Raw genomic sequence first — 44,694 nt, 5'->3', positions numbered from 1 at the left:
CCCGTGGTGCTGCTCGCCTCCGGCCGGGAGTGGCCGCGGCTGCTGCCCGGCCAGTCCCTCACCGCGCGCGGCGTGTTCGTCGCCGCCGAGGACGACCCCTTCCTCGGCGCCCTGGTCCTGGTGCGCGGCCCGCCCCGCGAGGCGGCTCCGCCCGACCGGTGGCAGGGGTTCGCCGGCGACGTGCGGGCCGGGCTGCGCGGCGCCGCCGCCGGCCTGCCCGAGCCCGGACGCGGCCTGCTGCCCGCCCTGATCGTCGGCGACACCTCCGGGGTGGACGCGCGGGTGGCGGAGGACTTCCGTGCGACCGGGATGACGCACCTCCTCACCGTGAGCGGCGCCAACCTCGCCATCCTGACCGGGGTGGTCGTGGCGCTGGGCCGCCTGGTGCGCGCGCCGCCGTGGTGGACGGTGGCGGGCGGGGCCGTGATGATCTGGCTGTTCGTCCTGGTCTGTCGCCCCGAACCCAGCGTGGTGCGGGCCGCCTTCATGGGCTCCCTCGCCCTGCTGGCGCTGGCCACCGGCCGCGCCCACATGGCGCTGGGGGCACTGGGCGTGACCGTGGTGGGGGTGCTGTTCGCCGCCCCCGCCCTGGCGTCCTCCTACGGCTTCGCGCTGTCGGTGCTGGCCACCGCGGGCATCGTACTGCTGGTGCCGCGCTGGACCCGGGAGTGGTCGGTGTCGGTCCCCCGGGTCCTGGCCGAGGCCCTGGCCGTGGCGGTGGCCGCGCACCTGGCGGTCGCCCCGGTGGTGGTGACCCTGTCCGGCGAGGTGTCGTGGGTGGCGGTGCCCGCCAACGTGCTGGCCGCCCCGGTGGTGGCGGTGGTGACGGTGCTGGGCTCCCTGGTCGCCGCCCTGGCGGTGGTCGCGCCGGGGGCGGCGGCCGCGGCGGCGGTGGTGCCCGGATGGGGTGTGGCCTGGATCGCGGCGGTGGCCCAGGTGGGCGCCCGTGTCCCGTACGGGGCGCTGCCCTGGCGGGCCGACCTCGCGGGGGCGCTGCTGCTGGCCGTCCTGGTGGTGGCGCTGGTGGCGTCCCGGGGCCGGGTGCGGCGGGCGCTCGCCGCCGGAACGGTGGCGGTGCTGCTGCTGGCCGCCGCGGCCCGCTGTCTGCCCGGCGGGTGGCCGCCGCGGGACTGGGCGGTGGTGGCCTGTGACGTGGGCCAGGGAAGTGCCTTCGTGCTGTCGGTGGCCCCGGGCACGGCGGTGGTGGCGGACACGGGCGAGCACCCGGAGGCGGTCGACGGCTGCCTGGAGCGCCTGGGGGTGCGCGAGGTCCCCCTGTTGGTGCTGAGCCACGACCACGCCGACCACGTGGACGGCGTCCCCGGGGTGCTGCGGCACCGGCCGGTGGACCGGGCGCTGGTCCCGCCGGGGTTCGTCGGCACCCCGGTGGGCGGGCTGCTCGCCGAGGCCGGTGTGGAGCAGTCGACCGCCGAACGCGGCGCCCGGCTGCGGGTGGGCGCCTGGACGCTGCGCGTCCTGTGGCCGCCGCCCGGCTTCCGCGGCTCCGTCAACGACGGATCGGTGGTGGTGCGCGCCGACGCACCGCACCTGTCGGTGCTGCTGCCCGGCGACGTCGAGGAGGGGGCCCAGCGCGGAATGCTCGGGGCACCGCTGGCCGTGGCGGTGCTGGCGGTCCCCCACCACGGATCGGCGGCGCAGGACCCGGAGTTCCTGGAGGCCACGGGGGCGCGGGTCGCGCTGACCTCGGTGGGCGCCGACAACCCGTACGGCCATCCGGCGCCGTTCACGCAGAGCGTGCTGCGCCGGATGGGCGCGCTGGACCTGCGCACCGACCTGTCGGGGGACATCGCGGTGGTCGGCTCCGGCGAGGGCCCCCTGGCGCTGATCCGGGGACCGGACCGGTCGCTTCGGCGCGCGGGAGGTCGGTGGGGCGTGGCATGCTCGTGGTATGCCTGCACCCGCCCCGATCACGATCATCGTCGGCGACGAGGAGCTCCTCGTCGACCGGGCCGTCGCCGCCGTCGTGGCCGCCGTCCGCGCGGAGGACCCGGAGGTGGACGTCCACGACCTGGTCCCCGCCCAGGTGGGCCCGCACACCCTGGTGGAGGTCACCTCGCCGTCGCTGTTCGGCGACCGCCGGGTGGTCGTGCTGCGCTCCGCCCAGGACCTGGTCAAGGACCTGGCCGAGACGGTGACGGCCTACCTCGGGGACCCGGCCGACGACGTCACCCTGGTCCTGACGCACGCGGGCGGCAACAAGGGCAAGGCCCTGTTGCAGGCGGCGCAGAAGGCGGGGGCGGTCCGGGTCGACTGCAAGGGCCCGACCAAGGGTCCCGAACGCGTGGCGTTCGTCAAGGCCGAGTTCTCGGCGGCGGGCCGGCAGATCACCCCGGACGCCGCCCAGGCACTGCTGGACGCGGTCGGCAGCGAGCTGCGCGAGATCGCGGCGGCCTGCACCCAGCTGATCGCCGACACCGAGGGGCGGGTGGACGCGGCCGCGGTGGCCCGGTACCACTCGGGCCGGGCGGAGGCGTCGGGGTTCACCGTCGCGGACCGCGCGGTGGAGGGCCGCCTGCCCGAAGCGCTGGAGCAGCTGCGCTGGTCGCTGGCGGTGGGCACCGCGCCGGTGCTGATCAACAGCGCGCTGGCGGGCGCGGTGCGCGGTATCGCCGTGGTGGCGGGGCCCTCGCGCGGCGGCTCGGACGCGGACCTGGCCAAGAGCGCCAAGGTGCCGCCGTGGAAGCTGCGCACCCTGCGCCAGCAGGCACGCGGCTGGTCCCCGGCGGGCATCGGCCGGGCGATGGCGGTGGTCGCCGAGACCGACGCGCTGATCAAGGGTGCGGGCCGCGACCCGGAGTACGCCCTGGAGCGCGCCGTCATCGAGATCGCCCGGGCCCGCGGCCGCCGCTAGTGGATGGTGTGGCCGCCCTGCCACACGTGGAGGGCCTTGAGGCCCATCGACCACGCGAACGCGCCCTCGTGGTCGGCGTCCCACTGGACCAGGTCGGCGAGGTTGCCGGGGGCGAGCATGCCGCGGTCGGCGATCCCCAGGGCGCGGGCGCCGCCGACGGTGGCGGCGTGCAGCGCCTCCTGCACGGTCATCTGGAACATGGCCACGGACAGGGAGATGATGAGCGGCATGGACGTGGCGCCGCTCTGCCCGGGGTTGTGGTCGGTGCCCAGGCCGACGGGCACTCCGTGGTCGAGCAGGGCCCGCACCGGCGGGTGGCGGCGTTCGTGCAGCGAGGTGGTGGGGCAGGCCACCACGGGGGTGCGGGTGGCGGCCAGCGCCAGGATGTCCTCGTCGTCGGTCTCGTGCAGCAGGTCCACGGAGGTGCAGCCGAGCTCGGCGGCCATGCGCACCGCACCGTGGCGGGGGCGTGAGCAGGCGTGCAGCGTGGTGCGCAGTCCGACGGACTGGCCCACGGACAGGAGCATCCGCGCGTCGTCGGTGGTGAACTGCCGGTTGTCGCAGTAGACGTCCACTCCGGCGGCGCCGACCTGGGCGGCGTCGGCCAGCCAGGAGGCGACGGTGGCGACGTACTCGGCGGGGCGGCCGAAGAACTCCGGCGGTACCCCGTGGGCGGGGAAGAACGTGATGTGCAGGCGCGGCATGCCGGGCTCCTCCTCCAGGGAGCGCAGCAGGCGCACGTCGGCCAGTTCGCCGTCGCGGGTCAGGTGGTAGCCGGTCTTGGCCTCGACGGTGGTGGTCCCGGTGATGACCCAGTGCCGCAGCCGCTCCCGCACGGCGTTGCACAGTGTCCAGGGGTCGGTGCCGCGGGTGATGGTGACGGTGGTGGACACCCCGCCCCCGGCCGCGAAGATGTCCCCCTGGGAGGCGCCCTTGGCCCACATGTTGACCTCGGCGTAGCGGTCGCCCGCGTAGACGGGGTGGCAGTGGGCGTCGACGAGTCCGGGCGTGATGAGTCCGCCGCCGATGTTGATGATCTCGTCGACGTCGGTGAGGTCCTCGTAGACCCCGGGCAGCCGCTGGGGCAGTTCGGCGGCGGGGCCGACCCAGGCCACCCGCTCGCCGTCGATCAGGAGTGCCGCCTTGGTCAGCATCTCGTCGCCGGTCCACAACCGACCGATATTGCTGAGGAGTACGACCGCCATGGTCAGCCGCCGGTCAGTTCCGCCGCGTGGAGGGGAGGGAGGGGTCGTGCAGGGAACGGGCGGACATGGCGACCTCGTATCTGGAACGATCCGACAGGGCCGACAGGGGCGGCCGGGGGCACCGCCGCGCGGGCCGGGGATCCCGGCGCGCCGGGCGCGCCGTGTCCGCCGGTCGATGGGGCGGCGGCCGGTGCTCCAAAACCGTAGTCCATTCTCGGACTCCGTGTACACCTCTCCACAGGGAGGAATGCGAGCATTCCACCGCAGACCTCGCGAGAGGTCGACGTGACGAACCCCATTCCCACCCCTGGTGACCTGCTGGCATCCGATACCCGACGGGCGCGTCCACCCCGACCGCGAACATGAGAGCCCGTCGCCGGCCCCGCCCCCGCACGCCGAACGGGCCCGGCCGCGTCGGCGGTCGGGCCCGTTCGGGTGCGGATCGGCAGGTGCCGATCAGGCGGTGCTGAGGGCGAACTCCTCCAGCCTGCCCGCCAGGATCTGCGAGACGAAGGCGTGCAGCTCGGTGCCCGTCTCGGTGTGCTCCTCGGCGAGGACACGCCCCTCCTCGTGCACCTTGGCGACCAGGTCGCCGCGCGAGTAGGGCACCCGGACGCGCACCTCGTGCGCGAGCTCGGGCAGTGCCTCGGCCAGTGCGGTGACCAGCGCGGCCACGCCCTCCCCGGTCCGGGCGGAGACCTCGACCATGCCGGGGTGGCGTGTGCGCAGCACCTTGAGCACGTCCGGGTCGGCCGCGTCGACCTTGTTGACCACGATCAGCTCGGGCACGTCGGTGGCGTCGATGTCGGCGAACACCTCGCGCACCGCGGTGATCTGGCTCTCCGGGTCGGGGTGCGACCCGTCGATCACGTGCAGGATGAGGTCGGCGTCGGCGACCTCCTCCAGGGTGGACCGGAACGCCTCCACCAGCTGGTGCGGCAGGTGCCGGACGAACCCGACGGTGTCGCTGAGCGTGAACGCCCGGCCGTCGGGCGTGCGCGCCTGGCGGACCGTGGGGTCCAGGGTGGCGAACAGGGCGTTCTCCACCAGGACTCCGGCGCCGGTCAGCCGGTTGAGCAGGCTGGACTTACCGGCGTTGGTGTACCCGGCGATGGCCACCGAGGGCACCTGGCGGGTGCGGCGGACGTCGCGCTTGACGTCGCGGGCGATGCGCATGTGGGCGAGCTGCCTGCGCAGCTTGGCCATCTTGTCGTTGATGCGCCGCCGATCGGTCTCGATCTTGGTCTCACCGGGACCGCGCAGGCCCACGCCGCCGCCGGCGCCGCCGCCACCGGAGCCGCCGGCCTGTCGGGACAGGCTGTCGCCCCAGCCGCGCAGGCGCGGGAGCAGGTAGTTGAGCTGGGCCAGTTCGACCTGGGCCTTGCCCTCGCTGCTGCGCGCGTGCTGGGCGAAGATGTCCAGGATGAGCGCGGTGCGGTCGACGACCTTGACCTTGACGACGTCCTCCAGCTGACGCAGCTGGCCGGGGGTGAGCTCACCGTCGCAGATGACGGTGTCGGCCCCGGTGGACTCGACGATGTCGCGCAGTTCGGCGGCCTTGCCCTTGCCGACGTAGGTGGCGGGGTCGGGCTTGGAGCGGCGCTGGGTGAGGCCCTCCAGGACCATGGCCCCGGCGGTCTCCGACAGCGCGGCCAGTTCGACCAGCGAGTTGTCGGCGTCGGCCTGGGTGCCGCTGGTCCACACGCCGATCAGGACGACGCGCTCCAGCCGCAGCGACCGGTACTCGACCTCGGTGATGTCGGTGAGTTCGGTGGACAGTCCCTGGACGCGGCGCAGTGCGTGCCGGTCCGCGAGTTCCATCTCGCCCTGGTCGGGGACGTCCCCGTTCATGTGACGGTCGCCGCCGGTGTCGCGACGGGACCCCTCACCGGTGTCGGTCCCGTCCTCGGTGGCGAACGTGTCGTGGAGCCTCTCCTCGTCGGCGGCCTCGAAGGCCTCGCGGGTGCTTCCACGGGTTTCAGCAGTACTCATATCCCTCCAGGTGGGTCAACGCGGTCACCGGGGTGATTCTTCCCGGTCCGCGCCGTGCGGACCGCCCCGTCGATGGTGACACGCGCTTCCCGTCGGGGCACCTGAATTATCGCAGGACACGTGGCGGAAGACACCCCGCCGCCACAGCGCTTTCAAACACCCTCCGGCCAGCTCGAACACAAGAACCGCGGAAGTTATCTGAGAATTTTCAACAAGCTTCACGCTGTGCGAAACTTCGAAGTCATGCAGGGTGGGGGCTGCGTTGACCACGCCTCACCAGCAACGGTAGCGTTTTCCACATCCCAGAAGCTTGTTTCGTATTGCGGAAGGTATGCCATGGGCGCCACCCACGGGGTCGAGATCACCGGCCCCCTCAACGACCGGTTCGACGAGATCCTCACCGACGAGGCGCTCGCCCTCGTCGCCGAGCTGCACCGCGCCTTCGAGGAGCGCCGCCGGGAGCTCCTGGCCGCGCGCAAGGTCCGTGAGGAGCAGGTCGCCTCCGGCACCGACCTCGACTTCCTCCCCGAGACGAAGCACATCCGCGAGGACGACTCCTGGCGGGTCGCCCCGCCCGCCCCCGGCATCACCGACCGCCGCGTCGAGATCACCGGCCCGACCGACCGCAAGATGACCATCAACGCGCTCAACTCCGGCGCCAAGGTGTGGCTGGCCGACTTCGAGGACGCCAACACCCCGCTGTGGGAGAACATGATCCAGGGGCAGCTCAACCTGCGCGACGCCCTGGACCGCACCATCGACTTCACCTCCCCCCAGGGCAAGACCTACACCCTGAAGGCCGACGAGGAGCTGGCCACCATCGTGGTCCGCCCGCGCGGCTGGCACCTGGACGAGAAGCACATCCTCGTCGACGGACAGCGCGTCAGCGGCGGCATCGTCGACTTCGCCCTCTACTTCCTCCACTGTGCGCAGCGCCAGCTGGACAAGGGCAAGGGCCCGTACTTCTACCTGCCCAAGATGCAGAGCCACCTTGAGGCGCGCCTGTGGAACGACATCTTCGTCCTGGCCCAGGAGCGCGTGGGCATCCCCCGCGGCACCATCCGCGCCACCTGCCTGATCGAGACCATCCCGGCCGCGTTCGAGATGGAGGAGATCCTCTACGAGCTGCGCGAGCACTCCGCGGGCCTGAACGCGGGCCGCTGGGACTACCTCTTCAGCCTCATCAAGACGCACCGCACCCGCGGCAGCAAGTTCGTGCTGCCCGAGCGCAACGCCGTCACCATGACCGCCCCGATGATGCGCGCCTACACCGAGCTGCTGGTCAAGACCTGCCACAAGCGCGGTGCCCACGCCATCGGCGGCATGGCCGCGTTCATCCCGTCCCGCAAGGACGAAGAGGTCAACAAGGTCGCCTTCGCCAAGGTCCGCGACGACAAGTCCCGTGAGTCCGGCGACGGCTTCGACGGCTCCTGGGTCGCCCACCCCGACCTGGTGCCGATCGCCATGGAGATCTTCGACGGCGTCCTGGGCGAGCGGCCCAACCAGATCGACAAGCAGCGCCCCGAGGTCGAGGTGACCGCGGCCGACCTGTTGGCCGTGGACCGGACCCCGGGCGGCGTCACGCAGGCGGGCCTGCGCGGCAACATCAACGTCGCGTTGCAGTACCTGGCGGCCTGGATGGGCGGCAACGGCGCGGTGGCGATCCACAACCTCATGGAGGACGCCGCCACCGCCGAGATCTCCCGCTCCCAGATCTGGCAGTGGCTGCACAACGGCGTCACCCTCGACGACGGCCCCGAGGTCACCGCCGAGCTGGTCACCCGGATCATCGACGAGGAGCTGGCGACCATCCGCGAGTCCCTGGGCGCGGCCTTCGACGAGGACCTGTACAAGCAGGCCAAGGAACTGTTCTCCGAGGTCGCGCTGGCCGACGAGTACGTCGACTTCCTGACCCTGCCCGCCTACGAGCGCATGCCGTAGGACGCACCCGGCCCCCGGGTCGCGTACACGGCGACGCCTTCACAGCACGCCACCCGCGACCCGGACGACCACACGGATCGGCCCCGGTCGGCCACCACACGGAAGAACACCCGGCAGCCGACGAGTACGTCGACCTCCCGACCCTGCCCGCCTACGAGCGCATGCCGTAGGACGCACCCGGCCCCCGGGTCGCGTACACGGCGACGCCTTCACAGCACGCCACCCGCGACCCGGACGACCACACGGATCGGCCCCGGTCGGCCACCACACGGAAGAACACCCGGCAGCCGACGAGTACGTCGACTTCCTGACCCTGCCCGCCTACGAGCGCATGCCGTAGGACGCACCCGGCCCCCGGGTCGCGTACACGGCGACGCCTTCACAGCACGCCACCCGCGACCCGGACGGCCACACGGATCGATCCCGGTCGGCCACCGCACGGAAGAACACCCGGCGGCCACGCCCGGCCGAACGGGCACCCCGGTTGTTCCAGGGGCGGTGATCCACACGGATCACCGCCCCTCCTCCGTTCCTCCGAACCGCACATTCCGCACGCCCTCTTGTGTCATGGGCCACACGGCCGTACTTTTCCATCACGGGGCCGTCCACACAGAGGTCCGACCGCACCCGAGCCGACGGCCCGGGAGGCGCCATGCCCGACACCGCCCACCCGATCCCGGCCGCCGTGGCCGCGCTCGTCCCCCGCCTGCGAGCGATCTGCGGCGGGGACGGCGTGCTGACCGACACCTCCCGGCGCCGCGTCTACGACAGCGACGGCATCACCCACCACCGCGAGATCCCCGGAGTGGTGGTGCTGCCCACCACCGCCGAGCAGGTCGCCGCCGTGGTGGGGCTGTGCGCCGGGACCGGGGTCCCGTTCGTCCCCCGCGGGGCGGGCACCGGCCTGTCCGGGGGCGCGCTCCCCCACCCCGAGGGCGTACTGCTGTCCACCTCCCGCATGCGCCGCATCATCGAGATCGACCCCGCCAACGAGTGCGCCGTCGTCGAACCCGGGGTGGCCAACCTCGACGTCAGCCGGGCCGCCGCCCCGCACGGCTACTACTACGCACCCGACCCCTCCAGCCAGCAGGTGTGCTCGGTGGGCGGCAACGTCGCCGAGAACTCCGGGGGCGCGCACTGCCTCAAGTACGGGTTCACCGTCGACCACGTGCGCGGACTGGACGTGGTCACCCCCGACGGCGCCCTGGTCCGCCTGGGCGGCAAGGCCCCGGACGCACCCGGCCACGACCTCATCGGCGCGTTCACCGGCTCCGAGGGCACCCTGGGCGTCACCACCCGGATCACCGTGGGCCTGACCCGGCTGCCGGAGCGGACCGTCACCCTGCTGGCGGCGTTCACCTCCATGGACGCGGGCGGGCGCGCGGTCGGCGACATCATCGCCGCCGGGGTGCTGCCCTCGGCGATCGAGATGATGGACGCCCTGGCCATCGAGGCCGCCGAGGCCGCGGTGGCCTGCGACTACCCGGCGGGCGCCGCGGCGGTGCTCATCGTGGAGCTGGACGGCCCGGCCGTCGAGGTCCGGGCCCAGCTCGCCGAGGTGACCCGGCTGTGCGCGGCCGCGGGGTCGTTCGAGACCCGCACCGCCGCCGACGCCGACGAGCGGGCCCGGATCTGGAAGGGCCGCAAGTCGGCGTTCGCCGCCGTGGGCCGGATCAGCCCCGCCTACATCGTCCAGGACGGGGTGGTGCCCCGCACCGCCCTGTCCGAGGTCCTACGCCGCATCACCGAGCTGTCGGCGCAGAGCGGCATCCGGGTCGCCAACGTGTTCCACGCCGGGGACGGCAACCTGCACCCGCTGGTGCTGTTCGACGACGCCGAACCCGGCGCGGCCGAGCGCGCCGAGGAGGTGTCGGGGGCCATCCTCGATCTGTGCGTGGAGCACGGCGGGTCCATCACCGGCGAGCACGGGGTGGGCGTGGACAAGGCGTGCAAGATGCCGCGCATGTACTCCCCCGACGACCTGGCGACCTTCGACCTGTTCCGGGGCGCCCTGGACCCGGAGGGGATCGCCAACCCGTACAAGCTGCTGCCCACCCCGCGCCTGTGCGGGGAGAGGCCGGGCGTGCGCACGGGTGTGCACCCGCTGGTGGAGTCGGGTCGGGCCGAGCAGTTCTGAGCGAAGGGACCGGTGTGACGCGGCAGGGGATCGAGGGCGTCCGCGCGGGCGGACCGGGCGACGCCGTGTGCGGTGTCGTCCCGGCGCACGCAGCGCGCCCGCGGGACGTGGACGAACTGGCCGGGCTGCTGGCCGAGGCGACCCGGAACGGGTGGTCGGTGGCCGCCCGCGGCGGCGGCACCGCCCTGGACTGGGGCGGCCGGCCGACCTCCGTGGACCTGCTGGTGGACACCGGCGCCCTGAACCGGATCGACCACGACCCGGGCGACCTGGTGGCGGAGGTCGGCGCGGGCACCCCGGTGGCCGAACTGGCGGCGGTGCTCGCGAAGGCGGGCCAGCGCCTGTCGGTCGACCCGGTCCGCGCCGGGGGGACCGTGGGCGGCCTGCTGGCCACCGGCCTGTCGGGGCCGCGACGGCTGCTCACCGGCGCGCTGCGGAGCCTGGTCATCGGCATGACGGTGGTGCGCCCGGACGGGGTGGTGGCGCGCAGCGGCGGCCGGGTGGTCAAGAACGTCGCCGGCTACGACCTCGCCAAGCTGCACGTCGGCGGGTACGGCACCCTCGGCGTCATCGCCTCCGCGGCCTTCCGCCTCCACCCCCTGCCCCCGGCCCTGCGGCTGATCGAACTGCCGCTGCCCTCCCTCGCCCACGCCGAGCGCCGTCTCACCCTGCTGCGGGCGAGCCACGCCGTACCCGCCGCGGTGGAGATCGACTGGCCTGTGGAGGGGGGGTCGCGCCTGCGCGTGGTGTTGGAGGGCACCCCCGAGGGGGTTCGGTCCCGCGCCGACGAACTGGTCGCCGCGCTGGCCCGGGGCCTGCCCGCCGAGGAGGTGACCGTGGGCGACGCCCTGCCGCCGGGCTGGGGGCTGCTGCCCGCCGAGGGGACCCTGGTCCGGCTGTCCGTGCCCCCGGCGCAGGCGCCCGCGGCCGCGGCCCGGGCCGCCGAGCTGGGCGGGGCCGTGGACACCGACGTGCGCACCACCGGGTCGGCGCGGACGGGGGCGCTGGTCGTCGCCGTGCCGCCGGGTGCCCGCGCGTCCGCCGTCACCGTGCTCCTGGAGGGGCTGCGCTCCCACTCCGGTTGGGCGGCGACCGTCGTGCGCGCGGAGGAGCACCTGCACACGGCGGGGATCGACCTGTGGGGCGAGGTGCCCGGGCTCGCGGTGATGCGCGCGGTCAGGGACGCCATGGACCCCGACCGCCGCATGGCGCCCGGGCGCTTCGTGACCGACGCCCCGCACACCCCCCGGGAGGAACGACCGTGACCGACCTGCCCGACCCCACTGCCCCCCGCCCCTTCGAGGAGCTGCTGGGCGACTGCGTCCATTGCGGCTTCTGCCTGCCCACCTGCCCCACCCACGTGCTGTGGGGGCAGGAGATGGACTCCCCGCGCGGGCGCATCCACCTCATGGCGCAGACCCACGACGACGTGCTGACCGAGGCCGCCGTCGGCCACTTCGACAACTGCCTGGGCTGTCTGGCCTGTGTGACCGCCTGCCCCTCGGGGGTGGCCTACGACGCCCTCATCGACCGCACCCGGGTCCGGGTGGAGCAGGAGCACCGGCGGCCGCTGCCTGAACGGGCGCTGCGCGGCGCGGTGTTCGCGCTCTTCCCGCACCGGCGGCGGCTGCGCCTGCTGCGCGGACCGCTGCGCGCCTACCAGGCGTCGGGGGCGTCCGCGCTGGTGCGCCGGTCCGGGCTGCTGGACAGGATCTCCCCCGCACTGGCCACCATGGAACGCGTCGCCCCGCCGCTGTCGGCCCCACCGCCCGCCGTCCCCGAACTGGTCCCGGCGGTGGGCCGGGCACGCGCCCGGGTGGGGATGCTGCTGGGCTGCGTGCAGGACGCGTTCTTCCCCGACGTGAACACCGCGACGGCGCGGATCCTGGCGCTGGAGGGCTGTGACGTCGTCGTCCCCCGCGACCAGGGCTGCTGCGGCGCGCTCTCGGGCCACGCCGGGCGGGGCGCCGAGGCGGCGGGGTTCCTCCAAGCGCTGATCGGCGCGTTCGAGCGCGCCGACGTGGAGCGGATCGTGGTGAACTCGGCGGGCTGCGGCTCGGGGATGCGCCACGCCGAGCGGGTGCTGTCCGAGGCCGGGGCCGACGACGCCCTGGTGCGGCGGGGCCGGGCGTTCGCCGCCGGGGTCGTGGACCTCGCCGAGTTCCTGGTGGACCTGGGCCCGGTGGCCGAACGCCACCCGCTGCCGCTGCACACCGCCTACCACGACGCCTGCCACCTGTCCCACGGCCAGGGCGTGACCCGCCAGCCGCGCACCCTGCTGGCGGGCATCCCGGAGCTCACGGTGTCCGACCTGCCGAACAAGGAGATCTGCTGCGGCTCGGCGGGCGTCTACAACCTGTTCAACCCCGGACCCGCCCGGGAGCTGGGCGACCGCAAGGCCGCCGACGCCGCCTCGACCGGTGCCCGGCTGCTGGTGTCGGGCAACCCCGGCTGCTCGCTCCAGATCGCCTCCGCCCTGGAGCGGGCGGGCACCCCGATGGCGGTGGCGCACACCGCCCGGGTCCTGGACGCCTCCCTGCGCGGCCTGCCCGTGCGGAGCCTGCTGGGTACCGGCTGAGACCGGTCAGAGCAGGGAGGTCTCGCCCTCGGCGACGATGACCGCCGGGCCCCTCAGACGGGCCCCGTCGGCGTCGAGGAACACGGTGCACTCGCCGCCCGGGACGCGCACCCGCCAGGTGGCACCCTCCCCGGGCGGGGTGGCCGCCGCCGCGGTGGCGACGATGCCGGTACCGCAGGAACGGGTCTCCCCCGCACCGCGCTCGTACACGCGCATCTGTAGCACGCCCGGGCCGACCTCGTTGTACACCTCGACGTTGGCCCCCGCGGGGAACGCCTCGGGGTCCAGCACCGGCAGGGTCCGCAGGTCCACCTCGGCGACCGGCGCGGAGATCTCGCAGGCCAGGTGCGGGTTGCCCACGGAGATGCGGGCGCCCTCCACCGTGCGGTCGGCCAGCTCGGCCGATGAGGTGCCCAGCCGCTCCACGCGGCCCATGTCGATGGTGATGTCGCCGTTCGCCTCGACGGCGACCTCCTTGGCCCCGTCCCGGGTACCGACCTCGAACCGGTCGCCGGCGGCCAGACCCGCGTGGAGCAGGTAGCGGGCGAACACCCGCACCCCGTTGCCGCACATCTCGGCGATGCTGCCGTCGGCGTTGCGGTAGTCCATGAACCACTCGGTGCGCTCGGCGGTGCGGGCGGACGGGGCGAGCTCCTCGCCCAGGGCCCGGGTGCGCACCACGCGCAGGATGCCGTCGCCGCCGATCCCGGCGCGCCGGTCGCACAGCAGGCGGACGTCCGCCTCCGTGAGGTCGAGCTCCCCGTCGGGGTCGGGGAGGATCACGAAGTCGTTCTCGGTTCCGTGGCCCTTGGCGAATCGCATGCGCCAAGAGTAGTGCCCGCACGTGCCCGGCGACGCCCGCGAGCGGCTTAGGCTGGGGGGATGATCAAGGTGATCGCGGTCGTGGGTCCGACCGCCGTGGGCAAGTCCGACCTGGCCGTGGAGCTGGCCCTGCGCCTGGAAGAGCGCACGGGGCGCCGCGGCGAGGTGATCAACGCCGACTCCATGCAGCTGTACCGGGGGATGGACATCGGCACCGCCAAGCTCCCGTTCGAGGAGCGGCGGGGTGTGCCCCACCACCTGCTCGACATCTGGCACGTCACCGAGCCCGCCGACGTCGCCAGCTACCAGACGCTGGCGCGCGAACTGGTGGAGGACTGCACCGACCGGGACGTCCTGCCGATCCTGGTGGGCGGTTCCGGACTGTACGTGCGGGCGGTCCTGGACCACCTGGACTTCCCCGGCACCGACCCGCAGGTGCGCGGCCGGCTGGAGGCGGAACTGGCCGAGGTGGGCCCGGGGGTGCTGCACGCCCGGCTGGCCGAGGCCGACCCGGCGGCGGCACGGGCGATCCTGCCCGGCAACGGGCGCCGGATCGTGCGGGCGCTGGAGGTCATCGAGCTGACCGGGCGGCCGTTCACGGCGACCATGCCCGACCACGCGTCGTTCTACCCGTGCACGCAGATCGGGCTGACCGCCCCGCGCCCGGAGCTGGACCCCCGCATCGACCTGCGGGTGGACCGCATGTGGGAGCAGGGCCTGGTCGACGAGGTCCGCGGGCTGGCCGACCGGGGGCTGCGCGAGGGCCGCACCGCGTCCAAGGCGCTGGGGTACGCCCAGGCGCTGGCGCAGCTGGACGGAGAGCTGTCGGAGGAGGAGGCGCGGGCGGCGACCGCCCAGGCCACCCGCCGGTTCGCCCGGCGGCAGGAGTCGTGGTTCCGCCGCGACCCGCGGGTGCGCTGGTTGCCCTACGACGCCCCCGACCTGGTGGAGCGTGCGCTACAGCAGGTGGACACGGCGCTGTCGGCGGCGGACGACGAACCCGGCGAGGCGCTGGTGGACATCGCGACGATGGTCCCGCGGAACCTGTAGCCGCGAACCGGAACACACGAGGGGGCGCGCCCGCGGGCACGCCCCCTCTTCGCCCTCCCCGTCCGGCCTCCTCCGTGAACCGGCCGACGGCGAGGCCCCGCCCCGCGGGTGGACTTCGGCGGCCCGCAGGTCGGGCCCCGGAGCCGGTGCCGACCGGACGGCGACGGCCCCGGTGCGCGCACCGGGGCCGTTCCGAGCGGTGGATCAGACGAGGTCGCAGCCGCCCGCGGGGGCGGGCTGCTCGGCGGGCCTGCCGATACGGGGCATGCCCAGCAGGACCTCGGGCTTCTTCTCCTGGAGGGGCTCGCCGTTGCGGGCGGCCCAGGCGTCCCCGGCGCGGGTGCGGCGCAGGTCCCGCACCCCCGAGTCGGCCACCAGGTGGTGCGGCGCGGCGTAGGTGACCTCGACGGTCACCACGTCGCCGGGCCGGGGCTCCTCGGCGTCGCCCACGGCGAAGTGCACCAGGCGGTTGTCGGGGGCGCGGCCGGACAGGCGGCGGTGCTCCCCGTCCTTGCGGCCCTCCCCCTCGGCGACCAGCAGCTCGACCTCGGTGCCGACCAGCTTCTTGTTCTCCTCCCAGGAGATCTGCTCCTGGAGGTCGACCAGCCGCTGGTAGCGCTCCTTGACGACCTCCGGCGGCACCTGGTCGTCCATGGTGGCGGCGGGCGTGCCGGGGCGTTTGGAGTACTGGAACGTGAACGCGGCCGAGAAGCGGGCCTCGCGGACCACGTGCAGCGTCTCCTCGAAGTCCTCCTCGGTCTCGCCGGGGAAGCCCACGATGATGTCGGTGGTGATGGCGGCGTGCGGCATGGCCTCGCGCACCTTCTCCACGATGCCCAGGAACCGCTCCTGGCGGTAGGACCGGCGCATCGCCTTGAGGACGCGGCTGGACCCCGACTGCAACGGCATGTGCAGCTGCGGCATCACGTTGGGGGTCTGGGCCATGGCCTCGATGACGTCGTCGGTGAAGTCGCGCGGGTGCGGGGAGGTGAAACGGACCCGCTCCAGCCCCTCGACCCCACCGCAGGCGCGCAGCAGCTTGGAGAACGCCTGCCGGTCGCCGAAACCGCTGCCGTAGGCGTTGACGTTCTGGCCGAGCAGGGTGATCTCGCTGACGCCCTCGGCGACCAGGGCCCGCACCTCGGCGAGGATGTCGCCGGGGCGGCGGTCCTGCTCCTTGCCGCGCAGCGCCGGGACGATGCAGAAGGTGCAGGTGTTGTTGCACCCGACCGAGATCGACACCCACGCCGCGTACGCCGACTCGCGGCGGCTGGGCAGCGTGGAGGGGAAGTGCTCCAGCGACTCGGCGATCTCGACCTGCGCCTCCCTCTGGACGCGGGCGCGCTCCAGCAGGGCCGGCAGGGAACCGATGTTGTGGGTGCCGAACACGACGTCGACCCAGGGGGCGCGCCGGACGATCTCACCGCGGTCCTTCTGCGCCAGGCAGCCCCCGACGGCGATCTGCATGCCGGGGTTGGCGTCCTTGACCGGGCGCAGGTGCCCGAGGTTGCCGTACAGGCGGTTGTCCGCGTTCTCCCGGACCGCACAGGTGTTGAAGACGACGATGTCCGCGGTGGTGTCCTCGGCTGCGCGCGCGTACCCAGCGTCCTCCAGCAGACCGGAGAGGCGCTCGGAGTCGTGGACGTTCATCTGGCAGCCGTAGGTCCGCACTTGGTAGGTACGACTCTGGCTCACGTCCTCAGGCTATCCGGTGCCGCGGACCGCACGAGGCCGCGTTCGGGGCGGTCACGGGCCGTCGCCCGCCCGGGCCGGCCGAGATCCGCGGGACATCCGGGTGTCGAGCGCGTGACCAGGGGGAAGGAGGCCGACATCGAACGCGGTGCCACGCGGCGCAAAAGGACTCTGGAGGATGAAAAGGCGGCCCTACGTGACGAAGGTGGAGCTAACCCTCCGAAACGATAACGGTTTCACGAATCGCGTCGTAACAAGTCTGCTACTCCGCGACGGGCGTGCGTTTTCGTGATGACACGGCAACATCGAGACACTAGGTTCCGACCATGACCACAACTCCTCTCGTCGTGCTGGAGAACGTCAACAAGCACTTCGGCGACCTGCACGTGCTCCGCGACATCAATCTGACGGTTAACTCCGGCGAGGTGGTAGTCGTCATCGGGCCGTCCGGTTCCGGCAAATCGACGCTGTGCCGCACGATCAACCGCCTGGAGACGATCGACTCCGGCGTGATCACCCTCGACGAACAGCCGCTCCCTGCCGAGGGCCGCGCGCTCGCGCGCCTGCGCAGCGACGTGGGCATGGTGTTCCAGTCGTTCAACCTGTTCGCGCACAAGACCGTGCTGCAGAACGTGACGCTGGGCCCCATGAAGGTGCTGCGCAAGTCCAAGAGCGACGCCGAGGCCCGCGGCATGGAGCTGCTGGAGCGGGTCCGTATCGGCGACCAGGCCCACAAGTACCCCGCGCAGCTGTCCGGCGGACAGCAGCAGCGCGTGGCCATCGCCCGTGCCCTGGCGATGAATCCGAAGGTCATCCTCTTCGACGAGCCGACCTCCGCCCTGGACCCGGAGATGGTCCAGGAGGTCCTCGACGTCATGACCGACCTCGCGAGCGAGGGCATGACCATGGTCGTGGTCACCCACGAGATGGGGTTCGCCCGCCGTGCCGCCAACCGGGTCGTGTTCATGGCCGACGGCGAGATCGTCGAGGAGAACACACCCGACGAGTTCTTCACCAACCCGCAGTCGGAGCGGGCCCAGGACTTCCTCTCGAAGATCCTGACCCACTAGCAGTTCCCCCGCGGCCCCGACGGGGCCACGAGGTTCGCACGCATCTCAAGGAAGAGGTATCCCCAATGCGAGTCCGTCGCATCAGCACCGCCCTGGGCAGCACCGCGGCCCTGGCGCTCGCCCTCACCGCCTGTGGTACCGCCGAGGTCGGCGGCGACGGCGGCGACGGTGGCGGCGAGGGCAACGGCGGTGGCGAGACCATCACCATCGGCGTCAAGTACGACCAGCCGGGCCTGGGCCTGGACGAGGGCGGCACCCCCGTCGGCCTCGACGTGGACGTCGCCACCTACATCGCCGGTGAGCTCGGCTACACCCCGGACCAGATCGAGTGGACCGAGGCCGCCTCCGCCAACCGCGAGTCGTTCCTCCAGCAGGGCACCGTCGACATGATCGTGGCGACCTACTCGATCACCGACGAGCGCCGCGAGGTCGTGGACTTCGCCGGTCCGTACTACATCGCCCAGCAGGACATCCTCACCCAGGCCGACAACACCGACATCAACGGCCCCGAGGACCTCGAAGGCCTGACCCTGTGCTCGGCCTCCGGCTCCCGCTCCGCCAACAACATCGTGGACTCCGAGGAGGACGGCGGCCTGGGCATCGACGCGCAGCTGCGCGAGGCCGGCAACTACTCCGAGTGCCTGGAGCTGCTCGGCAACGGCACCGTCGACGCGGTGACCACCGACAACACCATCCTCGCGGGCTTCGCCGCCCAGAGCCCGGGCGAGTACCGGGTCGTCAACAACGCGTTCGGCGAGGAGAAGTACGGCGTGGGTCTGCCCGCGGGCTCCACCGAGCGCTGCGAAGAGGTCAACGCGGCCATCACCAAGATGTGGGAGGAGGGCGCGGCCCTCGAATACCTGGAGGCGGCCTTCGGTGAGACCGACTTCGCCTTCGAGGAGAGCCAGCCCGCGCTCGACCCCTGCGCGTAAGTCCGCCATCTGACCCCGTCCGGGAGGTGGGGCCGGGACGTCCCGGCCCCACCTCCCGGCCCTTGACCGGCTGGGACCCATGGAAGCCTTTCTCAGCAATATCGACAGGGTTGTCGACGGTTTCTCATGGACCGTCCGGCTCACCCTCGCCAGTGCCCTGTTCTCGTTCATCCTGGGCATCCTGCTCACCGCGATGCGGGTCTCCCCCGTCCCCCTGCTGCGCGGCATGTCCACCGCCTACGTCGAAGGCATCCGGAACACACCGCTGACCCTGGTGCTGCTCTTCTGCGGCCTGGGCCTCAACAGCGCCCTGGGCCTGAGCTTCAGCGACACCGTCGCCCTGGACGTGTTCTGGTGGGCGGTCATCGGCCTGTCCGCCTACACGTCCTGCTTCGTCTCCGAGTCACTGCGGTCGGGTATCAACACCATCCCGCTCGGACAGGTCGAGGCGGCCCGCTCCCTGGGCCTGACCTTCACCCAGAACCTGCGGCTGATCGTCATCCCGCAGGCACTGCGCACCGTCGTGGGCCCGCTGGGCAGTGTGCTCATCGCGCTCACCAAGAACACCACCGTCGCCTCCGTCGCGGGGCTGGGCGTCCAGGAGGCGTCCCGGCAGATGAAGCTCATGTTCGACCAGGGCATCGCACCGGTCCTGCCGACCTTCGTCGGGTTCGCGATCGGCTTCCTGATCCTGACCCTGCCGACGGGTTACTTCTTCGGCTGGCTGTCCAAGCGCGTGGCGGTGGTCCGATGAGCGCCCAGTCCGTCCTCTTCGACGCCCCCGGCCCCCGCGCCCGGCAGCGCAACATCCTCTACACGGTCCTCACCGTGGTCCTGGCCGCGATCGGCCTGGCCATCCTGTACCTGGGGTTCAACCGGACCCTGACCGACCGGGAGGGACCGCTGTTCTCGGCGGCCACCTGGGCGGTCAACCCGGAGGGCCAGTGGGCGGCCGACAAGTGGGAGCCGTTCCTGCGGCCCGACACGTGGACCGGCTACGTCCTCCCCGGTCTACAGAACACCCTGACCGCGGCGCTGACCGCGTCGGTGCTGGCCGTCCTGTTCGGCCTGGTCTTCGGCATCGGCCGGCTCTCCGAGCGCGCGTGGATCCGCATCCCCTCCGGGGCCGTCGTGGAGTTCTTCCGCGGCATCCCGCTGCTGATGCTGATCTTCTTCACCATGGCGCTGCCGATCGTCGCCTGGCAGATATTCGGCATCCCGACCGGCACCTTCCAGGTGACCGCGCTGATCGCGGTCGTCACCGGCCTGACCCTGTACAACGGGTCGGTGCTGGCGGAGGTGTTCCGCGCGGGCATCCTGGCCGTGCCCAAGGGCCAGTCCGAGGCCGCCCAGGCCGTCGGCATGACCCGGACGCAGACGATGTGGCAGATCCTGATCCCGCAGGCGGTCACGTCGATGATGCCCGCGATCGTCGCCCAGCTGGTGGTCCTGCTCAAGGACTCCGCGCTCGGCTACATCGTCGCCTTCCCGGAGCTGCTGCGCAGCTTCACGCTGCTGGCCACCCGCGAGAGCAACGTGATCCCGGCGGCGATCATCTGCGCGGTCATCTACATCATCATCAACATCACCCTGAGCCGGATCGCGATCTGGCTGGAGCGGCGCAACGCCCGGCGCGGCCGCCCCTCGGCCAGGGCCACCGCGGCCGGCGGCGTCCCGGCCGCGGTCGACGCCACCGGGACGGCCGCCGGTGCGGCCGCCGTGGAGGAGCCCGACGAGGGCCCGGACGGCACCGGGGGCTCCGAGAAGCCCTGAGCCCCCGGCACGGTCCGGTACCCGACCGACGGCCCCGCCCACCCGGTGGACGGGGCCGTCGGCGTTCCGCTCCGAACCGGTGGGCGAACCCTCACCGTTCTTCCCGGATATCGCCCCGACCTCCAGCGGGGCAACATGTTCCGGGGCGAAGTCCCGGGGTATGCCGAGCTCCCGCTGTGCGATAACGGCGGAGCCTGCACAGTAGGGGCGGGAGCCGGTGTGAGTCGGCAAGGGCCCTCCCCTGTAAGCGGAACCGGGCCGTCAGGCCAGGCCGAACCCCCCTCCTTCAGAAGGGGGAAAAGTCAAAAGACGGATACGGGATCCGGCGGGACTGCACACGCGGCCCCGCGAGGACTAAGGTCGACATGTCATCCGATACACCCCCACGACCCCTCCTGAGCGGGATATGTCTGAACTGTCGAGCCACGGCTCCTGGCCATCGCCCATCAGCGCCGCCGACGTCGCCCGTGGAGTGCGCGCCCTCGCCTTCCCCGCCGTCGTGGGCGACGAGGTGTGGTGGGAGGAGAACCGGCCCGAGGAGGGCCGCCGGACCATCATGCGGCGCGACGCGGACGGCACCCCGACCGAGCTGCTGGCCGCCCCGTGGAGCGTGGGCAGCCGCGTGCACGAGTACGGGGGCCGGGCCTTCCGCCCCGTGCCCCGGCGCGACGACAAGGCGCTGGTGCGCATGGGAGTCGTCTTCGTCAACTCCCCCGACCAGCGCCTGTACCTGCTGGAGCGCGGCTCCGCCGAGCCGGTCCCGCTGACCCCCGAGCCGGACGCGCCCGCCGCCCTGCGCTACGCGGAACCGACCCTGGGACCCGACGGCCGCAGCATCCTGTGCGTGCGCGAACAGCACTCCCAGGGCACGGTGCGGCGGTCCATCGTGTCGGTGCCGCTGTCGGGCCGGGGCGCCTCCGACCCGTCCGCCGTGCGCGAGATCGTCTCCGGCGCCGACTTCTACGCCTCCCCCACCCCCTCCCCCGACGGGACCCGGCTGGCGTACGTGCGCTGGAACCACCCCAAGATGCCCTGGGACGGGACCGAGCTGCGGATGGGCCTGTTCGACGGCGACGGGCTGACCGGCGAGTACACCCTCAAGGGCTCCTCGGAGGAGTCGGTGGTCTCCCCCGTCTGGATCGACGACACCTCCCTGTACGCGGCCTCGGACTGGCCCGGCTGCTGGAACCTGTACCGGGTGGGGCTCACCGGCCCGGCCGTCGCCCAGTACCCGGCCGAGGAGGAGTTCCACACCCCGCCGGGACGGCTGGGCGACCGGTCGTTCTGCCTGCTGGACTCGGGGAAGGTGGTGGCGCTGCACGGCGACGCCGACATGGTGCCGGGCGTGTACGACCCCGACACCCTGGACCTGGCCCCCGTGGACACCGACCTGACGACCTGGTCGATGCTCGACACCGACGGGCGCACCGTCGTGGGCGTTGCGGCCTCGCCGACCGTCCCGCAGTCACTGGTCAGGCTGGACCCCGAGACCGGCCGGGTGGAGGTGCTGCGCGGATCGATGGAGTCGGTCCCCGACACCGCCTACCTGCCCGTCCCCCGCAAGGCCACGTTCCCGGGCCGCTACGGCGCCCCGGTGCACGCCAACGTCTACCCGCCGACCCACCCCGAGCACACGGCGACGGGCCCCGCACCGTACGCGGTGTGGGTGCACGGCGGACCGGTGTCGCACGCCACCACCGCGTTCGACCCGGTCAAGGCGTACTTCACCAGCCGGGGCATCGGCGTGGTGGACGTCAACTACGGCGGCTCCACCGGATACGGGCGCTCCTACCGCAAACGCCTGCACAAGGAGTGGGGCGTGGTGGACGTCGAGGACGTCACCGCGGTGGCCCGGGCCCTGGTCGAGCAGGGCGAGGCCGACCCGGAACGGCTGGCGGTGCGCGGGCCGAGCGCGGGCGGGTACACGGCGCTGATGGCGGTCACCGGGGACGTGTTCGCCTGCGGGGTGTCCTACTTCGGGGTGACCGACCTGCTGGGCCTGGTGCGCACCACCCACGACTTCGAGTCGCGGTTCCTGGACACCCTGGTCGGCCTGCTGCCGGGCTTCGTCGAACGCTACCGGGAGCGGTCGCCGATCAACCGGACCGCGGAGATCGACGTGCCGGTCCTGCTCCTCCAGGGCCTGGAGGACCCGGTGGTGACCCCCGACCAGGCGTTCGCCATGGCGACGGCCCTGGGCGAGCGGAAGGTGCCGTACGCACTGGTGGAGTTCGAGGGCGAGCCGCACGGCTTCACCGGGGAGCGGGCGCGCCGGGAGTCGCTGGAGGCCGAGCTGGGGCTGTACGCGCGGGTGTTCGGGTTCGCGGCGGACGTGCCGCCGCTGGAGCTGGCCACCGAGCCGCCCGCCCCGCGCCCCGAACCGGAGCCCGCGGACGAGCCGTTCCAGACCCCGCCGGACGGCGTGCCCGCCGCCGCGGTCCCGGAAGGCGACGAACCCCCGCCGGGAACCGGAGACGGCCACACCCCGGCACAGCAGACGCAGCCCGCTTCCGGGCACTGAACCGCAGCCGAGGGCCGGGTGGGCCGACGGCCGGTCGGCCATAAACGAGCCGTTCCAGACCCCGCCGGACGGCGTGCCCGCCGCCGCGGTCCCGGAAGGCGACGAACCCCCGCCGGGAGCCGGAGACGGCCACACCCCGGCACAGCAGACGCAGCCCGCTTCCGGGCACTGAACCGCAGCCGAGGTCCGGGTGGGCCGACGGCCGGTCGGCCATAAACGAGCCATTCCAGACCCCGCCGGACGGCGTGCCCGCCGCCGCGGTCCCGGAAGGCGACGAACCCCCGCCGGGAGCCGGAGACGGCCACACCCCGGCACAGCAGACGCAGCCGAGGGCCGGGCGGGTCGGCGACCGGTCGGCCGTGGTCGCACTCGCACAGCCGCCGGTCGCTGAGCGCACCGCTCGGGTCTGCGGGGTCTGATCAGTCGGTCGGCTCGCCGATCCGCAGCCGGTTGCCGTCGGGGTCGAGCAACGCCAGCTCACGGCCCCACGGCGCCTCCTCGACGGAGACGCCGAACGCGGCGGCGACCGCGTCGACATCGTTCAGCCGCAGGTAGACCAGGGTGTCCGGGCGCGCGTCGCCGGTGTGCTCGGACAGGAACAGCCGGACCCCTCCGCGGTGCACCTCGACGAAGGCCGGCAGCCCCGGCTCGAACCGGTGCTCCCAGCCGAACTCGAATCCGAGCCGCGCGTACCATCGAACCGCTGCGGCGGCGTCGGCCACCCGCAGAATCGGAATGACCTCCTCGGCCATGTCACCCCCTCCGTCACGGTGCACCCCCATCCCGGACGCCACCACCGGGGGGCGTCCACCGGCCACCCCAGCGGCTCCCCGCGGAGCAGCGGGTCCAGGGCCCGGCCCCCGTCCCGGGCGGCGAGCAGGTCGGTGGGGAGAGCCGTCCGTGTCCCCACCCCGTGGCGACACCCGCCTTGTTGCCGGTCGTGGCCGAGTGCCTCTCCTGCACCAGGGTCGGGCTCACTCCGGGGGCTCCCCCAGGTCGGCGTCGACGCCCTCGGACTCCAGTTCCTCGCGGACGATCCGGTAGGACAGCCCGCCGCCGTAGCCCTTGCGGGCCAGCACGCCCAGGGCCCGGCGGACGCGGGTCTCGCGCTCGCGGCCGCGACTGCCGGAGAGGCTGCGCCGGGCCAGTGCCCTGGCGGCGGCCGCCTCCTCCTCGTCGCCGAGTTCGGCGACCGCGTCCCGGACGGTCTCCTCGGCCACCCCGCGGGTGCGCAGCTCGCGGGTGAGCGCGGCGCGGGACAGTCCCCGGCCGTGGTGGCGCGAGCTCACCCAGGCGCGGGAGAAGACGGCGTCGTCCACCAGCCCCGCCCGCGTGCACTCGTCCATGACCGTGGCCACGATCTCCTCCTCGTGGCCGCGGCGCAGCAGCCCCGCCTCCAGTTGGGCGGCGGTGCGCGGCTTGTGCGCGAGCATCCGCAGGGCCAGGGTGCGGGCCCGGTTCAGTGCCTTCTCCCCGCCGGACGACGGCGCGGCGCCATCGGTGCCGTCGCCGTCCGGCGGGGTGTCCGGCTCACGCATCCGTCGCGGGCGCCTTGACGGTGGTGGTCTTGGCCGGGGCCTTCTTCGCCGGGGCGGCCTTGGCCTCGGCGGCCGGGGCGGCGGCAGGAGCCTTGTCGGCGGCCGCCGCCTTCGGGGCCTCCGGACCCGAGGCGCTGTCGTCGCCGGTGGAGACGCCCAGCTTCTCCTTGATCTTCTTCTCGACCTCGTTGGCGATGTCGGAGTTCTCGCGCAGGAAGTTGCGCGCGTTCTCCTTGCCCTGGCCGAGCTGGGTGCCGTCGTAGGTGTACCAGGCGCCCGACTTGCGCACGATGCCGTGCTCCACGCCCAGGTCGATCAGGCTGCCCTCACGGGAGACGCCCACCCCGTAGAGGATGTCGAACTCGGCCTGCTTGAAGGGCGGCGCGACCTTGTTCTTGACGACCTTGACGCGGGTGCGGTTGCCGACCGCGTCGGTGCCGTCCTTGAGCGTCTCGATGCGGCGCACGTCCAGGCGCACCGACGAGTAGAACTTCAGCGCCCGCCCACCACTGGTGGTCTCCGGGCTGTTGTGCACCATGACGCCGTCGACGAAGTAGTTGTGGTTGCCCTCGACCTCGATGTCGAACTTGTGCATGCCCCGGGTCTCCGGCTTGACCTGGATGTCGAGCACGCGGGAGGCGACCAGACGGTCCACCGGCTCCGAGAACTCCGGCGCGACCTCACAGCGCTCCTGGTAGCGCGGGAGCAGCTTGTATGCCATGGACTCGTGGACGTAGGGCGCCACGATCTCCTGGAAGCGGGCGCTGGCAGCCGTGGTGAACCGGATGTGCTGTTTGGCCGCGGCTCCCTTGACGGCCAGGGAGACGTCCAGGCCGTGGGTGTCGCGCAGATAGGCGACCAGCCGCTGCCGGGAGCCGGGGCTCATCGCCTCCACGCAGATCTCGATGCGCCCGCTACCACCCTCGGTACGGGCCTGCACACCCTTGGAGCGCACGGTGAAGCAGCCGTCGTCCATGTACCAGACCGCCAGGGCCAACGGTGTGAGGGCCTTGAGGTACTCCCAGCTCAGGTGCTTCTTGCCGTCGCCGAAGTAGACCGCCTCGCGCAGTTCGGCCAGCTCGGGCAGGGGGGTGAAGTCGGCGAACACCGCGCCCTTGTCGTTGGTCGTCCGGCTGTGGCCGACGTTGCCGAGCAGCGAGACCTTCCAGTCCAGGTAGGCGGCCTGGTCGGCACCGTGCCCCATCCGGAAACGGGTACCGTCGCGATCCCGCCGGTTGGGCGAGAGGCTCCCGTCGCCCATGAGGGAGCCCAGGACGACCTGGCGCTGCTGCTCGTTGAGGTGGTGCTTCTGCGCGGTGAGCACCCGGTCGCCGGGCATGAGATCTCCGGCCTCGCGCCAGCCTCCCGGCGTCCGGATCAGGTGGTTGGTCGTCGCCGCGAACTGGGAACGGCCGTTGCCCCCGGAGCGCTCCACCGTGAACTGGAGGAAGTGGTCCGAGACACCGTTGTCGAACCAGTTGACGATCCGCCGGGGGACGATCTCGTCCCGCTCGGGGTCGTAGGAGAGGACCTCGACGTCCATCTTCTGGTTGACGATCTTGCCGATCTTCTCCTGCGTGCCGTCGGCGAGCGTCACCCGGGTGTTGTAGTGCATGCACCCGAACATCACACCGACCTTCTCGCGAAGCTGGTTGATGAAGATCGCGGTGGTGCCGGTCTGGTTGAGCGCGCCGGCGATCTTGCGCAGTGCCTGCGACATGAGCCGGGCCTGGAGGCCGACGTGGCTGTCGCCCATCTCGCCCTCGATCTCGGCGCGGGGCACCAGGGCCGCCACGGAGTCGATGACGATGATGGAGACCGCGCCGGAGCGGATCAGCATGTCGACGATCTCCAGCGCCTGCTCACCGGTGTCCGGCTGGGACAGCAGCAGGTTGTCGGTGTCGACGCCGATCTTCTTGGCGTACTCGGGGTCCAGCGCGTGCTCGGCGTCGACGAACGCGGCGATACCGCCCAGTTTCTGCGCGTTGGCCACCGCGTGCAGCGCGACGGTCGTCTTTCCGGACGACTCCGGTCCGTACACCTCCACGATCCGGCCGCGCGGGATGCCGCCGATGCCCAGTGCCACGTCGAGGGCGATCGCCCCGGTGGGGATGGCCTCGATGGGCGGACGGTCGTCGTCGCCCAGGCGCATGACGGAGCCCTTGCCGAACTGCCGCTCGATCTGCGCGAGGGCGGTTTCGAGAGCCTTCTCTCGGTCTCCAGATGCCACGGGATACCCCTGTTGGGTCGATGCCTTCTTCTTCATGATGTGCACGACGCTACGCGGTCGGTCCGACAATCGCGGTGTCCGGCGTCGGCCTGTGGACAACCCCAGCCTACCCGAACCCATGTTCGATTCTCGTGCGAACGCGGAAAGCGCCGCCCCCCTTTTCCTCTGTGTCCGGTCAGCGCGCCCCGCCTGGTCAGCGCGCCGTCGCCGGGAGGTCGAAGGCGTCGCAGACGGCCCGCCAGACCTCCTTGGCCGCGACCCCGTCGGCGAGCGCCCCCTCGACGGTGCGCGAGCCCAGCCCCTCGATCACGTAGTCCTTGGCCAGGCTCTGTGCGTACGCCTCGCCGAACTGCTCGTACATGTTGCGCCAGAAAACAGTCAGTCTCATCGGCCCCAGTATCGTCGATCCTCCGTTCCGGTGCCGGGCGTTGTCCACAGCCGCGGCCTCCCCGGAATCGTCGCCCCCGCCGGGCAGACTGGACCGATGACACCCTCCTTCTTCGGGCCCGCCACCCGGGCCTGGTTCGAACACGCCTTCCCCGGCGGACCGACCCCGGCTCAGGAGGGCGCCTGGGCGTCGGTCGCGGGCGGGCGCGACACCCTGGTCGTGGCCCCGACCGGGTCGGGCAAGACCCTGGCGGCGTTCCTGTGGTCGCTGGACCGGCTGCTCGCCGCACCGGTCCCCGAGGACCCGGTGCGGCGCTGCCGGGTGCTGTACGTCTCACCGCTCAAGGCGCTGGCCGTGGACGTGGAGCGCAACCTGCGCGCCCCGCTGGCGGGCATCTCGGCGGCCGCCGCGGAGTTGGGCGCCCCGGTGTCCCCGGTGTCGGTGGGTGTGCGCACCGGCGACACGCCGGCGGACGAGCGGCGGCGGATGGCGACCCGGCCGCCGGACATCCTCATCACCACCCCCGAGTCGCTGTTCCTGGTGCTCACCTCCAAAGCCCGCGAGGGGTTGACCGGGGTGGAGACGGTGATCGTGGACGAGGTGCACGCCCTGGCGGGCACCAAGCGCGGCGCGCACCTGGCCCTGAGCCTGGAGCGGCTGGAGGAGCTGGTGGACCGGCGCACCCTGCGGATCGGGCTGTCGGCGACGGTGCGGCCGGCGGAGACGGTCGCGGAGTTCCTGGGCGGCGCCGAGATCGTGGCCCCGCCGGACGCCCCCCACCTGGACCTGAGCGTGGCGGTGCCGGTGTTCGACATGGACGAGCCCGACCTGCCCGCGCCGCCCCGGGCCCTGGGGCCCGGCGACCCGGAGGAGACCGGTGCGGAGGTGGCGCCGTTCGAGGCCCCGGCGCCCCCGGCCCCCTCGAACACCTCCCCGGCCGCGGGTCCCCCGGCCGGGGGCGGTTCGCTGTGGCCGCACCTGGAGCGGCGGGTGCTGGACCTGGTGGAGGGGCACCGGTCCACCATCGTGTTCACCAACGGCCGGCGCACCGCCGAGCGGCTGTGCGCCCGCCTCAACGACCTGTACGCCGAGCGCCACGGCCCGGACCTGCCGCCCGAGGAGGTGCCGGCGCTCGTCATCGCACAGTCCGGGAGCAGCCGGGGCGCCGCGCCGGTGATCGCCCGCACCCACCACGGGTCGATGTCCAAGTCCGAGCGGGCGGTGGTGGAGGACGACCTCAAGGCGGGGCGGCTGCGCTGCGTGGTGGCCACCTCCAGCCTGGAGCTGGGCGTGGACATGGGTGCGGTGGACCTGGTGGTGCAGGTGGCCGCGCCGCCGTCGGTGGCGTCGGGGCTCCAGCGGGTGGGCCGGGCCGGGCACCGGGTGGGCGACACCTCGCGCGGGGTGTTCCTCCCGGCGTTCCGGGGCGACCTGCTCACGACGGCGGTGGCGGTGGAGCGGATGCGCGCGGGCGACATCGAGCCGCTGCGCATGCCCCGGTCGCCGCTGGACGTGCTGGCCCAGCAGATCGTCGCGATGGTCGCGATGGACGAGTGGCCGGTGGCGGAGCTGGCCGCGGTGGTGCGGCGGGCCGCCCCGTTCGCCGACCTGGCCGACGGCGTGCTGGAGTCGGTCCTGGACATGCTGTCGGGCCGCTACCCCTCCGACGAGTTCGCCGAACTGCGGCCCCGGCTGGTGTGGGACCGCCGGGACGGCGTCCTGCGGGCCCGGCCGGACGCCCAGCGGCTGGCGGTGGTCGCCGGGGGCACCATCCCCGACCGGGGCATGTACACCGTTCACCTGGCCGGGGCGCAGGAGGAGGGCGGTCGGGCCCCCACGCGGGTCGGGGAGCTGGACGAGGAGATGGTGTACGAGTCGCGGGTGGGCGACGTGTTCGTCCTGGGCTCCAGTTCGTGGCGGATCGAGGGGATCACCGCGGACCGGGTGCTGGTGTCCCCCGCCCCGGGGCGGCCGGGCCGGATGCCGTTCTGGAAGGCCGACGCCCAGGGCCGTCCGGTGGAGCTGGGCCGGGCCATCGGCGCGGCGGTGCGCCGGTTGGGCGAGGCCCCGCGGGAGGCGGCGGCGGGGTTCGCGGGGCTGGACCCGTGGGCGGCCCGCAACCTGGCGGCCTACGTCGCCGACCAGCGGGACGCGACCGGGCATGTGCCCGACGACCGCACGGTCGTGATCGAGCGGTTCCGCGACCAGGTGGGCGACCGGCGGGTGGTGGTGCACTCGCCGTTGGGCGACCGGGTGCACGCGCCGTGGGCGCTGGCGGTCGCGGCGCGGATCCGGGAGCGGTACGGGGTGGAGAGCCGGGTGCTGCACGGGGACGACGGGATCGTGCTGAACCTGCCCGACACCGTGGGCGGCCTGGACGGGCCCGGGGTGCTGGCCGAGCTGGTGGCGGTGGACCCCGAGACGGTGGAGGCGGTGGTCACCGACGAGCTGACCGGGTCGGCGCTGTTCGCGTCCCGGTTCCGTGAGTGCGCGGCCCGGGCGCTGCTGCTGCCGCGGCAGCGGCCGGACCGGCGGATGCCGTTGTGGCAGCAGCGGTTGCGCGCCTCGCACCTGTTGTCGGTGGCGGGCCGTTACGGGTCGTTCCCGATCGTGCTGGAGACGGCGCGCGAGTGCTTGCAGGACCTGTTCGACGTGCCCGCGCTGGTGGAGGTGCTGCGCGGGGTGCGCTCGCGCGATGTGCGGGTGGTGGAGGTGGAGACGGACCGGGCCTCGCCGTTCGCCCGGTCGCTGCTGATGGAGTACACGGCGGCGTTCCTGTACGAGGGGGACGTTCCGGCCGCCGAGGCGCGTGCCGGGGCGCTGGCGCTGGACCCGTCGCTGCTGTCGGACCTGCTGGGCCGTACCGACCTGCGGGATCTGCTGGATCCGGGGGTGGTGGCGGAGGTGGACGGCCTGCTCCAGCGGATCTCCGCCCCGGTGCGCGACGCGGAGGCCGCGGCCGACCTGCTGCGGGAACTGGGTCCGCTGACCATGGAGGAGGCCGCGGTGCGGGGTGTCCGCCCGGAGTGGCTGGTCGCCCTGGAGGAGGCGGGCCGTGCGGTGCGGATGCCTCTGCCCGGCGCCGTGGAACCCTCGACGGCCGTTGCGGACGCCCTTTCCGGTGCCGGGTCGGCGCAGTCGCCCGCGCCCGCCGGAGGCGTCGCCGCCGACGACACGGCCGCCGGTTCCGGTGCGGCGGGACGGTCCCCGTCCGGCGGGGGCGGTCCGGTGGAGCGGTGGTGTGCGGTGGAGGACGTCGCGCGGCTGCGGGACGCGCTGGGGGCGCCGGTTCCCCCGGGTGTCCCGCAGGCGCTGCTGGAACCCGCGGTCGACCCGGTGCGCGACCTGGTCTCCAGGTACGCGCGCACGCACGGGCCGTTCACCGCGGCCGGGGCGGCGGCCCGGCTGGGTCTGGGGGAGGACACCGTCACCGGGGTGCTGCGGGCGCTGGCCCGGGAGGGGCGGGTCTCGCGGGGCGGGTTCCGCCCCGGGGGTTCGGGGACGGAGTGGTGCGACGCCGACGTGCTGCGCCGTCTGCGGCGGGGGTCGATCGCCCGGTTGCGGGCGGAGGTGGAGCCGGTGGACCCGGCGGCGCTGGCCCGGTTCTCCCCTGCCTGGCAGCGGGCGGTGCCCGGTGAGCGGTGGAGCGGGCCGGACGCGGTGTTCGAGGCGGTGGAGTCGCTGCGCGGCGCACCCGTCCCGGCCTCGGCGCTGGAGTCGTTGGTGCTGCCCGCCCGGGTGGCGGGTTACGAGCCGCGGATGCTGGACGAGCTCACCCAGGCCGGGGAGGTGGTGTGGGCGGGCGCCGGTCCGCTGCCCGGCGGGGACGGGCGGATCGTGCTGCTCCCCGCGGACGAGGTGGCGGCGCTGGCCCCTGATCCGGTGCTCCCCTCCGAGGGTTCGGTGGAGCACGCGGTGCTGTCGGCGCTGCGCGAGGGCGGGGCGCTGTTCTTCCGCGACCTCGCCGACCGGGTGACGCGTGCAGGCGGGATCGGGGCGCCCGCGGACGCCGACCTGGTGGCGGCGCTGTGGAACCTGGTCTGGGACGGCGTGGTCGCCAACGACACCCTGGCCCCGGTGCGCGCCCTGTTGGGCACCGGCGGCCCGGTGCGGGCGCCGCGGCCGCCGCGGGCGGGCCGGGCCCGGCGGGCGGTGCTGCCCGGACGGGAGGCCGATCCCACCCGGCGGGTCCTGGCGTCGGTGCAGGCCCGGCTGGAGCGGCAGGGGCTGTTGGTCAAGGGCCGGCAGGGCGGTGGCATCTCCCCGGAGGAGTACCGGGTGCTGAGGTCGATGGAGGAGGCCGGGCGGGTGCGCCGCGGTTACTTCGTGGCGGGGCTGGGCGGGGCGCAGTTCGCGCTGCCGGGCGCGGTGGACCGGTTGCGGGCGCTGGCCGGGGCGAACCGGGGCGGTGCGGTGGCGCCGGTGGTGCTGGCCGCCGACGATCCGGCCAACCCGTTCGGCCGCGACCTGCCCTGGCCGGAGGCGGGCGAGGGCGGCCGTCCGGCCCGGACGGCGGGCGCGGTGGTGGTGATCGACGACGGGCGGCCCACCCTGTACACGGGCCGGGGCGGGCGCTCCGCGCTCACCCTGGGCGCCGCCCCGCACGATCTGGCCAGGGCCGCGGCGGCCCTGGCCGAGGTGGTGCGCACCGGGGCGCTGGGCACGGTGACGGTGGAGCGGGTGGACGGGGTGGAGGTCTTCGGGACTCCGTTGGACGCCGCACTGGTGTCCGCCGGGTTCCACCCCACCCCCAGGGGGCTGCGGCTGCGTCCGTGAAAATCCCTGGTGGCGGGGGTCGGGTCCGGGCATGATGGCGGGCGTTCGGAGAGGGGACGTGTGGTGGAGATCAGGCCGATGGGGCCCGCGGACGAGGCGGGCGCGGTGGCGGCGTCGCTGGCCGCCGACACACTGTTCGCGCAGGCCGGGGTGGTGTTGCCGCCGGATGATCCGCGCGAGGTGTTCGACCACGCCGAGCGGGTCCTGGTCGCGGTGGCGGACGGCGCGGTGCTGGGGCTGGCCGCCACGCTGGCGCTGGACGGGGGCGTGCACCTGGAGCAGCTCGCCGTGCACCCCGACCACGGTCGGCGCGGGGTCGGGTCGGCTCTGCTGGAGGCGGTGTGCGCCGGGGCGGCCGCCGCCGGATCGCCCCGGGTGACCCTGACGACCTTCCGCGACCTGCCGTGGAACGGCCCCTGGTACACGGCCCGCGGGTTCGCGGTGCTGCCGCCGGACGAGTGGGGCGCGGGCCTGCGGGCGCTGTGGGAGCAGGAGGAGCCGATCCGGGTGCGGCCGCGGGTGGCCATGGTCCGCCCGGTGGGGTGACCCCGTCCGGGGCGGACGAGGGGGAGAACCGGAACGGCGTTCGTGCGATCACAGCAGGAGACCGATTCCCCGCGCCCTCTCGTGAAAAGCACTCCATGCCCCCTACCGAACGGATCGTCGCCTCCCGCTACCGGCTGACCGGGAAGCTGGGCAGCGGCGGCATGGGCACGGTCTGGCAGGCGTTCGACCCCCGTCTGGAGCGCGAGGTGGCGATCAAGGAGGTGCACCTGCCCACCGGTCTGTCGGACGAGGAGCAGCGCACCGCCAAGGCGCGGATGATGCGTGAGGCCCGCACGGCGGCCCGGATCGGCCATCCGTCGGTGGTGACCGTGCACGACGTGTTGGAGGAGGACGGCACGCCCTACATCGTGATGGCCCTGCTGGACGGGTCGTCGCTGGAGGAGGTGCTGGAGGAGGCGGGACCGCTGCCCCCGGCGCGGGTGGCCCGGATCGCGCGGGCCGTGCTGGAGGCCCCCGCGCCGCGCCCGTCAGCGCCCGGGGACCCGGTGCCGACCGCACCGGTCCCACCGCCCCCGGTCGCCCCGGACCCGGCGGCCCGGACCAGGCGGCCCGGAATCCGACGGCGCAGAGCCCGATGCCCCGGAACCCCGCGGTGCGGCAGCCGACACAGCCCCCCCGGGCCCCGCGCGCCGCAGCCGGGAACGCCCCGGCCGCACCGTGCGGCGGTCGGCCCCGTGCCGTCCGCGCACCCGGGGGCCGCTCACCCGGGCCCGTACCCCGCCGCCCCACGCGCGGCCGGGTACGCCCCGAGCGCCCCGATGCACGCGGTGCCGGTCCGCTCCGTCCCGCGCCCGGCCGCCCGCTCCTCCCGTGCCGGCCTGTGGTGGGGGATGGGCGGCGGCTGCCTGCTGCTGGTGATCGGCCTGGTGACCGTGTTCGTGATCGTGCCCGGGGCGATGCGGGCCGCGGGCGGAGAGGGGCCCGGACCGCTCCCCACCGTCGGGCCCACGGCCGAACCGTCGCGGGGGCCGGGCCCCGACTACACGCTCTTCGAGAACGAGTACGTATCCCTGTACCGTCCCGCCGACTGGGAACCGCTGGACCCCGCCACCGCCGGACAGGGCGGCGTCCTCGACGTCCTCGCCCATCACCGGTTCGACTCGCCCGACGCGGCCCGCCATATCATCGTCACGGTCTTCTCCCTGGACGAGGAGTCCGGGGCCCAGGCCACTTCGGAGGCGCAGCTCGGCTGGGAAGAGGCGCTCCGGAGCAGCGACTCGCTGCGGGACTGGGAGCGGCTGGGTCTGGAGGAGCTCACCGGGCTGCCGACCGGGCAGCGGGGCAGTGACCTGGAGGCGACCTTCGTCACGGAGGGCTCGGGCTGGGACGAGCCCCACCGCTGGATGGTGTGGCGGTATGTCGTGGTGGACGACGCCACGGGCTACTACCTCCAGTTCAACGGGCGGGCCGGTGACCGGGAGGAGTACCGGCCGGTGGTCGACGAGGTGTTCGCCTCCTTCGCCGTCACCGGTACCTGACCGGTCGGCCCGGCCCCTTCCCCGCGCCGTGGGGGAGGGACCGGGCCGACCGGCCGGGCCGCTCAGACCGTGGAGGAGAACACCTCGTCGCGGGCGTGCTCCAGGGCGTGCAGCAGGGCGCCGCGGACGACGGGGCCGCCCTCGACGGCGCCCAGGGCGATCTCGGTGGCGTTGGGGGCGATGCGGGCGGTCGCCTCCTGGACCCGCTCGGCGAGCTTGGCCCCGCCGGCCTGGGCGACGTCGCCGCCCAGCACGACCAGGCCGGGGTCGATGACGACGCTGACGGCGGCCACACCGCGGGCGAGGCGCTCGGCGAAGGCGTCCAGGAACGCGTCGCCCTCGGGGGTGCCCGAGGCGGCGGCGCTGCGCACCACCTCGACGACGTCGCCGCCCTCGACACCGTGCTCGGCGGCCAGTTCGACGACCTGGCGGGCCCGGACCAGGGCCTGGAAGCCGTGCGGCAGCTCCCGGTCCGCACCGTGGCGCAGGGACTCGTAGTCGCCGGACAGACCCAGGTCGCCGGGCATGGGGGCGCCGGGCACGGGCAGGTAGCCGATCTCGCCCGCGCCGCCGGAGCGACCCCGGTGGATGCGGCCGTCGATCATGGTGGACATGCCGACGCCGCCCGCGGCGCTGAGCCAGATGAGCACGAACTCCGGGACCCCGGCGGCGGCGCCCTCGGCGTGCTCGGCCAGGGCCGCCAGGTTCACGTCGTTCTCGATCATCACCGACCGCTTCAGGTCGGTGCGCAGCGCCTCCAGGATGCCCTCGTGCCAGGAGATGAGGTCGAAGGAGAAGCGGATGTCGCCGGTCCGCGGGTCGACCACGCCGGGGGTGCCGATGACGCAGGCGCGGAGCCTGTCCAGCGGCACCTCCGCCGTTTCGACCAGGCGCATCACGGCCGTGTGGACCAGTGCGACGGGGTCGTCGGAGGTGCTGGGGTCGACGGTGACGTCGCCGACGATCCGGCCGGTGATGTCGGCGATCGTGGCGGTCACCCGGCGGGCGCTGACGTCCAGGGCCGCGACGTAGGCGCTCTCGGGGACGACCGCGTAGAGGGCGGCGTTGGGACCCCGCCCGCCGGCCTGGCTTCCCACGACGCGTACCAGGTCGCGCTCCTCCAGCCGGGCGAGGAGTTGGGACGCGGTTACCTTGGAAAGGCCGGTCCTCGTGCCCAGCTGCGTGCGCGTCAACGGACCGGCGGACAGCAGCAGTTCCAGCGCCGCACGGTCGTTGAGCTGGCGTAGCAGCCGGGGAGTCCCCGGACGTTGAGACATAACCGTGACACCTCACCCTGTTTTTATTAGGAAAGTTTCCTGTTAATTTAGCTCACAACCTCACAGGAGGTCACGTCCTGGCAGGTCCGAGTTCATTCCCGGACCCTCCGGTACCCGCGCCGGCGGGGCGGCAACGTGCTATCCCAGCACACCCCCACAGAGACGTCGAACCGGGGGATGACGTTCCATCATCCCAGGCCGGTTCGAGCACAGGCGTCGAACCCCGGCGCGTCGTGCGAAGGGAGATAGGTTCAACATGAGGTTCCCCAAGATCGCCGCGGCTACGTCCGTGGTCCTCCTCGCCGCCGCTTGCGGCGGTGGCGCTTCCGACTCCGATGGCGGCGGTGACGCCGACAGCCTGACCGTGTGGGTCATGGGCACCTCGCAGCCGCCCCTCGTCGAATACTTCGAGGGCGCCGAGGCCCGGTTCCAGGAGAGCAACCCGGACGTCGACGTCAACGTCGAGTTCATCCCCTGGCCGGACGCCCAGGAGTCGATCACCAACGCCCTCGCGGGCGGCGACGCCCCCGACGTCATCGAGATCGGCAACGACCAGGTGGCCGGCTGGGCCTCCCAGGGCGCCCTGCTCGACATCACCGAACAGGTCGGCGGCTGGGACGCCGCCGCGGAGATCGACCAGAACGCCCTGGAGTACGGCACCTACGACGGTGTCCAGTACGGCGTTCCGTGGTTCTCCGGCGTCCGCACCCTGTACTACCGCGCCGACTGGCTCCAGGAGCTCGGCCACGAGCCCCCCACCACCTGGGACGAGCTGCTGACCGTCGCCGAGGACATCGAGGCGGAGTACGAGGTCCCCGGCTTCGCCGCGCCGACCGACTTCACCAACGGCATCGCCTCCTTCATCTGGAGCAACGGCGGCGAGATCGCCACCCAGAACGCCGACGGCGAGTGGGAGGGCCGGCTGACCGACCCCGCCACCGTCGAGGCCATCGAGTTCTACGCCGACCTGACCAACGACGGCGTCTCCCCGCAGGGCTACGTGGGCGAGAACGAGCTCGTGCCCCTCGCCGACATGGCCAACAGCCAGGTCGGCATGTACATCGACGGCGGCTGGGCGCTGACCGCCATGGAGGAGCAGGCCGAGGACCCGGCCGTCCTGGAGAACATCGTCGCCGCCCCGATCCCGGGCGCCGACGGCATCGCCCCGGCCTTCGCCGGCGGTTCCGCGCTCTCCGTCTTCTCCACCACCCAGTCCCCGGAGCTCGCCTTCGAGCTGCTGACCGTCCTGGGCGACCAGGAGGGGGGCAAGGGCTACGCCGACGCCGCCGGCTTCTTCCCGGCGTACCCGGACATGCTGGCCGACGACGAGTACCAGAAGGACCCGGCACGCGTCGCCGCCGCCACCCAGATGCAGCACACGCAGTTCTTCCCGAGCACCCCGCGCTGGACCGCGGCCGACCAGGACAGCAAGATCCTGCCGGGCGCCGTCCTGGAGATCGTCAACGGCGGTGACCCCGAAGAGGTCCTGGCAGCCGCGAACGAGCAGCTGACCACCATCCTCAACGAGCCGGTCGAGTAGCCAGCTCCTCCTCACAGCGCAGAGCCGCACGCGGGCGGGACCCCTGGGTCCCGCCCGCCACCCGGCGCAACCACGCCTCGATTGAGAAGACCATGGCACACACCGTCGAACGAGCGGCCGACCGAGGGAAAGAGGGCACCGTCCGGGTGACCGCCGATTCCGCGCCCAAGCGCCGCCGCAAGCTTCCCACCCCGTACCTGCTCATCGCCCCGGCACTGATCCTGCTCGCGGTCGTGCTGCTCTGGCCGATCGTGCAGATGGTGTGGTACTCGCTCACCAGCTTCACCACGCGCAACCTCCTGCCCAACCAGCCCGGGCCGGAGTGGAACGGCTTCGCGCACTACCAGCGGCTGCTGACCGACCCCGAGTTCTGGACGATCCTGCGCAACACCGTGGTCGTCTGCGTGCTGATGGTCGGCATCACGATGGTGCTGGGGACCCTGATCGGCATCCTGCTGCACAAGCTGCCCAAGTGGTTCTCCACCATCGTGTCCATCGGCATGATGCTCGCCTGGGCGACCCCGGCGCTGAGCGCCTCCCTGGTCTTCCGCTGGCTGTTCCTGCCCGAGCGGGGCCTGGTCAACGTGATGCTGGACCGGCTCCCCGACTGGCTGGTCGGCGGCGGGTGGCTGGAGTACAACTGGTTCCTCCAGCCGGGGTCGCTGTTCACGATCCTCATCACCGTCATCGTCTGGCAGTCGTTCCCGTTCGTGGCCGTCTCCGTCCTCGCCGGGCTCAAGAGCATCCCGGGCGAGCTCTACGAGGCCGCGAAGATGGACGGCGCCTCCGCGTGGAAGTCCTTCTGGAACGTCACGTTCCCGATGCTGCGCCCGCTGTTCGCCCTGCTCCTGGTTCTACAGATCATCTGGGACCTGCGGGTGTTCACCCAGCTGTACATCCTGGCGAACAGCTTCCAGAACAAGGACGTCTACCTGCTCTCGTACTACATCTACCAGCAGGGCTTCAGCGCGAGCCCGGCCAACTACGGCATGGGCTCGGCGATCGCGGTCGTGATGACCGTCATGATCCTCGCCGTCACCGCGTACTACCTGCGCATCATGATCCGCCAGGGGGAGACCCGATGAGCGCGACCAGCACCACCGCCCCGACCCGCGGGGGCTACCGCCGCAGCCCGCTGCGCCGGCTGCGCTCCCTCCCGCTGTACCTGGCCGGCATCGCCGTCCTGCTGTTCTCCGTCTTCCCCGTCTACTGGATGGTCGCCACGGCCTTCAAGCCGGTCGGGGAGATCTTCACCCGGGACCAGACGTTCTTCCCGCAGGCCCCGACCCTGGAGCACTTCGACCGGGTCCTCAACGGGCAGCTCATCCCGGGCGTCAACTTCTGGCAGTTCCTGGGCAACAGCCTCGTCGTCACCCTCGGGGCCGTCGGGATGGGCGCGTTCCTGTCGCTGCTGGCCGCGATGGCGGTGGCCCGGTTCCGCTTCAAGCTGCGGACCGCGTTCATCATCCTGCTGCTCGTCATCCAGATGGTGCCGATGGAAGCGATGATCATCTCGATCTTCATCAACTTCCGCCAGCTGTCGGACGCCACCGGCGCCCAGCTGCTCGGCAACCTGTCCGGCCTGCTCATCGTGTACACGGCGGTGTCGCTGCCGATCACGATCCTGATGCTGCGCGGCTTCGTCGTCGCGGTGCCCAAGGAACTGGAGGAGGCCGCGGCGATCGACGGCGCGAGCGGGTGGACGATCTTCTGGCGCATCCTCATGCCGCTGGTGGCGCCCGGCCTGGTCGCGGCGAGCATCTTCGCGTTCATCACCGCGTGGAACGAGTTCATCGTCGCGCTCACGTTCCTGGGCCGCAGCACGGACGGCTACACGCTGCCGCTCACCCTGTCCTACTACTTCGGCCGCTTCGGCACCGAGTGGGGCCCCATCATGGCGGCCTCCACCCTGCTGACCATCCCGGTGATGATCTTCTTCCTGTTCGTCCAGCGGCGGATGGTCTCCGGCCTCACCATGGGCGCGGTCAAGGGCTGACCGCCCGCACCTCCCACGAGGCGGGTCCACGAGGGCGCCGTGGACCCGCCTCGGGCGCGCCCGCGCCACACCACCACACCCCCCTTCATGTCCTTCGTCTGCCCTCATCCCTGGGCACCCGTGCTCACCGAACGGAGTCCGTCATGTCGCTCGATCCGACCCTGGCGCGCTTGGCCAACGCCACCCTGCTGGTGCCCTTCGAGTCCCACCACGCCCCGCGCTGGGTCCTGGAGGGCCTGGCGGACGGTATCTCCGGCGTCTGCCTCTTCCACAACAACCTCGACACCCCCGAGCAGATCACGGCACTGAACGCGGAGCTGGCGCAGGCCGCGGACACCCCGCTGCTCACCCTGGACGAGGAGGGCGGCGACGTCACCCGCATCGGACAGGAGCACGGCAGCGACTACCCGGGCAACGCCGCCCTGGGCGCCGTGGACGACCCGGAGCTGACCCGGGCCACCCTGCGGTCGCTGGGCGGCCGGCTCGCCCAGCTGGGCTTCAACATGGACCTGGCGCCGTCGGTGGACGTGAACGTCGCCGACGACAACCCGGTCATCGGCACACGCTCCTTCGGCTCCGACGCCGCACTGGTGGCCCGGCACGGGGCCGCGGCCGTGCGGGGGCTCCAGGAGGCCGGGGTCGCCGCCTGCGCCAAGCACTTCCCCGGGCACGGCGCCACCTCCCAGGACTCCCATCACACGCTGCCGCAGGTGGAGGCGGGTCCGGAGGTGCTGTACCGGCGCGAGCTGGTGCCGTTCCGGGCCGCGGTCGACGCCGGGGTGCGGGCCGTCCTGACCGCGCACATCGAGATGTCCGGGCTGGGTGTGACGGGTCCGGCCACGCTGGCCCCCAAGGTGCTCAACGACCTGCTCCGCGGCGAGCTGGGCTTCGACGGCGTCATCGTCAGCGACGCCATGGACATGCACGGCGTCAGCGGGGAGATCGGCATCCCCGAGGCGAGTGTGCTGGCCGTGGCCGCCGGCTGCGACCTGCTGTGCCTGGGCCGGTTCGTCTACGCCGACCAGGTGACGGCGATCCGCGCCGCGCTCGTGGCGGCGGTGCGCGACGGGCGGCTGCCGGGCGAGCGCCTGGAGGAGGCCGCCGACCGCAACCTGCGCCTGCGCTCGTGGATCCGCGACGCCGCCGCGCGCCGCACCGCGGCCGCCGAGTCGGCGGAGGTGGGCCTGTCCGGTGCCCGCCGGGCGCTCCGGGTGGCGGGCGAGCTGCCCGCGCTGGAGTCCCCGTACGTGGTCGAGGTCGACGCGCCCGCCGGCATGGCCGTGGGCGACGTGCACTGGGGCCTGTCCTCGTGGTTCCCGGACACCGAGCGGGTCTCCCCCGACGCCGCCCACGCCGATCGGCTCATCGCCGCCGCGCAGGGCCGCGACCTGGTCGTGGTGGTCCGCGACGCGCACCGCTACCCCGAGGCCCGGGAGCTCGTCGAACGCCTCTTGGGAGCCTTCCCGAACGCCGTGGTGGTCGAGATGGGCCTGCCCGTCTGGCGGCCGTCCCGCGGCGCCCACGTGAGCACCTACGGCGCCGCCCACGTCAACGGCCGCAGCGCCGCCGAGCTGCTCGGCGGCGTCTCCCCGGCCGTCCACCACGCCTGACGAGGGGCGCGGCGGGCGGGCCCGCCGGCCGCCGGCCGTCCGTCGAGGGTGGCGGGCGGCCGCGGCACAGGGCCGAAGCGGGCACTGCGGCCCGGGCCGGGACCATGACCGGCCCGGGTCGCTTCGTTGCCGTACGTGCCCGCTCGGGCACCCCGGGGCACACCTTCCGAGCGGATCGTCACCGATGTCCCCGCAAGCCGGTAGGAGAAGTACCCTTGATCACGCAGCATCCCGGCCCGTCGGCACACTCGCGGACGCCCGGTGCCCCATTCGCCCTTCTAACCACGGCATAATCACAGCATGCGCCTTTCAGCCCGGGTCGATTACGCGCTGCGCGCCGCAGCGGAACTCGCCGTCGCCAGCGAAGGACCGGTGACGGCCGAGCAGCTCGCGCGAGCGCAGGCCATCCCCGGAAAATTCCTTGAGAACATCCTCACCCAGCTACGCCGGGCCGGACTGGTGCGCAGCCAGCGCGGCCCGGTGGGCGGCTACTGGCTGGCCCGTCCGGCGGCCGAGATCTCGCTCGCCGACATCATCCGCGCGGTCGACGGTCCCCTGGCCAACGTGCGCGGGGAGCGCCCCGAGCACGTCGACTACGACGGTGCGGCCCGCAGCCTCCAGCAGGTGTGGATCGCCCTGCGCGCCAGCGAGCGCGCCATCCTGGAGGGGGTCAACCTCCAGCACCTGGCCACCAACGAACTGCCGGAGCAGGTCCGCACCCTCGCGGAGGATCCGGAGGCCTGGGTCAACCATACCCACCGGTAGCCACCGGGCGATCACTTATAGTGAATCCATGCATGTACGAGAGGAGCCGACCGTTGGTCGGCTCCTCTCGTGAATCCGGTGTCCCCCTACAGGAGGACGATGTGTTGTCCGTGGACCGGACGTCGGGGCGGGGTCGTCAGACCCCCACCATGTCGGGAACCTGGGGAACGCGATCCGGAACCGGTCCGATGCCGAGGTCCTGCGCGGGGACGGGGTCGGTCGTGACCGCGTCCTCCAGCAGTGCCGCCTCCTGCAGCTCGACCAGCGCGAGCTGGTCGGACACCTCTCTCAGCACCTGCGAGAGCGGGACCCCCAGGGCCCCGCAGATCGACGAGAGCAGTTCGGAAGATGCTTCCTTCTGCCCGCGCTCGACCTCCGACAGGTAGCCGAGGGAAACGCGTGCATCGGCCGACACCTCACGGAGGGTGCGGCCCTGGCGCTGCCGCAGCCGCCTGAGCACGTCACCAAGTAGGTGACGAAGCAGGACCATCATTCGCGCTCCCTCCCACCGGTAGCGACCTTCATATACAACACCGTACCTGCCCCACGCCCGATTCGGGCACCTCTTGTCGGCCTGTTCGCTGGAGGGGGAACCGCCTCTTGACAGGGTTTTGTTCCCCGCAGGAGGCGAAGGAACCGGACCGGAGGGTCAGGGCCGGGTGTTCCCCGCCACGTAGCCGCGGACGGCGGAGTCCAGGAGCTCCAGTGCACCTTCGACCGTTCGGTATCGGATACCCGAACGATCACCGGTGAAACGAAAAAGCCGGGTCCGTGCATTCCCACCCGGTCCGGCCAGGCCCGCGTACACGGTCCCGACGGGACTGCCGTCCTGGGGCTCGGGTCCGGCCACACCGGTCACCGCCAGCCCGAAGTCGGCGCCCAGCAGGCGCCGGACCCCCAGGGCCATGGCCTCGGCGACACCGGGGTGGACGGCGCCCTCGGCGGCCAGCAGGTCCTCGGGGACGCCCAGCAGGGACGCCTTGGTGTCGGTGGCGTAGGTGACCACCCCGCCCCGGTAGGTGGCCGAGGCCCCGGGGACGGCGGTCAGGTGGGCGCCGATCAGCCCGCCGGTGAGCGACTCGGCCGTGGCACAGGTCAGCCCGCGCTCCAGCAGGGCGCGGTGGACCCGGGCGGCCGGTGCCCCGGCGGCGGGCGCGGTCACCCCGTGCTCTCGCTCTTTCCGGCGCGGACCGCCCGGACGGCGTCCAGGACATAGGTGCCGCCGGTCCACAGGGTGATCGCCAGGGCGGCGGCCATGACCGTGTGGGCGACCCAGGTGAACACGTCGCTGAAGGGCAGGATCGACAGCGGGAACAGGTAGATGCTGATGGCGACGATCTGTAGGACCGTCTTGAGCTTGCCGCCCTTGCTCGCCGGCATGACGACGTAGCGCAGCACGGCGAAGCGCAGCAGGGTGATGCCCCACTCGCGGACCAGGATCGCGATGGTCACCCACCACCACAGGTCGCCCTGGATCGACAGCACCACCAGGGCGGCCCCGGTGAGGGCCTTGTCCGCGATGGGGTCGACGATCTTGCCGAAGTCGGTGACCAGTCCGCGGCGGCGGGCCAGTTCACCGTCGATGCGGTCGGTGACGGCCGCGAGCACGAAGACGGCGAAGGCGGCCAGACGCCACCAGGTGCCGTCCAGGAACATGAGCCACACGAAGACCGGGACCATGACCAGTCGGCTCATGGTGAGGATGTTCGCGATGTTCCACAGCGGAACGTGGGGGGCGGGCGTCGCCGCGTCGTGGGTGCTCATCTGTCTCCGGCTTCCCCGGCTTCCTCGTCCTGCTCGGCGACCAGGTCCGCGCCGACGGCCTGGACAACGGTGGCCCGGACCAGATCGCCCACGGCCGGTCCCTCACCGTAGAGGATGGTGCTTCCGTCCACTTCGGGGGCCTGGTGTTCGGAGCGGCCCTCGTAGACCCCGTCCTCCAGGACGGTCTCGACCAGGACGGTGACCTCTTCGCCCAGGCGCTCCTCGGCGCGCTGGGCCATCAGCTCCTCGGAGAGGCGGTTGAGGCGGTCCACGCGCTCGGCGACGACCTCCTCGGGCACCTTGTCCCGGTGGTCCTTGGCCTCGGTGCCGTCCTCGTCGGAGTAGCCGAAGACGCCGATGGCGTCCAGGCGGGCCGACTCCAGGAAGGCGACCAGGTCCTCGAACTCGTCCTCGGTCTCCCCGGGGAACCCGACGATGAAGTTGGAGCGGGCGCCCGCCTCGGGCACCCGGGAGCGCACGGTGTCCAGCAGCTCCAGGAAGCGCTCGCGGTCGCCGAAGCGGCGCATGCGGCGCAGCAGGGTGCCGCTGGCGTGCTGGAACGACAGGTCGAAGTAGGGCACCACGCCGGGGGTGCCGGTGAGCACGTCCACCAGCCCGGGGCGGACCTCGGCGGGCTGGAGGTAGCTGACCCGGACCCGGTCCAGGCCCTCGACCCCGGCCAGGCGCGGCAGCAGCTTCTCCAGCGCGCGGACGTCGCCCAGGTCCTTGCCGTAGGAGGTGGAGTTCTCGCTGACCAGGAACACCTCGCGCACGCCCTCGGAGGCCAGCCACTCGGCCTCGCGCACGATCTCGTCCGGGTGTCGGGAGATGTAGGCGCCGCGGAAGGTCGGGATGGCGCAGAAGGTGCAGCGGCGGTCGCAGCCGGAGGCGATCTTGAGGTTGGCCACCGGGCCGCCGGTCAGGCGGCGGCGGGGGATCGCGGAGCGGTAGGGCAGCTCGGTCCCGTCGGCACCGGCGGCGTCGGCGAACCCGCCGTGGCCGGGGATGTGGACGTCGGAGGAGCCGCGCTCGGCCGGGCTGATCGGCAGCAGGGTGCGCCGGTCGCGCGGGCTGTGCGGGACCAGGGCGCGGCCTTCGAGCACGTCGTCGAGGCGGTCGGTGATGGCCGCGTAGTCGTCGAACCCGATGACCTGCGCCTCGGGGAGCGCTTCGGCGAGCTCGGAGCCGTAGCGCTCGGCCATGCAACCGGCGGCGACGACCCGGCCGCCGTTCTCGGCGGCCTCCAGCAGGGTCTCGATGGAGTCCTGTTTGGCGGCGTCGATGAATCCGCAGGTGTTGACGAGGGTGACGTCGGCCTCGGTGCCGCCGTCGACCAGCTCCCAGCCGCCCGCGGACAGGCGTCCGGCCAGCTCTTCGGAGTCGACCTCGTTACGCGCACACCCCAGGGTGACCAGCGAGACAGTACGGCGCGGTGACATGGCTTCCAAGCGTGTGGGAGAGCATTTCGGGTGATCGCGGAGGCCGTGCCGGGTGTTCCCGGCGCCCCGCGGCACGGTGCGACGGACATCGCCCGCGACCCTCCACATTACCCGTTCCGGTCCACCCGCCCGAACCCCGGCCGGGATCATCCCTGGCCGGGGCGGGTGCGGGAGCGGGTACGGATCAGCCGTCGAAGCCGTCGGCCCCGACGACCACCTCCTTGACCTCTCCGCTGCGTCCGGCGGACCCGAGGTCCTCGCCGTCGACGGCGACCTCGACACCCCCCGCGTTGCCCAGCCAGAGGGTCAGGGTGTCGTCCGTCACGTAGTCCCGGGTCTCCCCGGAGGTGAGGAACCCGGTGAACAGGTTCTCGCCCCCGGCGTCGGTGACCTCGACCCAGGTGCGCGCGGACGCGGTGAGTTCGACGGTCGTCCCGTCGGCCTTCCTCTCGGTCTTCCCGGCCTTCTCGGCCCGGGCGGGGTCGTCCCCGCCCTGCTGCCCGCCGTCCTCCTCCGCCGCGCCCGGGGCCTCGGGCAGGACGGCGGAGTCGACGGTGCCGGTCCCGGCCCCCTCGAAGGCGGTGCGCAACGACTCGCCGTCCCAGTCCTGCCAGGTCCGCACACCGATGACGATGCTCAGGACGACCAGGAGGGCGACCAGCGCCCAGGGCCAGTGCCTGCGGACGGCCTCGGCCCGGCGACCACCGGCGCGGGTGACCGGCGGACGGGGTGCGGGACGGT

At 73.0% G+C, this 44,694-nt stretch carries 33 protein-coding genes and 1 pseudogene; 20 read left to right on the top strand and 14 right to left on the bottom strand.

All coding sequences use genetic code 11. The features are described 5' to 3' along the window. A pseudogene (locus QJS33_RS21915) lies at window positions 1-1,860 on the top strand (ComEC/Rec2 family competence protein); the annotation flags it as partial. Between the two features lie 49 nt (window positions 1,861-1,909). Beyond that, complete coding sequence (gene holA / locus QJS33_RS21910; protein ID WP_306369918.1) at window positions 1,910-2,872, top strand: DNA polymerase III subunit delta; 963 nt, start codon at window positions 1,910-1,912, stop codon at window positions 2,870-2,872. Here holA and QJS33_RS21905 read toward each other — a convergent pair. Together QJS33_RS21905 and hflX are read right to left on the bottom strand one after the other, a co-directional pair. Next, a complete protein-coding gene (locus QJS33_RS21905) occupies window positions 2,869-4,077 on the bottom strand; it encodes an amidohydrolase family protein (protein ID WP_306369917.1) in 1,209 nt (402 codons plus the stop codon). The genes holA and QJS33_RS21905 overlap by 4 nt on opposite strands. Before the next feature lie 456 nt (window positions 4,078-4,533). Then, entirely contained in the window at window positions 4,534-6,069 is a 1,536-nt protein-coding gene (gene hflX, locus QJS33_RS21900) for a GTPase HflX (protein ID WP_306369916.1), read from the bottom strand. Window positions 6,070-6,405: 336 nt separating this feature from the next. On the opposite strand from hflX, the gene aceB reads away from it, so the two are divergent. From aceB to QJS33_RS21880, 4 genes are all read left to right on the top strand, one after another. Then, window positions 6,406-8,010 carry a malate synthase A gene (gene aceB / locus QJS33_RS21895; RefSeq protein ID WP_306369915.1) on the top strand — a complete coding sequence of 535 codons (1,605 nt, stop codon included), beginning with the start codon at window positions 6,406-6,408 and terminating at the stop codon, window positions 8,008-8,010. 652 nt (window positions 8,011-8,662) lie between these two features. Next, the gene (locus QJS33_RS21890) at window positions 8,663-10,147 is read left to right on the top strand and encodes an FAD-linked oxidase C-terminal domain-containing protein (RefSeq protein WP_306369914.1); all 1,485 of its coding nucleotides are present in this window, start codon (window positions 8,663-8,665) and stop codon (window positions 10,145-10,147) included. Between the two features lie 14 nt (window positions 10,148-10,161). Next, a complete protein-coding gene (locus QJS33_RS21885) occupies window positions 10,162-11,412 on the top strand; it encodes an FAD-binding oxidoreductase (RefSeq protein WP_306369913.1) in 1,251 nt (416 codons plus the stop codon). A gap of 5 nt (window positions 11,413-11,417) precedes the next feature. Beyond that, window positions 11,418-12,725 carry a (Fe-S)-binding protein gene (locus tag QJS33_RS21880; RefSeq protein WP_372339695.1) on the top strand — a complete coding sequence of 436 codons (1,308 nt, stop codon included), beginning with the start codon at window positions 11,418-11,420 and terminating at the stop codon, window positions 12,723-12,725. Between the two features lie 6 nt (window positions 12,726-12,731). Here the strand turns inward: QJS33_RS21880 and dapF are convergent, their stop codons facing one another. Next, complete coding sequence (dapF, locus tag QJS33_RS21875; protein ID WP_306369911.1) at window positions 12,732-13,547, bottom strand: diaminopimelate epimerase; 816 nt, start codon at window positions 13,545-13,547, stop codon at window positions 12,732-12,734. 60 nt (window positions 13,548-13,607) lie between these two features. On the opposite strand from dapF, the gene miaA reads away from it, so the two are divergent. Continuing rightward, entirely contained in the window at window positions 13,608-14,597 is a 990-nt protein-coding gene (miaA, locus tag QJS33_RS21870; protein WP_306369910.1) for a tRNA (adenosine(37)-N6)-dimethylallyltransferase MiaA, read from the top strand. Window positions 14,598-14,801: 204 nt separating this feature from the next. On the opposite strand, the gene miaB is transcribed toward miaA, so the two are convergent. Continuing rightward, window positions 14,802-16,268: a tRNA (N6-isopentenyl adenosine(37)-C2)-methylthiotransferase MiaB gene (gene miaB, locus QJS33_RS21865; RefSeq protein ID WP_306369920.1), complete on the bottom strand. Its 1,467-nt coding sequence runs from the start codon at window positions 16,266-16,268 to the stop codon at window positions 14,802-14,804. A gap of 347 nt (window positions 16,269-16,615) precedes the next feature. Between miaB and QJS33_RS21860 the strand changes: the two genes are divergently transcribed. From QJS33_RS21860 to QJS33_RS21840, 5 genes are all read left to right on the top strand, one after another. Then, on the top strand, window positions 16,616-17,359 hold the full coding sequence (locus QJS33_RS21860) for an amino acid ABC transporter ATP-binding protein (RefSeq protein WP_306369909.1): 744 nt from the start codon (window positions 16,616-16,618) through the stop codon (window positions 17,357-17,359). A gap of 65 nt (window positions 17,360-17,424) precedes the next feature. Then, window positions 17,425-18,291, top strand: a complete 867-nt coding sequence (locus QJS33_RS21855) for a glutamate ABC transporter substrate-binding protein (RefSeq protein WP_306369908.1) — start codon at window positions 17,425-17,427, stop codon at window positions 18,289-18,291. Between the two features lie 79 nt (window positions 18,292-18,370). Then, complete coding sequence (locus tag QJS33_RS21850; protein ID WP_306369907.1) at window positions 18,371-19,045, top strand: amino acid ABC transporter permease; 675 nt, start codon at window positions 18,371-18,373, stop codon at window positions 19,043-19,045. Then, window positions 19,042-20,064, top strand: a complete 1,023-nt coding sequence (locus tag QJS33_RS21845; protein ID WP_306369906.1) for an amino acid ABC transporter permease — start codon at window positions 19,042-19,044, stop codon at window positions 20,062-20,064. The genes QJS33_RS21850 and QJS33_RS21845 overlap by 4 nt, the downstream gene beginning before the upstream one ends. Before the next feature lie 406 nt (window positions 20,065-20,470). Then, window positions 20,471-22,585 carry a prolyl oligopeptidase family serine peptidase gene (locus QJS33_RS21840; RefSeq protein ID WP_306369905.1) on the top strand — a complete coding sequence of 705 codons (2,115 nt, stop codon included), beginning with the start codon at window positions 20,471-20,473 and terminating at the stop codon, window positions 22,583-22,585. Window positions 22,586-23,004: 419 nt separating this feature from the next. Here the strand turns inward: QJS33_RS21840 and QJS33_RS21835 are convergent, their stop codons facing one another. The 4 genes from QJS33_RS21835 to QJS33_RS21820 all read right to left on the bottom strand — a co-directional run bounded on the left by QJS33_RS21835 (window position 23,005) and on the right by QJS33_RS21820 (window position 26,741). After that, window positions 23,005-23,337: a glyoxalase superfamily protein gene (locus tag QJS33_RS21835; protein ID WP_306369904.1), complete on the bottom strand. Its 333-nt coding sequence runs from the start codon at window positions 23,335-23,337 to the stop codon at window positions 23,005-23,007. A gap of 222 nt (window positions 23,338-23,559) precedes the next feature. After that, entirely contained in the window at window positions 23,560-24,123 is a 564-nt protein-coding gene (locus tag QJS33_RS21830; protein ID WP_306369903.1) for a regulatory protein RecX, read from the bottom strand. Next, on the bottom strand, window positions 24,116-26,353 hold the full coding sequence (gene recA, locus QJS33_RS21825; RefSeq protein ID WP_372339694.1) for an intein-containing recombinase RecA: 2,238 nt from the start codon (window positions 26,351-26,353) through the stop codon (window positions 24,116-24,118). The genes QJS33_RS21830 and recA overlap by 8 nt, the downstream gene beginning before the upstream one ends. Before the next feature lie 193 nt (window positions 26,354-26,546). Further along, window positions 26,547-26,741 carry a DUF3046 domain-containing protein gene (locus QJS33_RS21820; RefSeq protein WP_306369901.1) on the bottom strand — a complete coding sequence of 65 codons (195 nt, stop codon included), beginning with the start codon at window positions 26,739-26,741 and terminating at the stop codon, window positions 26,547-26,549. A 96-nt stretch (window positions 26,742-26,837) separates the two neighbouring features. Between QJS33_RS21820 and QJS33_RS21815 the strand changes: the two genes are divergently transcribed. From QJS33_RS21815 to QJS33_RS21805, 3 genes are all read left to right on the top strand, one after another. Continuing rightward, entirely contained in the window at window positions 26,838-31,517 is a 4,680-nt protein-coding gene (locus tag QJS33_RS21815; RefSeq protein ID WP_306369900.1) for a DEAD/DEAH box helicase, read from the top strand. Window positions 31,518-31,595: 78 nt separating this feature from the next. Continuing rightward, window positions 31,596-32,063 carry a GNAT family N-acetyltransferase gene (locus QJS33_RS21810; protein ID WP_306369919.1) on the top strand — a complete coding sequence of 156 codons (468 nt, stop codon included), beginning with the start codon at window positions 31,596-31,598 and terminating at the stop codon, window positions 32,061-32,063. A 95-nt stretch (window positions 32,064-32,158) separates the two neighbouring features. Next, window positions 32,159-33,562 (top strand): serine/threonine-protein kinase, encoded by a 1,404-nt coding sequence (locus tag QJS33_RS21805; RefSeq protein ID WP_306369899.1) that lies wholly within the window; start codon window positions 32,159-32,161, stop codon window positions 33,560-33,562. A gap of 62 nt (window positions 33,563-33,624) precedes the next feature. Here QJS33_RS21805 and QJS33_RS21800 read toward each other — a convergent pair whose 3' ends face one another. Beyond that, window positions 33,625-34,839 carry an ROK family transcriptional regulator gene (locus QJS33_RS21800; RefSeq protein ID WP_306369898.1) on the bottom strand — a complete coding sequence of 405 codons (1,215 nt, stop codon included), beginning with the start codon at window positions 34,837-34,839 and terminating at the stop codon, window positions 33,625-33,627. Window positions 34,840-35,095: 256 nt separating this feature from the next. Here QJS33_RS21800 and QJS33_RS21795 point away from each other — a divergent pair, with 256 nt between their 5' ends. The 5 genes from QJS33_RS21795 (at window position 35,096) to QJS33_RS21775 (ending at window position 40,750) form a co-directional block, all read left to right on the top strand. Next, on the top strand, window positions 35,096-36,379 hold the full coding sequence (locus QJS33_RS21795) for an extracellular solute-binding protein (RefSeq protein WP_306369897.1): 1,284 nt from the start codon (window positions 35,096-35,098) through the stop codon (window positions 36,377-36,379). A 92-nt stretch (window positions 36,380-36,471) separates the two neighbouring features. Beyond that, window positions 36,472-37,464 carry a carbohydrate ABC transporter permease gene (locus QJS33_RS21790; protein WP_306369896.1) on the top strand — a complete coding sequence of 331 codons (993 nt, stop codon included), beginning with the start codon at window positions 36,472-36,474 and terminating at the stop codon, window positions 37,462-37,464. Beyond that, on the top strand, window positions 37,461-38,375 hold the full coding sequence (locus QJS33_RS21785) for a carbohydrate ABC transporter permease (RefSeq protein ID WP_306369895.1): 915 nt from the start codon (window positions 37,461-37,463) through the stop codon (window positions 38,373-38,375). Before QJS33_RS21790 ends, QJS33_RS21785 begins: the two co-directional genes overlap by 4 nt. A 143-nt stretch (window positions 38,376-38,518) precedes the next feature. After that, a complete protein-coding gene (locus QJS33_RS21780; protein WP_306369894.1) occupies window positions 38,519-39,985 on the top strand; it encodes a glycoside hydrolase family 3 protein in 1,467 nt (488 codons plus the stop codon). A 300-nt stretch (window positions 39,986-40,285) separates the two neighbouring features. Continuing rightward, window positions 40,286-40,750, top strand: coding sequence for an Rrf2 family transcriptional regulator (locus QJS33_RS21775; RefSeq protein WP_220562685.1), 465 nt, complete (start codon window positions 40,286-40,288; stop codon window positions 40,748-40,750). A gap of 136 nt (window positions 40,751-40,886) precedes the next feature. Here the strand turns inward: QJS33_RS21775 and QJS33_RS21770 are convergent, their stop codons facing one another. The 5 genes from QJS33_RS21770 to QJS33_RS21750 form a co-directional block, all read right to left on the bottom strand. Continuing rightward, window positions 40,887-41,243 carry a helix-turn-helix domain-containing protein gene (locus QJS33_RS21770; RefSeq protein ID WP_073375890.1) on the bottom strand — a complete coding sequence of 119 codons (357 nt, stop codon included), beginning with the start codon at window positions 41,241-41,243 and terminating at the stop codon, window positions 40,887-40,889. 156 nt (window positions 41,244-41,399) lie between these two features. Further along, a complete protein-coding gene (locus QJS33_RS21765) occupies window positions 41,400-41,912 on the bottom strand; it encodes a CinA family protein (protein WP_306369893.1) in 513 nt (170 codons plus the stop codon). Continuing rightward, a complete protein-coding gene (gene pgsA, locus QJS33_RS21760; RefSeq protein ID WP_306369892.1) occupies window positions 41,909-42,514 on the bottom strand; it encodes a CDP-diacylglycerol--glycerol-3-phosphate 3-phosphatidyltransferase in 606 nt (201 codons plus the stop codon). The genes QJS33_RS21765 and pgsA overlap by 4 nt, the downstream gene beginning before the upstream one ends. After that, window positions 42,511-43,953, bottom strand: a complete 1,443-nt coding sequence (rimO, locus tag QJS33_RS21755; protein WP_306369891.1) for a 30S ribosomal protein S12 methylthiotransferase RimO — start codon at window positions 43,951-43,953, stop codon at window positions 42,511-42,513. Before rimO ends, pgsA begins: the two co-directional genes overlap by 4 nt. A 184-nt stretch (window positions 43,954-44,137) precedes the next feature. After that, on the bottom strand, window positions 44,138-44,694 hold a 557-nt coding region (locus QJS33_RS21750), incomplete at its 5' end, for a DUF4115 domain-containing protein (protein WP_306369890.1).

The sequence above is a fragment of the Nocardiopsis sp. CC223A genome, from assembly GCF_030766825.1.
GTDB lineage: Bacteria > Actinomycetota > Actinomycetes > Streptosporangiales > Streptosporangiaceae > Nocardiopsis.
This window is presented reverse-complemented; position numbering and strand designations above follow the sequence as displayed.

Excerpts from the sequence above, each read along its gene's own strand:
- holA (WP_306369918.1), top strand. The coding sequence starts at position 1,910 with ATGCCTGCACCCGCCCCGATCACGATCATCGTCGGCGACGAGGAGCTC.
- QJS33_RS21905 (WP_306369917.1), bottom strand. The coding sequence starts at position 4,077 with ATGGCGGTCGTACTCCTCAGCAATATCGGTCGGTTGTGGACCGGCGAC.
- hflX (WP_306369916.1), bottom strand. The coding sequence starts at position 6,069 with ATGAGTACTGCTGAAACCCGTGGAAGCACCCGCGAGGCCTTCGAGGCC.
- aceB (WP_306369915.1), top strand. The coding sequence starts at position 6,406 with ATGGGCGCCACCCACGGGGTCGAGATCACCGGCCCCCTCAACGACCGG.
- QJS33_RS21890 (WP_306369914.1), top strand. The coding sequence starts at position 8,663 with ATGCCCGACACCGCCCACCCGATCCCGGCCGCCGTGGCCGCGCTCGTC.
- dapF (WP_306369911.1), bottom strand. The coding sequence starts at position 13,547 with ATGCGATTCGCCAAGGGCCACGGAACCGAGAACGACTTCGTGATCCTC.
- miaA (WP_306369910.1), top strand. The coding sequence starts at position 13,608 with ATGATCAAGGTGATCGCGGTCGTGGGTCCGACCGCCGTGGGCAAGTCC.
- QJS33_RS21860 (WP_306369909.1), top strand. The coding sequence starts at position 16,616 with ATGACCACAACTCCTCTCGTCGTGCTGGAGAACGTCAACAAGCACTTC.
- QJS33_RS21855 (WP_306369908.1), top strand. The coding sequence starts at position 17,425 with ATGCGAGTCCGTCGCATCAGCACCGCCCTGGGCAGCACCGCGGCCCTG.
- QJS33_RS21850 (WP_306369907.1), top strand. The coding sequence starts at position 18,371 with ATGGAAGCCTTTCTCAGCAATATCGACAGGGTTGTCGACGGTTTCTCA.
- QJS33_RS21845 (WP_306369906.1), top strand. The coding sequence starts at position 19,042 with ATGAGCGCCCAGTCCGTCCTCTTCGACGCCCCCGGCCCCCGCGCCCGG.
- QJS33_RS21840 (WP_306369905.1), top strand. The coding sequence starts at position 20,471 with ATGTCTGAACTGTCGAGCCACGGCTCCTGGCCATCGCCCATCAGCGCC.
- QJS33_RS21835 (WP_306369904.1), bottom strand. The coding sequence starts at position 23,337 with ATGGCCGAGGAGGTCATTCCGATTCTGCGGGTGGCCGACGCCGCCGCA.
- QJS33_RS21830 (WP_306369903.1), bottom strand. The coding sequence starts at position 24,123 with ATGCGTGAGCCGGACACCCCGCCGGACGGCGACGGCACCGATGGCGCC.
- QJS33_RS21820 (WP_306369901.1), bottom strand. The coding sequence starts at position 26,741 with ATGAGACTGACTGTTTTCTGGCGCAACATGTACGAGCAGTTCGGCGAG.
- QJS33_RS21815 (WP_306369900.1), top strand. The coding sequence starts at position 26,838 with ATGACACCCTCCTTCTTCGGGCCCGCCACCCGGGCCTGGTTCGAACAC.
- QJS33_RS21810 (WP_306369919.1), top strand. The coding sequence starts at position 31,596 with ATGGGGCCCGCGGACGAGGCGGGCGCGGTGGCGGCGTCGCTGGCCGCC.
- QJS33_RS21805 (WP_306369899.1), top strand. The coding sequence starts at position 32,159 with ATGCCCCCTACCGAACGGATCGTCGCCTCCCGCTACCGGCTGACCGGG.
- QJS33_RS21800 (WP_306369898.1), bottom strand. The coding sequence starts at position 34,839 with ATGTCTCAACGTCCGGGGACTCCCCGGCTGCTACGCCAGCTCAACGAC.
- QJS33_RS21795 (WP_306369897.1), top strand. The coding sequence starts at position 35,096 with ATGAGGTTCCCCAAGATCGCCGCGGCTACGTCCGTGGTCCTCCTCGCC.
- QJS33_RS21790 (WP_306369896.1), top strand. The coding sequence starts at position 36,472 with ATGGCACACACCGTCGAACGAGCGGCCGACCGAGGGAAAGAGGGCACC.
- QJS33_RS21785 (WP_306369895.1), top strand. The coding sequence starts at position 37,461 with ATGAGCGCGACCAGCACCACCGCCCCGACCCGCGGGGGCTACCGCCGC.
- QJS33_RS21780 (WP_306369894.1), top strand. The coding sequence starts at position 38,519 with ATGTCGCTCGATCCGACCCTGGCGCGCTTGGCCAACGCCACCCTGCTG.
- QJS33_RS21775 (WP_220562685.1), top strand. The coding sequence starts at position 40,286 with ATGCGCCTTTCAGCCCGGGTCGATTACGCGCTGCGCGCCGCAGCGGAA.
- QJS33_RS21770 (WP_073375890.1), bottom strand. The coding sequence starts at position 41,243 with ATGATGGTCCTGCTTCGTCACCTACTTGGTGACGTGCTCAGGCGGCTG.
- pgsA (WP_306369892.1), bottom strand. The coding sequence starts at position 42,514 with ATGAGCACCCACGACGCGGCGACGCCCGCCCCCCACGTTCCGCTGTGG.
- rimO (WP_306369891.1), bottom strand. The coding sequence starts at position 43,953 with ATGTCACCGCGCCGTACTGTCTCGCTGGTCACCCTGGGGTGTGCGCGT.